Origin of the sequence: Thioalkalivibrio sp. AKL17, from assembly GCF_000377885.1 — a bacterium.
GTDB lineage: Bacteria > Pseudomonadota > Gammaproteobacteria > Ectothiorhodospirales > Ectothiorhodospiraceae > Thioalkalivibrio > Thioalkalivibrio halophilus.
In genome coordinates, this window is the sequence record NZ_KB898766.1 from 150,746 (window position 1) to 207,234 (window position 56,489).

49 protein-coding genes and 1 tRNA gene (1 of these 50 cut by a window edge) are annotated in these 56,489 nt (G+C 68.7%); 20 read left to right on the forward strand and 30 right to left on the reverse strand.

Features of this window, described 5'->3' with window-relative positions; all coding sequences use genetic code 11:
• Positions 1-25 precede the first annotated feature (25 nt).
• From D577_RS0106835 to aroB, 8 genes are all read right to left on the reverse strand, one after another.
• Positions 26-102: transfer RNA gene (locus D577_RS0106835), tRNA-Ile, on the reverse strand.
• Positions 103-222: 120 nt separating this feature from the next.
• A complete protein-coding gene (gene rpoD, locus D577_RS0106840) occupies positions 223-2,106 on the reverse strand; it encodes an RNA polymerase sigma factor RpoD (protein WP_018946780.1) in 1,884 nt (627 codons plus the stop codon).
• 194 nt (positions 2,107-2,300) lie between these two features.
• On the reverse strand, positions 2,301-4,118 hold the full coding sequence (gene dnaG, locus D577_RS0106845; protein WP_026288957.1) for a DNA primase: 1,818 nt from the start codon (positions 4,116-4,118) through the stop codon (positions 2,301-2,303).
• Positions 4,119-4,326: 208 nt separating this feature from the next.
• Complete coding sequence (locus tag D577_RS0106850; RefSeq protein ID WP_018946782.1) at positions 4,327-4,923, reverse strand: Uma2 family endonuclease; 597 nt, start codon at positions 4,921-4,923, stop codon at positions 4,327-4,329.
• A 166-nt stretch (positions 4,924-5,089) separates the two neighbouring features.
• The gene (gltB, locus tag D577_RS0106855; protein WP_018946783.1) at positions 5,090-9,550 is read right to left on the reverse strand and encodes a glutamate synthase large subunit; all 4,461 of its coding nucleotides are present in this window, start codon (positions 9,548-9,550) and stop codon (positions 5,090-5,092) included.
• A 137-nt stretch (positions 9,551-9,687) separates the two neighbouring features.
• Positions 9,688-11,463, reverse strand: coding sequence for an SPOR domain-containing protein (locus D577_RS0106860; RefSeq protein ID WP_018946784.1), 1,776 nt, complete (start codon positions 11,461-11,463; stop codon positions 9,688-9,690).
• Positions 11,464-11,468: 5 nt separating this feature from the next.
• Entirely contained in the window at positions 11,469-12,656 is a 1,188-nt protein-coding gene (locus tag D577_RS0106865) for a deoxyguanosinetriphosphate triphosphohydrolase (protein WP_018871001.1), read from the reverse strand.
• Positions 12,646-13,743 (reverse strand): 3-dehydroquinate synthase, encoded by a 1,098-nt coding sequence (gene aroB / locus D577_RS0106870; RefSeq protein ID WP_018946785.1) that lies wholly within the window; start codon positions 13,741-13,743, stop codon positions 12,646-12,648. Before aroB ends, D577_RS0106865 begins: the two co-directional genes overlap by 11 nt.
• Positions 13,744-13,930: 187 nt before the next feature.
• Between aroB and rpsU the strand changes: the two genes are divergently transcribed.
• The 4 genes from rpsU (at position 13,931) to hemE (ending at position 17,250) form a co-directional block, all read left to right on the forward strand.
• The gene (gene rpsU / locus D577_RS0106875) at positions 13,931-14,146 is read left to right on the forward strand and encodes a 30S ribosomal protein S21 (protein WP_018870999.1); all 216 of its coding nucleotides are present in this window, start codon (positions 13,931-13,933) and stop codon (positions 14,144-14,146) included.
• A gap of 68 nt (positions 14,147-14,214) precedes the next feature.
• Positions 14,215-14,664, forward strand: a complete 450-nt coding sequence (locus D577_RS0106880; RefSeq protein ID WP_018870998.1) for a GatB/YqeY domain-containing protein — start codon at positions 14,215-14,217, stop codon at positions 14,662-14,664.
• A gap of 107 nt (positions 14,665-14,771) precedes the next feature.
• Entirely contained in the window at positions 14,772-16,181 is a 1,410-nt protein-coding gene (locus tag D577_RS0106885) for an FAD-dependent oxidoreductase (RefSeq protein WP_018946786.1), read from the forward strand.
• Between the two features lie 7 nt (positions 16,182-16,188).
• Positions 16,189-17,250, forward strand: coding sequence for a uroporphyrinogen decarboxylase (hemE, locus tag D577_RS0106890; RefSeq protein ID WP_018946787.1), 1,062 nt, complete (start codon positions 16,189-16,191; stop codon positions 17,248-17,250).
• A 52-nt stretch (positions 17,251-17,302) separates the two neighbouring features.
• On the opposite strand, the gene D577_RS0106895 is transcribed toward hemE, so the two are convergent.
• Positions 17,303-17,923, reverse strand: coding sequence for a hypothetical protein (locus D577_RS0106895; RefSeq protein WP_018946788.1), 621 nt, complete (start codon positions 17,921-17,923; stop codon positions 17,303-17,305).
• A 2-nt stretch (positions 17,924-17,925) separates the two neighbouring features.
• The gene (locus tag D577_RS0106900) at positions 17,926-20,295 is read right to left on the reverse strand and encodes a penicillin-binding protein 1A (RefSeq protein ID WP_018946789.1); all 2,370 of its coding nucleotides are present in this window, start codon (positions 20,293-20,295) and stop codon (positions 17,926-17,928) included.
• 142 nt (positions 20,296-20,437) lie between these two features.
• Here D577_RS0106900 and D577_RS0106905 point away from each other — a divergent pair, with 142 nt between their 5' ends.
• From D577_RS0106905 to D577_RS0106930, 6 genes are all read left to right on the forward strand, one after another.
• The gene (locus D577_RS0106905) at positions 20,438-21,505 is read left to right on the forward strand and encodes a pilus assembly protein PilM (RefSeq protein ID WP_026288958.1); all 1,068 of its coding nucleotides are present in this window, start codon (positions 20,438-20,440) and stop codon (positions 21,503-21,505) included.
• Positions 21,502-22,056: a PilN domain-containing protein gene (locus D577_RS0106910; RefSeq protein WP_018946791.1), complete on the forward strand. Its 555-nt coding sequence runs from the start codon at positions 21,502-21,504 to the stop codon at positions 22,054-22,056. The genes D577_RS0106905 and D577_RS0106910 overlap by 4 nt, the downstream gene beginning before the upstream one ends.
• Positions 22,057-22,068: 12 nt before the next feature.
• Entirely contained in the window at positions 22,069-22,653 is a 585-nt protein-coding gene (locus D577_RS0106915) for a type 4a pilus biogenesis protein PilO (protein ID WP_018946792.1), read from the forward strand.
• Positions 22,653-23,207 carry a pilus assembly protein PilP gene (locus D577_RS0106920; RefSeq protein WP_018946793.1) on the forward strand — a complete coding sequence of 185 codons (555 nt, stop codon included), beginning with the start codon at positions 22,653-22,655 and terminating at the stop codon, positions 23,205-23,207. The genes D577_RS0106915 and D577_RS0106920 overlap by 1 nt, the downstream gene beginning before the upstream one ends.
• A gap of 19 nt (positions 23,208-23,226) precedes the next feature.
• The gene (gene pilQ / locus D577_RS0106925) at positions 23,227-25,368 is read left to right on the forward strand and encodes a type IV pilus secretin PilQ (protein WP_018946794.1); all 2,142 of its coding nucleotides are present in this window, start codon (positions 23,227-23,229) and stop codon (positions 25,366-25,368) included.
• 101 nt (positions 25,369-25,469) lie between these two features.
• On the forward strand, positions 25,470-26,015 hold the full coding sequence (locus D577_RS0106930) for a shikimate kinase (RefSeq protein ID WP_018946795.1): 546 nt from the start codon (positions 25,470-25,472) through the stop codon (positions 26,013-26,015).
• Between the two features lie 12 nt (positions 26,016-26,027).
• On the opposite strand, the gene D577_RS0106935 is transcribed toward D577_RS0106930, so the two are convergent.
• Together D577_RS0106935 and D577_RS0106940 are read right to left on the reverse strand one after the other, a co-directional pair.
• Positions 26,028-26,468, reverse strand: a complete 441-nt coding sequence (locus D577_RS0106935; RefSeq protein WP_018946796.1) for a nuclear transport factor 2 family protein — start codon at positions 26,466-26,468, stop codon at positions 26,028-26,030.
• Complete coding sequence (locus D577_RS0106940; RefSeq protein WP_018946797.1) at positions 26,468-26,878, reverse strand: nuclear transport factor 2 family protein; 411 nt, start codon at positions 26,876-26,878, stop codon at positions 26,468-26,470. Before D577_RS0106940 ends, D577_RS0106935 begins: the two co-directional genes overlap by 1 nt.
• Before the next feature lie 227 nt (positions 26,879-27,105).
• On the opposite strand from D577_RS0106940, the gene D577_RS0106945 reads away from it, so the two are divergent.
• Positions 27,106-27,999, forward strand: coding sequence for a PfkB family carbohydrate kinase (locus tag D577_RS0106945; protein ID WP_018946798.1), 894 nt, complete (start codon positions 27,106-27,108; stop codon positions 27,997-27,999).
• Between the two features lie 229 nt (positions 28,000-28,228).
• Here the strand turns inward: D577_RS0106945 and D577_RS0106950 are convergent, their stop codons facing one another.
• The 3 genes from D577_RS0106950 to D577_RS0106960 form a co-directional block, all read right to left on the reverse strand.
• Complete coding sequence (locus tag D577_RS0106950; protein ID WP_018870983.1) at positions 28,229-28,537, reverse strand: hypothetical protein; 309 nt, start codon at positions 28,535-28,537, stop codon at positions 28,229-28,231.
• A gap of 65 nt (positions 28,538-28,602) precedes the next feature.
• Complete coding sequence (locus tag D577_RS0106955; RefSeq protein WP_018946799.1) at positions 28,603-29,790, reverse strand: alkaline phosphatase family protein; 1,188 nt, start codon at positions 29,788-29,790, stop codon at positions 28,603-28,605.
• Positions 29,790-30,113, reverse strand: coding sequence for a BolA family transcriptional regulator (locus tag D577_RS0106960; RefSeq protein ID WP_018946800.1), 324 nt, complete (start codon positions 30,111-30,113; stop codon positions 29,790-29,792). The genes D577_RS0106955 and D577_RS0106960 overlap by 1 nt, the downstream gene beginning before the upstream one ends.
• Before the next feature lie 253 nt (positions 30,114-30,366).
• Here D577_RS0106960 and D577_RS0106965 point away from each other — a divergent pair, with 253 nt between their 5' ends.
• Positions 30,367-31,218 (forward strand): type II secretion system F family protein, encoded by an 852-nt coding sequence (locus D577_RS0106965; protein ID WP_018946801.1) that lies wholly within the window; start codon positions 30,367-30,369, stop codon positions 31,216-31,218.
• 19 nt (positions 31,219-31,237) lie between these two features.
• Here the strand turns inward: D577_RS0106965 and D577_RS0106970 are convergent, their stop codons facing one another.
• Positions 31,238-31,792 (reverse strand): glycine cleavage system protein R, encoded by a 555-nt coding sequence (locus D577_RS0106970; RefSeq protein WP_018946802.1) that lies wholly within the window; start codon positions 31,790-31,792, stop codon positions 31,238-31,240.
• A 134-nt stretch (positions 31,793-31,926) separates the two neighbouring features.
• Between D577_RS0106970 and D577_RS0106975 the strand changes: the two genes are divergently transcribed.
• Positions 31,927-34,578, forward strand: coding sequence for a PEP/pyruvate-binding domain-containing protein (locus D577_RS0106975; protein ID WP_018946803.1), 2,652 nt, complete (start codon positions 31,927-31,929; stop codon positions 34,576-34,578).
• A gap of 26 nt (positions 34,579-34,604) precedes the next feature.
• On the opposite strand, the gene D577_RS0106980 is transcribed toward D577_RS0106975, so the two are convergent.
• The 3 genes from D577_RS0106980 to D577_RS0106990 all read right to left on the reverse strand — a co-directional run bounded on the left by D577_RS0106980 (position 34,605) and on the right by D577_RS0106990 (position 36,850).
• Positions 34,605-35,375, reverse strand: a complete 771-nt coding sequence (locus tag D577_RS0106980) for an SDR family oxidoreductase (RefSeq protein ID WP_018946804.1) — start codon at positions 35,373-35,375, stop codon at positions 34,605-34,607.
• Positions 35,376-35,434: 59 nt separating this feature from the next.
• On the reverse strand, positions 35,435-35,932 hold the full coding sequence (locus tag D577_RS0106985; protein ID WP_018946805.1) for a Fic family protein: 498 nt from the start codon (positions 35,930-35,932) through the stop codon (positions 35,435-35,437).
• Positions 35,933-36,028: 96 nt separating this feature from the next.
• Positions 36,029-36,850, reverse strand: coding sequence for a TatD family hydrolase (locus D577_RS0106990; protein WP_018946806.1), 822 nt, complete (start codon positions 36,848-36,850; stop codon positions 36,029-36,031).
• 371 nt (positions 36,851-37,221) lie between these two features.
• Here D577_RS0106990 and pepN point away from each other — a divergent pair, with 371 nt between their 5' ends.
• The 6 genes from pepN to D577_RS0107020 all read left to right on the forward strand — a co-directional run bounded on the left by pepN (position 37,222) and on the right by D577_RS0107020 (position 45,119).
• The gene (gene pepN, locus D577_RS0106995) at positions 37,222-39,861 is read left to right on the forward strand and encodes an aminopeptidase N (protein WP_018946807.1); all 2,640 of its coding nucleotides are present in this window, start codon (positions 37,222-37,224) and stop codon (positions 39,859-39,861) included.
• Positions 39,862-40,188: 327 nt separating this feature from the next.
• Positions 40,189-40,629 carry a hypothetical protein gene (locus tag D577_RS14025; RefSeq protein ID WP_024328682.1) on the forward strand — a complete coding sequence of 147 codons (441 nt, stop codon included), beginning with the start codon at positions 40,189-40,191 and terminating at the stop codon, positions 40,627-40,629.
• Between the two features lie 145 nt (positions 40,630-40,774).
• Positions 40,775-42,310, forward strand: coding sequence for a TolC family protein (locus tag D577_RS0107005; RefSeq protein ID WP_018946809.1), 1,536 nt, complete (start codon positions 40,775-40,777; stop codon positions 42,308-42,310).
• A complete protein-coding gene (locus D577_RS0107010; RefSeq protein WP_018946810.1) occupies positions 42,310-43,734 on the forward strand; it encodes a multicopper oxidase family protein in 1,425 nt (474 codons plus the stop codon). The genes D577_RS0107005 and D577_RS0107010 overlap by 1 nt, the downstream gene beginning before the upstream one ends.
• Before the next feature lie 107 nt (positions 43,735-43,841).
• The gene (locus D577_RS0107015) at positions 43,842-44,210 is read left to right on the forward strand and encodes a copper resistance CopC family protein (protein WP_026288960.1); all 369 of its coding nucleotides are present in this window, start codon (positions 43,842-43,844) and stop codon (positions 44,208-44,210) included.
• A gap of 3 nt (positions 44,211-44,213) precedes the next feature.
• Entirely contained in the window at positions 44,214-45,119 is a 906-nt protein-coding gene (locus D577_RS0107020; protein ID WP_018946812.1) for a CopD family protein, read from the forward strand.
• Positions 45,120-45,253: 134 nt separating this feature from the next.
• Here the strand turns inward: D577_RS0107020 and D577_RS0107025 are convergent, their stop codons facing one another.
• The 5 genes from D577_RS0107025 to thiD all read right to left on the reverse strand — a co-directional run bounded on the left by D577_RS0107025 (position 45,254) and on the right by thiD (position 49,508).
• Positions 45,254-46,078: a sulfite exporter TauE/SafE family protein gene (locus D577_RS0107025; RefSeq protein WP_018946813.1), complete on the reverse strand. Its 825-nt coding sequence runs from the start codon at positions 46,076-46,078 to the stop codon at positions 45,254-45,256.
• 22 nt (positions 46,079-46,100) lie between these two features.
• Entirely contained in the window at positions 46,101-46,640 is a 540-nt protein-coding gene (locus D577_RS0107030) for a hypothetical protein (RefSeq protein ID WP_018946814.1), read from the reverse strand.
• 24 nt (positions 46,641-46,664) lie between these two features.
• The gene (gene hemL / locus D577_RS0107035) at positions 46,665-47,948 is read right to left on the reverse strand and encodes a glutamate-1-semialdehyde 2,1-aminomutase (protein WP_018946815.1); all 1,284 of its coding nucleotides are present in this window, start codon (positions 47,946-47,948) and stop codon (positions 46,665-46,667) included.
• A 107-nt stretch (positions 47,949-48,055) separates the two neighbouring features.
• Complete coding sequence (gene thiE, locus D577_RS0107040; protein ID WP_038036112.1) at positions 48,056-48,724, reverse strand: thiamine phosphate synthase; 669 nt, start codon at positions 48,722-48,724, stop codon at positions 48,056-48,058.
• Positions 48,717-49,508 (reverse strand): bifunctional hydroxymethylpyrimidine kinase/phosphomethylpyrimidine kinase, encoded by a 792-nt coding sequence (gene thiD, locus D577_RS0107045; protein ID WP_018946817.1) that lies wholly within the window; start codon positions 49,506-49,508, stop codon positions 48,717-48,719. Before thiD ends, thiE begins: the two co-directional genes overlap by 8 nt.
• 74 nt (positions 49,509-49,582) lie before the next feature.
• Here thiD and D577_RS0107050 point away from each other — a divergent pair, with 74 nt between their 5' ends.
• Complete coding sequence (locus D577_RS0107050; RefSeq protein WP_018946818.1) at positions 49,583-50,035, forward strand: hypothetical protein; 453 nt, start codon at positions 49,583-49,585, stop codon at positions 50,033-50,035.
• 10 nt (positions 50,036-50,045) lie between these two features.
• On the opposite strand, the gene D577_RS0107055 is transcribed toward D577_RS0107050, so the two are convergent.
• The 6 genes from D577_RS0107055 to D577_RS0107080 all read right to left on the reverse strand — a co-directional run.
• Positions 50,046-50,738: an HAD family phosphatase gene (locus tag D577_RS0107055; protein WP_018946819.1), complete on the reverse strand. Its 693-nt coding sequence runs from the start codon at positions 50,736-50,738 to the stop codon at positions 50,046-50,048.
• 82 nt (positions 50,739-50,820) lie between these two features.
• Complete coding sequence (locus tag D577_RS0107060; protein ID WP_018946820.1) at positions 50,821-51,228, reverse strand: type II toxin-antitoxin system VapC family toxin; 408 nt, start codon at positions 51,226-51,228, stop codon at positions 50,821-50,823.
• A gap of 9 nt (positions 51,229-51,237) precedes the next feature.
• On the reverse strand, positions 51,238-51,477 hold the full coding sequence (locus D577_RS0107065) for an antitoxin (RefSeq protein WP_018946821.1): 240 nt from the start codon (positions 51,475-51,477) through the stop codon (positions 51,238-51,240).
• A gap of 81 nt (positions 51,478-51,558) precedes the next feature.
• Positions 51,559-52,812 carry a TIGR02679 family protein gene (locus D577_RS0107070; protein WP_018946822.1) on the reverse strand — a complete coding sequence of 418 codons (1,254 nt, stop codon included), beginning with the start codon at positions 52,810-52,812 and terminating at the stop codon, positions 51,559-51,561.
• Positions 52,809-53,363, reverse strand: coding sequence for a Uma2 family endonuclease (locus tag D577_RS0107075; protein WP_018946823.1), 555 nt, complete (start codon positions 53,361-53,363; stop codon positions 52,809-52,811). The genes D577_RS0107070 and D577_RS0107075 overlap by 4 nt, the downstream gene beginning before the upstream one ends.
• 77 nt (positions 53,364-53,440) lie before the next feature.
• Positions 53,441-56,489, reverse strand: the 3' portion of a protein-coding gene (locus D577_RS0107080) for a TIGR02680 family protein (RefSeq protein ID WP_018946824.1). Its footprint extends 1,151 nt past the window's final position; the window shows 3,049 of its 4,200 coding nt (coding positions 1,152-4,200); its start codon lies off the right edge, out of view; the stop codon is at positions 53,441-53,443.

A 56,489-nucleotide genomic window follows, 5' to 3' on the forward strand; every position in this document is an offset into this window, starting at 1 on the left:
CCTGCCCGGCGCGAGCGCAAGCGAGTGGTGGGCCCGGTCGGACTCGAACCGACGACCAAGGGATTATGAGTCCCCTGCTCTAACCAACTGAGCTACAGGCCCGGGTGCTCGGGTGGGTTCGCAGCGGGGCCGCAAACGGATGCGGCGCCATTCTACCCCGAGGGGGCAGGGCGCCGCATAGTGGAGGGGCGGCCCGTCTGCGGGACGGGCGCGAGGTACCGGTTATTCGGCGTCCATGTAGGTGCGCAGCAGTTCGGCGCGGGTCGGGTGGCGCAGCTTGCGCAGGGCCTTGGCCTCGATCTGGCGGATGCGCTCGCGGGTCACGTCGAACTGCTTGCCGACCTCCTCCAGGGTGTGGTCGGTGTTCATGTCGATGCCGAAGCGCATGCGCAGGACCTTGGCCTCGCGCGGGGTCAGCGTGGACAGGATCTCGCGGGTGGCCTCGGTGAGGCTTTCCTGCGCGGCGGACTCGGTCGGGGAGGCGACCTTTTCGTCTTCGATGAAGTCGCCCAAGTGGGAGTCCTCGTCGTCGCCGATCGGGGTCTCCATGGAGATCGGTTCCTTGGAGATCTTCATCACCTTGCGGATCTTGTCCTCGGGCATCTCCATGCGCTCGGCCAGCTCTTCCGGCGTGGCCTCGCGGCCCATCTCCTGCAGCATCTGGCGGGAGACGCGGTTGAGCTTGTTGATGGTCTCGATCATGTGCACCGGGATGCGGATGGTCCGGGCCTGGTCCGCGATGGAGCGGGTGATGGCCTGGCGGATCCACCAGGTGGCGTAGGTCGAGAACTTGTAGCCGCGGCGGTATTCGAACTTGTCCACCGCCTTCATCAGGCCGATGTTGCCTTCCTGGATCAGGTCGAGGAACTGCAGGCCGCGGTTGGTGTACTTCTTGGCGATGGAGATGACCAGGCGCAGGTTGGCCTCGACCATTTCTTTCTTGGCGCGGCGGGCCTTGGCCTCGCCGATGGACATGCGGCGGTTGATCTCCTTGATCTCGGAGATGCTGAGGCTGGCCTCGCGCTCGATCTCGGCCAGTTTCTTCTGCGTGCGCACGATGTCGTCCTCGAGATCACCGAGGGCGTTGACGTACTTGCCCTTGCCTTCCTTCTGGACTTCCTGGATCCAGTTGAGGTTGGTCTCGTTGCGCGGGAAGCCGTCGATGAAGGTCTTGCGCGGCATATGCGCCTGGTTCACGGCCATGTCCATGATCCGGCGTTCGTGCTTGCGGATCCGGTCGATGGTCGTGTGCAGTTCCTGGGTCAGCTGGTCGACCACGCGCGGCACCAGCTTGAACTCCATGAAGTACTTCGCGGTTGCCTCGCGCGCGGTGGCATACGCTTCCATGTCGCCGGCCTCGAAGGCGGCGTGGGCGCGGGCGTGCAGTTCGCGCAGTTTCTCGAAGCGCTGGCGGGCTTCTTCCGGGTCGGGGCCGTTGTCCACCGGTTCGCCGGCCTCTTCGTCGGCTTCGTCCACGGCCTCGGAGATGGCGTCCAGTTCGGGCGAGGCGGCCTCTTCCTTCTTCGGCTGAGGCTGCTCCTTGACGTCGACCTCTTCGGCCAGGCCACGGGCGACGGCCTCGCCATTGGTGCCGTCGGGCTCGATGAAGGACACCACCAGGTCGGTCAGGCGGCTGCCGTTCTCGACGATCTGGTCGTAATCCTTGATGAGCTTGTCGATCGCACCGGGATGGTGGGCCAGCGCGAACAGGACCTGCATCAGGCCCTCTTCGATGCGCTTGGCGATGCGGATCTCGCCCTCGCGGGTGAGCAGCTCCACGGTACCCATCTCGCGCATGTACATGCGCACGGGGTCGGTGGTGCGGCCGAAGTCGCTGTCGGCGGAGGCCAGCGCGGCGACCGCGTCCTCGGCGTCTTCGTCGGCGGACACCGAGCCGTCGGACAGCAGCAGGCTGTCGGCATCGGGCGCCTGTTCATGGACCTCGATGCCCATGTCGTTGATCATCGCGATGATGTCTTCGACCTGATCGGAGTCGATGATGGTTTCGGGCAGGTGGTCGTTCACCTCGGTATACGTGAGGTATCCCTGCTCCTTGCCCTTGGCAATGAGTTCCTTGAGCTGGGATTGCTGCTCTTCACGGTTCATCGCGATCTGATCTCCGAGGTTCGTCGTTCGGCTTCGAAAAGTGAACCCTGCATTATAGCAGAAGTGTCTTATATTGCTCGCCCCGTGAGGCGCGCGAAAAATGGTTCGTGCAATCAAGTGGATGCGGGCACGAACGGGGATTTCAAGGGGCCATGGGTTGCGGCTGCGGCTGTGGCTGCGGCGCGGTCTCGCCTTCAGCCCTGCAGGATGGAGGTGAGACGCGCGAGTTCGTCGCGTTGTTCCGTATCCAGACTCCCGGAAGCGGTGAGTTCACGCATGCGTTCGCGGCAGTGGCGCCGCAGCAGCTGGTCGGCAGCGTCCAGTGCGACCTGACGGGTCATCCCGTGTTCGCCGTCGTGCAGCTCGGCGCTGGCCAGCGACAGCAGGCGTTCGAAGCGCGGGTGTTCGCGGAATCGTTCCAGCAGCCGCGCGGTATCCGGCCGCGGCTGCTCGCCCAGGGCTTCCAGCAGTCGGCCGAGGGTGCCGGAAGCCTCGCCGCTGGCGGCCGCCAGCTCGCGCAGGGCGGGTGTGTCCCAGTCCAGTTCCGGGTGCTGCAGGATGCGCGCGAGCAGTGCGGCCCACAGCGACGAGCTGCGGCGACCGCCGGCGCCGGCCGGCTCGCTCCGTGAGGGGGTGCCGGCCGGTGGCCGGGCGGTCATCTCCGGGTCGTGGGCCGGCGGGGCGTTGGCCCCCGACGCGGGTCCGGGCCCGCGTGCGGAACCGGCGTCGGCGGAGGCGGCAGCCTGCAGCTGTTCCTCCAGGCGCTCGCGTGGGAGGTGGCTCTCCTCGGCGACGCGTTCGCACAGCAGTTCGCGGAACAGCGGATCGCGTGCGGTGGCGATGCGGCGCACCGCGGCGTGGGCGAAATGCGTGCGCCCCTCGGCAGTCTCGGTGGGGTGCTCTTCGCGCAGCAGCCGCACCAGGGCCTCGGACAGCGGCAGGGCCTGTTCCAGCAGCCGTTCCCAGGCGGCGAGGCCCTCGCGGCGCACCAGGCTGTCGGGGTCGTCGCCCTCGGGCAGGAAGAGGAAACGGACTTCACGCATGCCCTGCATCACCGGCAGTGCCTGTTCCAGCGCGCGCGAGGCGGCGCGGCGTCCGGCGGCGTCACCGTCGAAGCACAGGGTCAGGTGGCCGACCTGGCGGAACAGCACGTCGAAATGGCTGCGCCCCAGGGCCGTCCCCATGCAGGCGACGGCCTGGTGGTAGCCGCTGCGGGCCAGCGCGACCACGTCCATGTACCCCTCGACCACCACCAGGTGATCCAGCCGGGTCTGCGCGCGGCGGGCCTCGAACAGGCCGTAGATGGTCTGTCCCTTGTGGAAGACCGTGCTCTCGGGACTGTTGAGGTACTTGGGCTCGCCGTCGTCGATCAGGCGCCCGCCAAAGCCGGTGACACGCCCGCGCCGGTCGCGAATGGGAAACATGATGCGGGCGCGGAAACGTTCGCGCAGGTCGCCGTTGTCGCGGCGCGCGGCGAGGCCGGCATCCACCAGCTGCTGCGGGGAGAAGCGCTCCGACAGGGTCTGCAGCAGGCCCGATTTCGGCGCCCAGCCGAGGCGGAAATCGCGGGCGGTGGAGCCGTCGATGCCGCGGTTCTTGAGATAGTCGACCGCGCGCGGGGTCTCGCGCAGCTGGCGGACGTAGTAGTCCGCGGCGGCCTCCAGCGCGGCGTACAGTGGCCCGGTGGTGTCCTGGCGCGGGCCGTCGTCGTTTTCGCGCGGGACCTCCAGGCCAGCCTGTTCGGCGAGCTGTTCCACCGCCTCGGGAAAGCTGAGGTTCTCGTAATCCATCAGGAAACCGATGGCAGTGCCGTGCACGCCGCAGCCGAAGCAGTGGTAGAACTGCTTCTGCGGGGATACGTAGAACGACGGGGTCTTTTCGCCGTGGAACGGGCAGCATGCGGCGTATTCGCTGCCGGCCTTCTTGAGGCTGACGCGCCGGCGCACCACCTCCACGATGTCGGTGCGCTCGAGCAGCTCGTCGATGAATGCCTGCGGGATACGGCCTGCCATGGTCCTCGTCGCCGGACGGGGGAGTCCGCCCCGGGGCCGGGGCGTGGCCGAGCATGATACCGCGCCCGCATCCGCAGGGACCATTGGCCCGCCGGAGATAGCGGTTGGAGCGCCGTATCGCGCAGAGGGCTGCGCTCCTACCCCCCACCCACACAGGGGGCGGGCCCGGGCCGTGGGAGGCCGGCCCTCCGGCCGATCAGGCGCGGGGTCAGCGGTATGGCGGGGCGGAGTCCTCGGCGACGGCGTCGGGGTCGATGCCGGTGTAGAGCTCCTCCACGGGCAGGCTCCATTCCAGCTCGGGGAGCTCCAGGCGGTCCTCGGCGCCGAGGTATTCCGCGGCCCAGCCGGCGTTTCGCCGATAGACCTGGACCGCCGGGCGCTGCTGCTCGACGATCAGGTAGGTGGCGAGGCTGTCGAGCCGGGTATAGGCCAGCAGTTTCTCCCGACGGTCGAGGCGTTCGGTGGCCGGCGAGGCCACCTCGGCAATCACCCGAGGCCGCTCGAGATAGTAGCGGTGACGGTCGTCCGGGTCGCAGCCGACCATGACGTCGGGATAGTAGAACAGCTCGTCGTCACCCAGGCGCAGATGCACCTTCATGTCGGCCATGAAGGTCTGGCACGGACCGCCGCGCAGGGCGGCGTGCAGGGCAGCGAACAAGTTTCCGGCAATCAGGTTGTGATTGCGGCTGGCCCCGCCCATGGCATAGACGGTGCCGTTGACGTATTCGTGCCGGATCTCGGTCTCCAGCTCTCCCTGCAGGTATTCGTCCACCGGCGTGAACGCCCGGGCGTTGGCCATTCCCATCGGCTGCCTCCGTACCACGAATGCCGTGACTGCCTCCCAGTATTGCGCTGCGGGCAGGCCGCGTCCAGTGGCGCACGATGCCGCCCGGGCGTGACGGCTCCGCCCGCAAACAGAACGGGCCCCTTGCGGGGCCCGTGACAGGTCAACGTCCGTTGGCCGGGCCCGCTCAGGCCGCCTGGCGCAGGTTGGCCAGCAGACCGCTGAGTTCGGCGGCCTTGGGTTTGACCAGCCAGAAGGAGCCCTGCCAGCTGTCGAACTGTTCGAGGATCTGGCGGCCCCAGGCGCTGTCCGTCTCGTGCACGAACTCGGTGATGAGTTCCTCGAGATAGTTGCGATGGGCCTCCATGTCCTCGGTGTCGAGGCGGTGCAGGTCGATCAGCTCGTTGTTGATGCGGTCGGGGAAGTCGTTCTCCCGGTCGAGCACGAAGGCGAAGCCGCCGGTCATTCCGGCGCCGAAGTTGACCCCGGTGCCACCCAGGATGGTCATCACGCCGCCGGTCATGTATTCGCAGCCGTGGTCGCCGATGCCTTCTACCACCGCGATGGCCCCGGAGTTGCGCACGCCGAAGCGCTCGCCGGCCTGGCCGGCGGCGAACAGCTTGCCCCCGGTCGCGCCGTACAGGCAGGTGTTGCCCATGATGGTGGTGTCCTGGCTGGCAAAGCCCGAACCTTCCGGCGGGCGGATCACCAGCTTGCCGCCGGTCATGCCCTTGCCGACGTAGTCGTTGGCGTCGCCTTCCAGGTACAGGTGCAGGCCGCCGGCGTTCCAGACGCCGAAGCTCTGCCCGGCCGTGCCCTGCAGGCGTACCTGCAGCGGGGCTTCGGCCATGCCCTGGTTGCCGTGGCGCCGGGCAATCTCGCCGGACAGCCGCGCGCCGATGGAGCGGTCGGTGTTGCTGCACTTGTAATGGTGCTCGCCACCGGCCTTGTTTTCGATGGCGTCGAGCATGTCGGCGACCATCTTTTCTGCCAGCTCGGCCTTGTCGAACGGCTCGTTCTTCGGCTCCTTGCAGAAGCGCGGCTTGTCGTCGAGGTCGCCGGTCTCCAGCAGGCGGTCGATGGCCAGGTGCTGCTGCCGGGGCGTTTCGCCCGGCAGGACTTCGAGCAGGTCGGTGCGGCCGATCAGGTCGGTCAGGCTGCGCACGCCCAGCTTCGCCATCCACTCGCGGGTCTCGCGGGCGACGAACTGGAAGTAGTGCATGACCATCTCGGGCAGGCCGATGAAGTGGTTCATGCGCAGCACCTTGTCCTGCGTGGCGACACCCGTCGCACAGTTGTTCAGGTGGCAGATGCGCAGGTACTTGCAGCCCAGCGCGACCATCGGGCCGGTGCCGAAGCCGAAGCTCTCCGCACCGAGGATCGCGGCCTTGATCACGTCGAGCCCGGTCTTCAGGCCGCCGTCGGTCTGCAGGCGCACCTTGTCGCGCAGGTCGTTGCCGCGCAGGGTCGCGTGGGTCTCGGCCAGGCCCAGTTCCCAGGGCGTGCCGGCGTACTTGACCGAAGTCAGCGGGCTGGCGCCGGTGCCGCCGTCGTAACCGGAGATGGTGATCAGGTCGGCATAGGCCTTGGCCACGCCCGCGGCCACGGTGCCGACACCGGCCTCGGAGACCAGCTTCACCGAGACCAGCGCATCCGGGTTGACCTGCTTGAGGTCGAAGATCAGCTGCGCCAGGTCCTCGATGGAATAGATGTCGTGATGCGGCGGCGGCGAGATCAGGGCCACGCCCGGATTCGAATAGCGCAGCTCGGCGATCATCTTGTTGACCTTGTGGCCCGGCAGCTGGCCGCCTTCGCCGGGCTTGGCGCCCTGGGCGACCTTGATCTGCAGCACCTCGGCGTTGACCAGATAGTGCGGGGTCACGCCGAAGCGGCCGGAGGCCACCTGCTTGATCTTGGACATGCGCTCGGTGCCGTAGCGGGAGACGGCCTCGCCGCCCTCGCCGGAGTTGGAGCGCCCGCCGAGGCGGTTCATCGCGGTGGCGAGAGCCTCGTGGGCCTCCGGCGACAGCGCGCCCAGGCTCATGCCGGCGGAGTCGAAACGCGGCAGGATGTCGGCCTCGGACTCGACCTCGTCGACTTCGATCGGCTCGATGTCCTCGCGCGGCTTGAGCAGGTCGCGCAGGGTCGCCACCGGACGTTCGTTCACCAATGCCGCGTATTCCTGGTACACCCCGTAGTCACCGGACTGCACCGCGCGGTGCAGGGTCTGGATCACGTCCGGATTGTAGGCGTGGTATTCCCCGCCGTGGATGTACTTCAGCAGCCCGCCCTGGCGCGGCGCCTTGCGTGGATTCCAGGCGCGCTGTGCGAGGATGTCCAGGTCTTCCTCGATATCGGCGAAGCGGGTGCCCCGGATGCGGCTGGTGCTGCCCTTGAAACAGGTCTCCACGACCTCGTCCGCGAGGCCGACGATCTCGAACAGCTGGGCCCCGCGGTAACTGGCGATGGTCGAGATGCCCATCTTGGAGAGGATCTTGAACAGGCCCTTGTTGATCCCCTTGCGATAGTTCTGCGCCAGGGTAAGGGCGTCCACCCCGGGGATCTCCCCGGATTCGCTCATGCCGTGCAGCGCGGAGTAGGCGAGATAGGGGTAGATCGCGGTCGCGCCATAGCCGATCAGTACCGCGAAGTGGTGCGGGTCGCGCACGGTGGCGGTCTCGATGACGATGTTGGCGTCGGTACGCAGGCGCGCGGCGATCAGGGCGTGATGCACCGCGCCTACCGCCAGCGGCGCGGGGATCGGCCGGCGCTCGCTGTCGATCGCGCGGTCGGACAGGACGAGGATCACGGCGCCATCGCGCACGGCCCGGACCGCATTTTCGGTCAGCTGCTTGATCGCCGATTCGAGGTCGAGGCTCTGGCGGTCGTAATTGAGGTCCAGCCGTTCCACGCGGAAGGCATCTTCGGTCTGATTGCACAGCTCGCGGAACTTCACCTCGGACAGCACCGGGGAATCCGCCACCAGCCGGTGGGCGTGTTCCGGGGTTTCCTCGAACAGCCCCTGCTCGCGGCCGAAGCAGGTCTCCAGCGACATCACGATGCTCTCGCGCAGCGGATCGATCGCCGGGTTGGTGACCTGGGCGAACTGCTGGCGGAAGTAGTCGTACAGCGAACGGGTCTGCTGCGAGAGCACCGCGAACGGGGTGTCGTCCCCCATCGAGCCGACGGCCTCCTGGCCGGCCTCGGCCAGCACGCGCAGGACCTGGTCGCGCTCTTCGAAGGTGACGTCGAACAGTTTCTCGTAGGTCTCCAGACGCGCCGCCGGCATGGGTTCGCCGGAGAACAGCTGATTGTCATCCAGCTGGCTCTTCAGGTGATGCACCTGCGCGCGCAGCCACTGGCGGTAGGGCTGACGCTTGCGGTTGATCTGGTCGATGTCCTCGGGTTGCAGCAGCTCGCCGGTTTCGGTGTCCACCGCCAGCATCTGCCCGGGCTTCAGGCGGCCCTTGGCGACCACGTCCTCGGGGGCGTAGTCGTACACGCCGATCTCCGAGGCCAGGGTGATGTGGCGGTCCTTCGTGATGACGTAGCGCGCCGGGCGCAGGCCGTTGCGGTCCAGGGTGCAGCCGGCGTAGCGGCCGTCGGTCAGCACGATGCCGGCCGGGCCATCCCAGGGCTCCATGTGCATGGAGTTGTACTCGTAGAACGCGCGCAGATCCGGGTCCATGTGCGCGACGTTCTGCCACGCCGGCGGGACCAGCAGGCGCATCGCACGGAACAGGTCCATGCCGCCGGCCAGCAGAACCTCGAGCATGTTGTCGAGGCTTTGCGAATCGGAACCTTCCAGATTGACCAGCGGTTCCAGCTCGGCCAGTTCGGGAAGCAGTTCGTTGGCGAACTTGTGCTGGCGCGCGACCGCCCAGTTGCGGTTGCCCTGCACGGTGTTGATCTCGCCGTTGTGCGCGAGGAAACGGAACGGCTGAGCCAGGCCCCACTGCGGCCAGGTGTTGGTGGAGAAGCGCTGGTGGAACACGCAGATCGCGGTTTCCAGCTCCGGGCGCTGCAGGTCGGGGTAGAACACCGGCAGGTTGGCCGGCATCACCAGACCCTTGTACGACAGTACCCGCGCCGACAGGCTCGGCACGTAGAACACCGGGTCCGAAGCCATCGCCATCTCCGCGCGCCGCCGCGCGACGTACAGGGCGCGTTCGAAGGCGTCGCCGTCCATCTCCCCCGGGGCGTTGACGAACAGCTGGAGGATGTGCGGCTGGGTGCGCAGGGCTTCCGCCCCGCACGCTTCGGGGTCGACCGGGACTTCGCGCCATCCGGCCAGGGTCAGGCCGCCGCGGTCGAGGGCGTCTTCCACCGCGGCGCGGGTCTCGGCGATCGCCTCGGGGTTGATGAACACCAGGCCGGCAGCGAAGCGTTCCGCCAGCGCGATGCCGGCTTCATCCGCGAGCTGGCGCAGGAACGGTTCGGGGGTCCGCATCAGCAGGCCGCAGCCGTCGCCGGTCTTGCCGTCGGCGGCGATCGCGCCGCGATGTGTCAGCCGTTCGAGAGCCCGTATTGCAGTTTCCAGTACCCAGTGACTGGCCTGCCCGTCCATGTGTGCGATGAGGCCGAATCCGCAATTGTCGCGTTCGAATTCGGGGCGATGGAGGGTGCCGGTCAGTCGGGTCTGCTGCATCGATAGGCCTCCGGTCGTGGTGCGTATGCACCAGGCTGGAAAAAGGGGCGCAGGAATATACCGGAATGATCGTGTTCCGGCAAACCGGAGGGTGCAATTACACGCGCAGGTGGAGTGGACAGCCTTGCCCGGGGGGGTCAGCGGCGGGCCGCCTCCTGGACCGAACCGATGGAGCGAATCCAGGTGCCGGCGTCCCGGGCGCTGTCCGGCAGCTCGGCAGCCGCCTGTTCCGCAGCGCCCCGGTCGGGGAAGGCGCCGGCGAGGATCACGACGTAGTCGTTCCCGCCCGTGCGGGTGGGGATGTAGCGGATGCCACCGAGGTTGTGGCGCTCGGCATATTCGCGCGCGGTGTCCATGTCCGGCGCGGCCACCAGCTGGATGGTCATGCGCGAGGCATCCTGACCCTCGAGCCATTCCAGGTCGCCTTGCAGGCGCTCGTCGTCGCCCTCGGCGTCGGCCAGGGCTTCGGTGGTCTGATCGGCCGGCTCCGGCTCCGGCTCCGGCTCCGGCTCGGGTTCCGGCTCCGGCTCCGGTTCGGGCTCCGGCTCGGCTTCGGGGGGCGGGCCCGGCTCTTCCGGTGTCTCCGCCGGTTCGTCGGTGGCTGGCGGGGGCAGGATGGGCTCCGGTTCCAGCCGAGCGATCTCCGGTGACGGCTCTTCCGCTTCGAGGGGCGGATCCGGGGCCGCTTCCCGCTCGTCCGGGCGTTCCGGCAGGGGCAGTTCCACCCGTTCCTCGTGTTCCGGGGCATGCTCGGGCGAGCCGGTCAGCAGTTGCCAGAGCAGCGGCGCGGCGATCCCGAAGGCCACGGTGGCGGCTACGGCGGGAACGAACCAGCGCTGGTTCCAGAACGGTTGTGCTTCGGCCGGTGCGAGAGCCGGCTCCTCCGCTGTCGTTTCCGCGTCGGCGTCCGAGGCGTCGCGCTCGCCGCGCAGGGCGAATGCGGCCGGAGTGAAATCGTCGCCGTCGCGGCTCGCGCGGAGGCTTTCTCCGGGGGCGGGTTCGGCTCCGGATGGAGCACCGGCCTGCTCCTCGGGGCGGGTGCCGGACGGCGCCGCTCCGGATGGCGACGCGGATTCCGCAGCATCCCGCGCATCCCCGGCATTGGCGGTGGCTGCCTGGCCGGCGGACGCGCCCGCGGGGGGCGCAGTCGTGCCCGGTGTCGGGCGACATTTCGCTTCCAGCAGGATCCGCGCCTCGCGGTTGAGGGCGCCCGCGAGCCCCTGGCTGTCGGTCTGCAGGCGCTGCACGGCCTCGCGCGGGAGTAGTGCATCCGGGTCTTCGGCGCCGGCGGCCAGCAGGCGATGACGCAGGTAGGCGGCGGTCTGTTCGAGGTTGAACGCGCGCAGGCTCAGGCGGGTCAGCTGGTCCTCGTCTCCCGGGTCCGGCAGGTACAGGCGGCGGCGCAGGAGTCCCGCGCCGCCGACCAGTACGATGCGCGGTGCGCGACCATGCTGCTCGAGGATCTCCGAGCGCATGCGCAGCAGGTTGTTGACGATGTCGGTGCCCACCAGGTGGGCGTCGTCCATCGCGATCACCGGTACGAATCCGTCGACCACCCGCTGGGCGAGCAGTTCGGTCAGCGAGCGATCGGGGTCATCCGCGTTCTGCGAGCGCAGGTAGTTGCGGATGGTCAGGTCTACCGACTCGAAATGGGTGTTGATGCGTGCCTTGAAGGCGATGAGTTCGTAGCCCTCGGGCAGCATGCCGAGCAGGCGCATCAGCTGCAGGCTGCGGCCGGAGCCGTTGTCGCCGGTCAGCAGAACCACGGCACCGGGGTGCTCCAGAGCCTGTCGTGCGGATTCCAGGACACCGTCCAGCAGCGGATCGGTGTACAGGAAGTCCGCGTCGGGCACCTCCGCGAACGGGTCGGTGCGCAGGCCCAGCTGTTCCAGGCATTGGTCGCGGAGTGCCATGGCGGTCAGGTCAGGGTGCCGAGGTCGAACAGGCGGTGATGTTCGCGGATGGCGTGACGGTCGGTCATGCCGGCGATGTAGTCGGCGATGGCGCGTTGTTGTCCATGCGGATCATCCTCGCTCAGGGCGCGGGCGTGGCGCTGGTAGTGCTCCGGCATCAGGCGCGGGTCGCGGTCGAAGGCGGCGAACAGGTCAAGGATGATCTGGCGCGCCTTGTGCATTACGCCATGGACCTGGTGATGCCGGTAGAGGTTTTCCCGCAGGAAGGTCTTGAGCGTGCGGTTGCGTTCGGCCATCTCCGGGCTGAAGCGGATCAGCGGACCGCTCTCCGCGCGCACGGCGTCGATCGATTCCGGGCTGCTGCTCTCGATCGCGTGGCGGCTGGTGGTGACCAGGTCCTGGACCAGGGTGTCGATCATGCGCCGCACGGTTTCGTGCTGTACGCGGCGGGCCTCCAGCCTCGGGTAGCGCGCGCGCACCGCGTCGAGGCAGTCGCGGAACAGCGGGACTTCCATCAGCTGGTCCAGCTGCAGCAGGCCGGCGCGCAGGCCGTCGTCGACATCGTGATTGTTGTAGGCGATCTCGTCGGCGACGTTGGCCAGCTGGGCCTCCAGCGATGGCTGGCCGCGCTGCAGAAAGCGCACGCCCACCTCGCCCAGGATGCGGGCGTCTTCCGGCGAGCAGTGCTTGAGGATGCCCTCGCGGGTCTCGAAGGTCAGGTTGAGGCCGTCGAAGTCGGCGTAATGCGCCTCGAGGTGGTCCACGATCCGCAGCGACTGCAGGTTGTGTTCAAAGCCGCCATGTTCGCGCATGCAGTCGTTCAGGGCGTGCTGCCCGGTGTGGCCGAACGGGGTGTGGCCCAGGTCATGGGCCAGCGCGACCGCCTCGGTGAGGTCTTCGTTGAGGCCCAGGGCGCGGGCGACGGAACGCCCGATCTGCGCGACCTCCAGCGAATGCGTGAGGCGGTTGCGGAACAGGTCGCCCTCGTGGCTGATGAATACCTGGGTCTTGTACTCCAGGCGGCGAAACGCGCTGGAATGCACGATGCGGTCGCGATCACGCTGGAACTCGCTGCGGTGGCGCGGGGCGTCTTCCGGATGCCGGCGGCCGCGTGTCCGCTCCGGGTCGGCCGCCCACGGGGCGAGGCCGACGCCGTTCGGGGTGCGGGCGATCGAGGCGGTCTCAGGCGGCACGGGCGGTCTCGTCGAGGGTGTGTTGCAGCGCGTGGTCGTCGAACTCGGCGGTCAGTTCGGCGGCGCCCAGCCCGCGCAGCAGCACCAGCCGCAGGCGCCCTTCGCTGACCTTCTTGTCGATCCCCATCAGTTCGCGGAAGCGGGTGGCATCCAGTTCCGCCGGCGGGTGGGTGTCGAGGCCGGCGCGGTGGATCAAGGCCTCGGCGCGCGCGGCGTCGGCCGGCTCCAGCCAGCCCATGCGCGCGGACATCCGGGCGGCCATGGCCATGCCGGTGCCTACCGCCTCGCCGTGCAGCCAGGCGCCATAGCCCATGCCGGTTTCAATGGCGTGCCCGAAGGTGTGGCCGAGGTTGAGCAGGGCGCGGCGGCCGGATTCGCGTTCGTCCGCGGCGACTACTTCGGCCTTGCAGGCACAGGAGCGGCGGATGGCGTGGGCCAGCGCCTCGGGTTCCAGGGCGAGCAGGCGGTCGAGGTGTTCTTCCAGCCAGGCGAAGAAATCCGCGTCCTGCATCAGGCCGTATTTGATGACCTCGGCCAGGCCGGCGCGCAGTTCCCGCGCCGGCAGGGTCTGCAGGCTGTCGGTGTCGATGATCACGGAGCGTGGCTGGTGGAAGGCCCCGATCATGTTCTTGCCCAGCGGGTGGTTGACCCCGGTCTTGCCGCCCACGGAGGAGTCGACCTGCGCCAGCAGGGTGGTCGGGACCTGAACGAAGTGGATGCCGCGCTGGTAGATCGCGGCGGCGAAACCGGCGATGTCGCCCACCACGCCACCCCCCAGCGCGACGATGCGGCTGCCGCGGTCGAAGCGGGCCTCCAGCAGCCGGGTCAGGATCTGTTCGACCGTCGCCAGCGTCTTGTGCGATTCGCCGTCGGGCAGCTCGATCCACAGGGGCTCGCCGCGCACTCCGGCCGCGGTCAGGCTGGCGCGCAGGCGCTCGCCATACAGTGGCCCCACGGTACTGTTGGTGACGACTGCGACCCGCCGCCCCTCCAGCACCGGAGCGAAATGCTCGGCCCGCGCGGCCTCGCCGGGGCCGATGTGGATCGGGTAGCTGCGTTCGCCCAGTTCGACGTTCAAGATTTCCATGGAGTCATCATAGCGTGCACGTCGCGTGCTCGTAAGTCAGGCTCGTGAACCTGTGCGTCGAATCACGGGACTTTTCCAAAGGGGCTGTCCTGGATTATCATGCTCCGTTCTGCATGGCGGGCGTGTGCGCCGGCCATGGCTTAACGTACACCGTTTCGTCGAAACCAATGCTGTAACCGGAGATTGTATGCCGCACGTTCGAGTCCGCGAAAACGAACCCTTCGAGGTTGCCCTGCGCCGTTTCAAGCGCACCTGTGAAAAGGCCGGCGTGGTGGCCGAAGTCCGCCGCCGCGAGTACTACGAGAAGCCCACGGCCGAGCGCAAGCGCAAGGCGGCCGCCGCGGTGAAGCGGCAGCTGAAGAAGAATTCGCGCGACATGACCCGTCGGCCGCGGCTGTACTGAACCCCGCGGAGCCCCGGCCCGACCGGGCCCGTGGCTCGCGCATGAATCCTTGCGAGGAGGGATGCCGAATGTCGCTGAAGGCCCGGTTGCAGGATGACGTGAAACAGGCCATGCGGGCCCGGGAACGGGACCGCCTGGCGATCCTGCGTCAGATTCAGGCGGAAATCTCCCAGTTCGAAGTCGACGAGCGCCGCGACGCGGACGACGACGCCGTGCTCGCGATCCTCAACCGCATGCTCAAGCAGCGGCGCGATTCCATCGAACAGTACCGTCAGGGCGGGCGCGACGATCTCGCCGACCGTGAGGCTGCGGAGATCGCCGTGGTGGAGGCCTACATGCCCGAGCCGCTCGACGACGCCGCGCTGGATGCGGTGATTGCCGAGGTCATCGCCGAGACCGGGGCCGAGGGCCCGGGTGACATGGGCCGGGTGATGGGCGTACTCAAGCCGCGGGTGTTCGGGCGTGCCGACATGGGCGCCGTCAGCGGCAAGGTCCGCGCAGCACTGGGGAAATCTTGACCCCGGACGGGCCCGTGTCAAATGTAGTCCTCGTATGACCTGCCGCGCCGGTGCCGGGCCCTCCGGCCGTTGTGGCCCCGACCCCGTTTCGTTGGAGCGACTGACCCATGGCGACCAATCCGATGCAGTTCCTGGACCTCCCGCGCCAGGATCCCCAGAAGACCCCCGCGGAAATCCGCATCCACGAGTTCGGCGAGATCATCGGCCAGTTCGATCCCGCCACCGCCGGCCAGCAGGCCGGGCGCTGCCTGGCCTGCGGCAATCCCTATTGTGAGTGGAAGTGCCCGGTCCACAACTTCATCCCCAACTGGCTGAAGCTGGTCGAGGAAGGCAATCTGTTTGCCGCCGCCGAGATGTCGCACAAGACCAATTCCCTGCCGGAGGTCTGTGGCCGGGTATGTCCGCAGGACCGCCTGTGCGAGGGTGCCTGCACCCTGAATGACGGTTTCGGCGCGGTCACCATCGGTTCGGTGGAGAAATACATCACCGACGAGGCGCTGAAGGCCGGCTGGCGGCCAGATCTGTCGGATGTGGTGCCGACCGGCAAGCGGGTCGCGGTGATCGGCGCCGGGCCGGCCGGTCTCGGTTGTGCCGACATCCTCGCGCGCAACGGTGTCGAGGCGGTGGTCTATGACCGTTACCCCGAGATCGGCGGGTTGCTGACCTTCGGGATCCCCCCGTTCAAGCTGGAAAAGAACGTGATCCGCACCCGTCGGGAACTGCTCGAGGGAATGGGCGTGGAATTTCGCCTGAATACCGAGATCGGCCGCGACGTGGAGTTCCAGGCGCTGCTGGACGAATACGACGCGGTCTTCCTCGGCATGGGGACCTACAACGCGATGCAGGGCGGTTTCCCCGGTGAGGATCTGCCCGGGGTCTATCCGGCCCTGCCGTTCCTGGTGTCCAACATCCGCGAAGTGATGGGCTGGGAGCACGACGAGAACGGTTTCGTCGACATGGCCGGGCAGCGGGTCGTGGTCCTCGGCGGCGGCGACACCGCAATGGACTGCAACCGCACCTCCATTCGCCAGGGCGCCACCTCGGTGACCTGTGCCTACCGCCGTGACGAAGAGAACATGCCGGGCTCGCGCAAGGAGGTCGTCCATGCGCGCGAGGAGGGCGTGCAGTTCGAGTTCAACGTGCAGCCGCTCGAGATCGTGGGCGACGACAAGGTCGAGGGCGTGAAGGTCGTGCGCACCCGGATGGGTGCACCGGACGAGCGTGGCCGGCGGCGTCCCGAGCCGGTGCCGGGTTCCGAGTACGTGATTCCCGCCGACCGCGTGCTGGTGGCTTTCGGCTTCCGCCCGTCACCATCCGACTGGTTCGGCGAACACGGCATCGACATCGACGAGGGCGGCCGCGTCCGTGCGCCGGAATCCGGCCGGCACGCCTTCCAGACCGCCAACGAGAAGGTCTTTGCCGGCGGCGACATGGTCCGCGGCTCCGACCTGGTGGTCACCGCCGTCTTCGAGGGCCGCCAGGCCGCCGAAGGCATTCTTGAATACCTCGGCGTCTGAGGACTGCATGGCCCAGGAACTTGAAAACGACCGCCTCCTGCGGGCACTGGCCCGCGAACCGGTGGATCGCCCGCCCGTCTGGATCATGCGTCAGGCCGGTCGCTATCTGCCCGAGTACCGCGAGACGCGGGCGCAGGCCGGCAGCTTCATGAGCCTCTGCCAGAATCCGGAGCTGGCCTGCGAAGTCACCATGCAGCCACTCCGCCGTTTTCCGCTGGATGCCGCCATCCTGTTTTCGGACATCCTCACCATCCCCGATGCCATGGGGCTGGGTCTGTACTTCGAGACCGGCGAGGGACCGAAATTCCGCGATCCGGTGCGCAGCCCGGAAGCCATCGAGCGGCTGCCGGTCCCCGACCCGGAGGATTCGCTGGGCTATGTGACCGATGCGGTGCGTCTGATTCGGCGCGAACTCAACGGCCAGGTACCGCTGATCGGCTTCGCCGGCAGCCCGTGGACCCTCGCCACCTACATGGTCGAGGGGGGCAGCTCGCGCGATTTCGCCGAGACCAAGCGCCTGCTGTATGGCGATCCGCAGGCCATGCATGCGTTGCTGCAGAAGGTGGCCGACGCGGTCACCGAGTACCTGAATGCGCAGATCCGCGCCGGGGCTCAGGCGGTCATGGTCTTCGATACCTGGGGAGGTGCGCTGACACCGCGCAGCTACCGGGAATTTTCGCTGGCGTACATGCAGCGCATCGTCGACGGCCTGATCCGCGAGAACGAAGGCCGTCGCGTCCCGGTGACCCTGTTCACCAAGGGCGGCGGGGCCTGGCTGGAGGCGCAGGCCGCCACCGGCGCGGATGGCCTGGGGCTGGACTGGACGACGGAGATCGGCGAAGCCGCGCAGCGCGTCGGCGACCGTGTCGCCCTGCAGGGCAATCTCGATCCCTCCGTGCTGTATGCCCCGGAAGCCGTGGTGCGCGAGGAGACCCGGCGTGTTCTTGACGGCTTCGGTCGCGACACCGGCCATGTCTTCAATCTCGGGCACGGCGTGCACCCGGCGATCGATCCGGATCGTGTGGCGGCGATGGTCGACACGGTGGTCAATTACCGCCGCGCCAACTGAGCCGGGAACGGCACCGAATCACCCCTCCCGCTCCGGGAGGGGTGCGGGCGCATCAGAGGCGTTCCGCCTCGCGACCCTCCGTCAGGAGGCGTTCCACTTCTCCGGCCCCGGCCCGGGCCATGGGTTTGCCGTCCACTGGCGAGGGTGGCGCCTGGCGGATCCCGTCCAGCGGAAAGATCGTCAGTTCGACTTCGGTGTCGTCCGGCCCGCGGAAGGCGATGAAGGGCACGCGCTGCTCGCGGCCCTGCCGGCTGCGGTAGCGGCGCTCGCCGGTTTCGCAGTGGATACCGCGGTCGGCCAGGTCGATCAGCACCTCTTCCACAGTCTCGGCGAATCCGTGCAGATTGATCACTGGGAAGCGTTCGATCATCCCCGTGAGCAGCGGTCCGACCAGGCGCGGCTCCAGATGCGACAGGCGCTGCATCACCTGCAGTGCCGCCACAAGGCGGTCGCGATACGCCTGGCGGCTCTCGTCGGTCGCGAACAGCCGGCTGCGTTCCAGTGCGGCATCCTGGATTTCGATGTTGGCCGGCATGTCGTGGCGTGCGTCCACACCCAGGTGTTCCGCGGCCTTGCGCTTGGCCAGGCCGAAATCGCGGATGCCCTCGTCGAGCAGGATTCGCCCGGCTTCCTGGGCGAGTTCATGACGCAGTCGGGAGCCGTTGCTGCTCATCGTCAAAATACCGATTCGGGTTGCTGGTCGCGACCGTTGCGGTCGTCCCCCGGAATGCTGCGCGAACGCTCGGGAATTTGCTGCGGGAGCAGCCATTCGGTGGTTGCGCGGCTGTCACCGGCGTCGGGGGCGCGCCCGCCGTCGGGCAGGATGCCCACGCGTACCAGGTCGTCCGGCCGTTCCGGAAGGCTTTCTTCGGTGTCCGCCAGGGCGCTCCCCATGAAGCGGGTCCATATTGGCAGGGCGGCCCGCCCTCCGCTCTCGCGGCGGCCGAGCTCCCGGTTGTCGTCGAACCCGATCCACGACGTCGCCACCAGTTCGCCGTTGAATCCGGCGAACCATGCGTCGCGATAGTCGTTGGTGGTGCCGGTCTTTCCCGCCAGGTCCGAACGGCCCAGTTCCTGCGCCCGCCGTCCGGTGCCGGCGTCCACTACGTGTTTCAGCATGCGGCTCATCTGCCACGCGACGCCGGGCTCCAGGACCGGCACCGGGTCGCGTTGCTGCAGAACCGTCTCGCCGGTGGACAGCGTCAGGTCCTGCCCGGGCGGATTGTCGCAGGGCGGTTCACAGCTGCGGGGAGCGGGTGCCTGATAGAGCAGCTCGCCATCCACGGTTTCGATCCGCGAGATGATCCAGGGGCTGTGCAGTCGCCCGCCGCTGGCGAACACGCCGTAGGCGGTGTTCAGCTGCAGAGGGGTGAGTGAACCGGTGCCCAGCACCATGGAAAGGTTGCGCGGCTGGCGCTCCGGGTCCAGCCCGAAACGTCCCAGCTGATCGTGCACGTTCTCAACGCCGATCGTGTCGAGCAGGCGGATCGAGGCGAGATTGCGCGAATGCGCCAGCGCGCTCTGCATCGGCGTGTCGCCCTGGAACTGGCGCGAATAGTTCTGCGGACGCCATTCCGCCCCCAGGGCCGGGTCATCAAACACCATCGGGGCGTCCACCAGCGTGCTGCGTGGCCGGTAGCCCTCGCGCAGCGCCAGGGCATACACCAGCGGCTTGAAGGCCGAACCGGGCTGGCGCTGTGCCTGCACGGCCCGGTTGTAATGGTTGTCGAAAAAGTCGAAGCCACCGGCCAGGGCCAGAATGGCGCCGTCGTCCGGCGACTGGGCGATCAGCGATCCGGTCACTTCGGGTTTCTGTGCCAGTCGCCACCCGGATTCTTCATCCGCCCGGATCCGGATGACGTCCCCGCGCCGGAGGTCCGGTGAATCCGCCCATGCCAGACCCTCGGCTGTCAGTTCGACCTCCCCGATGCGGCCGCCGTCGACCCGCAGGGAGCCGTCGTCGCCGGTCTCCAGCACCGCGGCCGGATAGAGAAGGCGTCCGTGTATGCCCAGGTTTCTCAGGGCGCGTTCGCGGGCGTCGGCCGTGGCCATCTCTTCGTCGGACAGCTGCGTTTCCGGACCTCGAAAACCGTGACGTTCGTCATATTTCAGGAGGCCGGCGCGCAATGCCTGATTGGCGGCCTCCTGATAGTCGGGGTCAATCGTGGTGTGCACCTGCAGCCCGCGCCGATAAGCGTCTTCTCCCCAGAGGTTGACGACGATCCGGCGGGCATCCTCCGCCACCCAGTGAGCGTCGATCTCGGTCTGTGCGGTGTGCCGTTCCGACATCACCGGCCGCTCCACGGCCGCCGCGTGCTCCTCGGCGGTGATGGCGCCGGTGTCCAGCATCCGGCCGAGGACGTAGTCACGGCGGATGCGCGCACGCTCCGGACTGGTCACCGGGTTGGTGGTGGACGGTGCCTTGGGAAGGGCCGCCAGAATGGCGATCTCGTCGAGTTCCAGCTCGTCCAGCGAGCGGCCGAAATACACCCGTGACGCCGCTTCCACGCCGTAGGCGCGCTGCCCGAGGTAGATTTTGTTCAGATAGAGTTCCAGGATCTCGTCCTTGCTGAGTTCCCGTTCCAGCCGGATGGCCAGAAAGATTTCCCGCAGCTTGCGCTCGTAGGTGCGGTCCCGGGTGAGGAAGATGTTGCGGGCAAGCTGCATGGTGATGGTGCTGCCCCCCTGGGTTCGTTCCCCGGTGCTCACCAGATTGACCGCGGCACGCGCCAGACCGAAGACATCGATCCCCGGGTGGCGGAAGAACCGCTCGTCCTCGGCAGCCAGAAAGGCCTGGATCACGGGCTCGGGAACATCCTCGATCTCCACCGGAATGCGCCTTTCTTCCGCGAACTCCCCCATCAGGCTGCCATCCGCCGCCCGGATCTGCAGCGGTGTCTGCAACCGCACCTCGCGTACGGCTTCCGGTTCGGGTAGTGTCGGGGCGTAATAGGCGTACAGCCCGAGCAGCGCCGCCGAGCCGGCGATCACGAGGGTCAGGGTTATGGCCGCCAGAGCGGTGACAGACTTCACAATCCGGTGCATGACTCTAAATTTTGTGGGGGGAAGGTGAGGGATTGCCTTCAGAAGGATTTGCAACCCCGAAAACGTCATGTATATTAATCGTTGCTAGCATTCGAGATTGTAACGCTACCAGCTGCAATCATCGGGGTATACAGGGGGATGTGTGCTGAATCTCGGAAAATCCAGGCCCGCACTGCTGGGCGTTGATATCAGTTCGGCGGCCGTCAAGGTCCTCGAGCTTGGTCGACACGGAAAGGGATATCGGGTCGAGGCATTCGCCGTCGAGCCGCTGCCGGACGGTGTCATGGTCGACAAGGTCTGCCAGGACACCGAAGCGGTCGGTGCAGCGCTTGGACGTGCAGTCAAACGCTCCGGTTCCCGTCTTAAACAATGCGCGATGACCGTACCGTCCTCGGCCGTCATCACCAAGACCATCCAGCTGTCCGCCAGCCTCAGCGACTCGGAACTGGAAGGTCAGGTGTTCGTCGAGGCGGACCAGTACATCCCGTACACCCTGGAAGAGGTCAACCTCGACTTCCAGGTCCTGGGGCCCAACGAAAAGAACCCTCAGATGCAGGATGTCCTCGTCGTGGCCTCGCGTCGCGAGAACGTGGAATCACGTATCGCCATCGCCGAGGCGGCGAAGCTCTCGGTGGAGCTGGTCGACGTCGAGGCCTATGCCATCGAACATGCCTCCGAACGCCTGATGGAGCATATCCCCGACCGGGAGAACAAGCCGATGGTCGCCATCGTGGACGTCGGCTCGTCGGTGACGGCGGTCTATGTCGTCTCTCAGACCGAAGGTGTCGTGTACACGCGCGAGCAGAATTTCGGTGGCCGGATGCTCACCGAAGAAATCATGCGGCGCTACAACATGAGCTACCAGGAAGCCGGATCGGCGAAGATGAGCGGCGACCTTCCCGCGGATTACGTCAGCGAGGTCCTGGAGCCGTTCAAGCAGACGATGATGGATCAGATCCAGCGGCTGCTGCAGTACTTCTATGTGACCCGGCCCCAGGACACCATCGATCACGTGCTGCTGGGCGGCGGCTGTGCCGCCATCCCCGGAGTGGACGAAATGCTGGAGGAAGTGACCTCCACGCCCGTTTCGGTAGCCAACCCCTTCCGCGGGATGGCGCTCTCCCGTCGCATCAACCAGCAACGCTTCACCAATGATGCGCCGGCCCTGCTGACGGCCTGCGGCCTGGCACTGCGGGGGCAAACATCATGATCTATGTCAATCTGCTTCCCTGGCGCGAACGTGCTCGCGAACAGCGGCGCAAGCAATTCTTCGTCTCGGTCGGCGTGGCCGCAGCGGTGGGTGTGGTGCTGGCGTTCGGCGGTTATACCTACATGGAATCCCTGATCGACCATCAGGAAGATCGCAATCAGGTGCTCGAAGAAGAAATCCGCGAGCTCGACCGCAAGATCGCCGAGATCGAGGAACTCGAAGAGAAACGCGAGGACCTCGTGGCGCGGATGGACGTCATCCAGACCCTGCAGGCGCAGCGTCCCGAGGCCGTCCACCTGTTCGACCAGATGGTGGTGACCCTGCCGGACGGCACCTACGTCAACGAGATCACTCAGGACGGCTCGCGTATTCAGATTCGCGGCCTGTCGGAATCCAACACCCGCATCTCCGCGATGATGCGCAATCTGGATGACTCCCCGTGGCTGGGCAGCTCCAACCTGCAGATCATCGAAACCCGCGAGGAAGGCCGTATCCAGGTGAGGGATTTCCGCCTCGACGCACGGCAGACCCGGCCGGACAATGGCGAGTAGGGAGACTGCCCAATGGACCTGAAGAACCTCAACGAGATCGATTTCAACAACATTGGCGAGGCACCCTGGATCGTCAAGGGGGTGATCCTTCTGGTGATCATCGCCGTGATCCTGGGCCTCACCTACTATTTCGTGATCGACGACCAGCTCAGCGATCTGGAACGGGCGGAGCGCGAGGAACAGCAGCTGCGTGACGAGTTCGAGGAGAAGCAGCAGCGTGCGGCCAACCTCGACGATTACCGCGAACAGCTCGCGGAAATGGAAGACATGTTCGTGGAGCTGCTGGAGCTGCTGCCGACCAGCGCGGAGATCCCCAGCCTGCTGGTGGATGTGTCGCAGACAGCGCTGCAGACCGGCCTGGAAATCGAGCTGTTCGAGCCGCGTTCCCACCGCGAGCAGGATTTCTACGCCGAGGTGCCGATCCGGCTGCGGCTGCGGGGCGACTACGAGGAACTGGCCGAATTCGTCAGCGGCGTTTCCTCGATGCCCCGCGTGGTCACCATGCACGACATGAGTATCCGCCGCGCGGGTGACTCGGACTTTGATCTGGTCATGAACGCCGAGGCGCGAACCTACCGCTATCTGGAGGACAACTGATGAGTCGGATCTCCGTCAGCCCCCGGGTACGGATCCTGGCGGTCGCCGTGCTGGGCGCGGGCCTGCTGGGTGGCTGCGCCCAGGACAAGAGTGACCTGCACAACTATATCGCCGAGGTCCACGAACGGCCGGGTTCGGGCATCGAACCGATCCCGACGCTCGAACCCCATGAGCCCTACCTGTATCCGGGGCATACCCGTTCACCGTTTGACTCCAGCGTGATCGAACAGCCTCAGATCGCGGAGGACGAGGGCGAGCCGGGCGATGCCGAAATCGATCCGGACCGGCCGCGGGAATACCTGGAGAGCTACCCGCTGGATTCGCTGTCCATGGTCGGCACCCTGGAGCGCGACAACATGCGCTATGCCCTGGTACGGACTCCGGACCGCTCGGTGCAGCAGGTCACGGTGGGCAACTGGATGGGCCAGAACCACGGTCAGATCGTCGCAATCACGCCCACCCGCATCGAGCTGGTGGAAGTGGTTCCGGATGCCTTCGGCGGGCACATCGAGCGCGACAATTCCATCGCCTTGCAGCGGGCCGAAGATCGGTAGGATCCCGGGAGAGACAAACATGGAAATGACATATCGGCACAATGCCGGCAACAGCAACAGGGGGCTGAACATGGGATCTTCCATGCGCGCACTGGCGGGCTCCGCGATGGCGGGCCTGTTGTTCATGGCGTCCCAGGGCGTTTCCGCCCAGGAACTGGAGGATATCCGGGCTGCCAGCATTGGCGGTGACCGGGTGCAGGTGAACCTGCAGTTTTCGGACACCCCGCCCGCGGACATCCGCGCCTTCGCGATTGATTCGCCGCCGCGGATCGCTTTTGACCTGCCGGATGCCGGCAGCGTGATGAGTGACCGTCGCAAGGAATTCAACGTGGGGCCCCTGCTGGAGGCCACCGCGGTGGAATCGGGCGATCGTACCCGGGTGGTGCTCGGACTGACGCAGCCCTCCGAATATCAGACGCGGGTGGATGGCAACAACTTCATCGTGACCCTCGGGCGCGGCGTGACCGAAGCCGACGCGCAGGACGAAGCCGTGGCCGAGCGCGTCGGCGAACCCGAGCCGCGGACGACCCGTTCCGCGCGGCCGGTTGAGCTCACCGACATCGATTTCCGTCGTGGCGACCAGGGCGAGGGTCGTGTCGAGGTGGGGCTGTCGCGCAGTGGTGGTGCCATCGATGTGCGTGAACAGGCCGGCCGTATCGAAATCGAGTTCGACCGGGCCGCCATCGACGAGTCGATGGAGCGGCGGCTGAACGTGGTCGACTTCGCCACCCCGGTGCAAACCATCGACACGGTCGCCGATGGCGACCGGGTCCGCATGGAAGTGGCCACCGAGGGCGAGTACGAGGTCGTCTCCTACCAGAGCGACCGGCAGTACGTGCTGGAGGTGGCGCCGATGACCGAGGCTGAACGTCAGGCGCGTGAAGAGGAAGAGCGCGAATTTACCGGGGAGCGCCTGTCGCTGAACTTCCAGGACATCGAGGTCCGCTCGGTGCTGCAGCTGCTGGCCGACTTTACCGACCTGAACATCGTCGTCAGCGACGACGTCGACGGCAACATCACCCTGCGGCTGAACAACGTGCCCTGGGATCAGGCGCTGGACATCATCATGCAGTCCCGCGGCCTGGACAAGCGCATGGAGGGCAACGTGCTGTTCGTGGGGCCCGCCGAGCAGATCGCCGCCCGTGAGCGGCAGCGGATGGAGGCCGAACGCGACCGTCAGGAACTGGAACCGCTGCGCACCGAGTTCGTGCAGATCAACTTTGCCCAGGCGGACCAGATCGCCGAGCTGATCCGGGGCGAGGAAGACCGCTTCCTCTCCGAACGCGGCAGCATGACGGTCGACAGCCGGACCAACACGCTGCTGGTCCAGGATACCCAGCGCCGGATCGAGGATATCCGCGAGCTGGTGCGGAACCTGGACGTGCAGGTGCAGCAGGTGCTGGTGGAGACCCGCATCGTGATCGCGGAAGACAGCTTCAATCGCGATCTCGGGGCTCGTTTCGGGGTCAGCGGCTCCCGTTCCCGCGGGCAGACTCATATGGGGTCGAGCGGCTCCATCGATTCTGCGGATACGACGCGCGGGGGGCTCCTGGATGATCCCGGAGCGGATCAAGGGCATCCGACCCTGAATGACCGCCTCAACAGCTCCCTCCCGGCCGACGCGGCCAACGCGGGCCAGTTCGGGTTCAGCATCCTGCGCCGTGGTCTGCTGCTGGACCTGGAGCTGTCGGCGCTGCAGGCCGAGGGTCGCGGCGAGATCATCTCCTCGCCGCGGGTGGTGACGACCAATGGTCAGCCGGCCGTGATCGAACAGGGCCAGGACATCCCGATCATCGTGCAGGACGAGGCGGGCAACCCGAATACCGAGCTGGTCGAAGCCTACCTCTCCACCGAGGTGACGCCGCAGATCACGCCGAACGGCAACGTGATCATGGACATCCGCGTGACCAAGGATGAACCGGGCGACGTGGTCTTCGACGACGTCACCATCAATCGCCGCGCCGTGGAGACCCAGGTGTTCGTGGGTGACGGTGAAACGGTGGTCCTGGGTGGCGTCTACGAGATCGACAGCAGCGAACAGGTCCGCGAAGTCCCGTTCCTGGCGGACATCCCGTTCCTCGGCAACTTCTTCCGTAACCGGGCGAGTTCCGAGCAGAAGGCGGAGCTGCTGATCTTCGTCACGCCCCGCGTGCTGGACTGAAGAACCCGCCCGGGCCCTGGCGGCCTCCGGTGGGTGACAGCGAACCCGGGATCCACGGATCCCGGGTTTTTTTTGGTCCGGAGTCCCGGTAGCCTGCCCGCATGCAGAATATTGTCCTGGTGGGCCCGATGGGGGCCGGCAAGAGCACGATCGGGCGGGGGCTGGCGGGACTTTTGCGCCGGGCGTTCCATGACACCGATGACGAGATCCGCAAGCGTACCGGCGTGGATATCCCGACCATCTTCGAGTATGAAGGCGAGGAGGGTTTCCGCCAGCGCGAGACCGCGGTACTGGATTCGCTGCTGGAGAAGGACGGGATCATCCTGGCGACCGGCGGCGGCATCGTGGAGCGTCCGGAGAACCGGGAACGGCTGAAAGACGCCTTCGTGATCTACCTGCGGGTGCCGGTGGAAGAGCAGTTTCGCCGGACCCGGCGCAGCCGCAACCGGCCTCTGCTGACCCAGTCGGAGGATCCGAGGGCCCGACTGCAGGCGCTGTTCGAGCGGCGAGACCCGCTGTACCAGCAGGTTGCGGACATGGTCCTGGAGGGCCGCGGCCGGCGCGTGCGGGATGCGGTCAACGGGGTGTGCTCGGCGCTGCAGATGAAGCGTCCGGATCTGTGCGAGCGGCGCGCGGGGTCGGAGTAGCCCGCGCGGTGATCAGTGCCGGGTCTGGCTGCCGCTGTCGGGGACGAACATGCCTTCGGGGCTGGGGTCGGCGCGGCGCCCGTGAGACGCGTGGTGAAACGCCAGCCGCCAGCCGCCGTCGACGCGCCGCCAGGTCTGGCTGATCAGGATGGTGCCGGTGGGTGCCACGTCGCCCGGCCGGGTGATGGCTTCCTCGATCACCATGCCGAGGCTGTCGTCGGTCTCGAACCGGCCGACGATGCGCGGCTCGATGCCGATGTTGAGTTCGCGCGAGAACACCAGCAGCCAGCTTTCCATCACTTCGGCGGTGCCGCGGTGTGCCCGGGGGCTGCCCGGATGGATGCACACGATATCGGGGCGGTCGGCCCACAGGTCCATCATGCGCTCGATGTCCGCCTCGCGGAACGCCCGGTAATAGGCGTCCATGCAGGCCTCGACCGCGTCGCCGGCCATCAGTGCACGCTCCGGCGGTTCCAGCGCGAGCGCGTGGTGGGGTCGGGGCTGGCGTGGTGGAGTACCATGCGCCAGCTCAGGCCGTCGAAACGGTAGGCGTTGGTGGCCAGGATCACGCCCCGGAGCTCTCCACCCATGTACAGGTGCTCGTGCAGCACGTGGGTGACCAGGTCGCTGCCGCCGAGCACGGTAAGGCCGGAGCGTCGGATTACGGTGTCTTCCATGCTCGCGAGAATGTCGTCCCAGCTGTCCATGACCAGTTCAATCCCCTGCAGGCGCTCGCCGCCGGGGTGGATGCAGACGCAGTCGGGCCCGTCCTGCCAGACCTCGCGCATGGCTTCCGGATCACCGGCTTCGAACGCGCCGTAGAATGCCTCTTCGGCGGCTTCGGGGGAGGAAAATTTCGCCATGGCCGTCCTGTCCTTTGTCCAGATAATCACGAACGCTCCGCGAACGCGAGGGCGGGCTCCTTGCGCCGGATTCTTTCAGTCCCCGGTCCGCGCGGCGAATTCTGCCAGTATCCGCACCGTTGGGGATACGGGAATCCGGGGGCGGCGCTGGTCGCCGGGCGGGCGGAACGTCACAATGGCGCCCCTGCGGTTTCGTTTCCCTGAATCATCCGACCGGAGCCCCGCCCATGGCGCGCATACTGATGACCGGCATCGTCACCCTCGATCACGTGCTGGATGTCGACACCTATCCCGCCGAGGACGCCGAGGTGCGCGCGGACGCCAGCCGCACCCGGCCCGGTGGCAACGCCACGAACACTGCCGCGCTGCTGGCGCAGTTCGGGCACCGGCCGGAATTGGCCGCGGTGGTGGCGGAGGGGGCTGCCGGTGACGACCTGATCCGGCGTCTGCGCGAGCGCAGGATCCACGACCGCCATCTGGTCCGCCGGCCGGGGGCGACGCCGACCTCGCACATCCTGCGCGCCGGCGACACCGGTTCGCGCACCATCGTGCATCACCGGGATCTCCCGGAACTGGCGGTGGAGGATCTGAACGGCGTCGCCTGGGAGGAATACGACTGGCTGCATTTCGAGGGCCGCAACCCGGAGGTCCTGGCCCGGGTGCTGGCCACCGTGCGCGACTGCGTGTACGACGCCCCGGTCTCGCTGGAGCTGGAGAAGCCCCGCGACGGGCTGGAGGCCTGCATCCCGTTCGCCGACATCCTGATGGTCTCGCGCGACTGGGCGCGGGCGCGGGCGGAGCGCACCGGTGCCGGGGGAGACACGGCGGCGACCTGCGAGGCGGCCCTGCGGGCCCTGGTGGAGGAACACCCGGAGGCCATCATCACCGTCACCGGCGGCCCCGCCGGTGCCTGGATCGGGTTCCGCGGCCGCGTGGAGCACTGCGCGCCGACGCCGGGCCTCACGGTGATCGACAGCGTGGGCGCCGGCGATGCCTTCAACGCCGGGCTGATCGATGCCATCGCCTCCGGGGAACCGCCGGAACGCGCGCTGGTCGCCGCGGTGCGTCTGGCCGAACGCAAGCTGGCGCAGGACGGCTTCGACGGCCTGGTCCGGGACTGAGGCCCGGTCTCCCGCGACCAGCGGGATCATCGCACCCAGGGAAACACTGATCAATGTACCAACCCCACGAGCCATTGAAAGCAGGGGCTCGGCCGCCCGTTGTTATCAAAGCCAGGCGCGCACACGGCGTTGCGGTTCCCTTGTGCAGAGTGACTGCACGGCAGTCACCGCGCCTTGTTCGCACGCAAAAGCGACTCGAGCGCGAGCGTGTACATTGATCAGTGTTTCCCTAGGCGTGGCCGACGGTGGTGTCGGTGCTGGCGTGGAAGTACTCGCTGTCGCGGGCCAGTTCGTCGACCAGCTCGTGCAGCATGGCCAGGCGGCTCTCGGCATCGGAGAACGGCGAGCATTCCTCGCAGCGCACGTCGCCGCAGGGCTGGCGGCTGTAGAGCCAGAAGTGCACCGCGCCGGCCAGCAGACCGTCGGCGACATCGCCGGTGTCCACCGCGTCACCGTCCTCGGCAAGGCGGTTGGCCAGGTCGATCAGGCGGCGCGCGGCGTTGTTGTAGCTCTCTTCGGGGCTGTCGGTCTCGTTCATCTCGTATCGGGCTCGCGTTGGCGTTGGGGCCCCGGGAGATCATCTCCGCGGGTCCGCGCCCCAGTTTACCGGGAATTGGCCAGCGACCGAAGGAACAGCGGGATGCGGCGTTCCTCGGGCGAGAGCCCGCCGTGTGCGCCGCGGAAGAACGGGCCTCCGTCGTCGGCCGGCGGGTCCACCAGGTAGGCGTCGGCCGCGGGCAGGAGGAGGTAATCGCCGGCGCGGGCGTGCAGCTCCGGATGCTCCGGCCCCGGGCCCAGAGTGGGGGCGGGCGTGTCACTGGCCATCCAGGCCTCGCGTGGTAGCAGGGCGATATCGTCGCCGAAGGCCTGCGCGACGGCGGCCTCGAACCTGGCCTCGCGGCCCTCGCGCACGTGGGCCAGCGCGGCGCGCGGTTCGCCGGTCAGGCGGTGCCGCAGGCAGTCCTGCACATCCGGGGCCTCGCGCAGGTCCAGACGGCGCTCCACCGGGCGCATGCCGTGGTCGGCGGTGGTCAGCATCACCGCGTCGGTCCCGGCGAGCTGGGCGCAGGTTGCGGTATAGGCGAGATCCAGCTGCTTCAAATGGCGTTCCACCTCGGGGCTGCCGGGACCGTACTCGTGGCCCAGGTGGTCCAGCTCCGACCAGTAGACGTAGGTGAAATGCGGCCCCGGATGCGCCCGCACGTGGGCGGCCACGCGCGCCGGCAGGTCGCTGATGCCGTCGAAGCCGACAAACCCGGCACCCTCGCTCATCATTCGGTTGTAGGGGGCGTGGCCGATCCACTTCGGGCCGATGAAGGTGCTGGGGCATCCGAGGCGGTCGATGATCCGGTCCGGCTGCACCCGGGCGGCGAGTTCGCGGTGGTCCAGCCGCGCGGGCTGGTCGTCGGCGCCGCGTTCCTCCGCCATCAGCACCGTCAGGGTGCGCGCCGGTTCGGCCAGCCGGGTGTTCCAGCCGAGCAGCCCGTGGTGCGCCGGATGCCGGCCGGTGAGGATGCTGGTGATCGCGGTGGCCGTGGTGCTGGGGAACACCGTCTCCAGCGTGGCGTGGTGGTCGGCCTGCATCAGCGGGGTGTGCCGGCGGTAATCCTCGGCGAAGCCGTCGATCAGCCACAGCACCACGTGGGTATCCGGGCCCAGGGCCGGGTCGATGCCGGCCAGGGCACCGGCATGTGCCGGCGCGTCCGGATTGAGGGACGCCTCGATACGTCCCAGCAGGTCCAACAGCCCCGGCCCGTCGTGGCGGGCACGCAGGATCTCGGTGATGGACATCAGGCCTTCGCGCCGCCGTCACCGCCTTCGCAGGGCGGCGAGTCGGGGATCTGGCCGGCGCGTTCGAACCACTGGTCCGGGTCCAGGGTATGCAACGCCAGCGCGTGAATCCCGCCGGCGAGTTCGTCGGCCAGGGTGCGGTTGACCATGCGGTGGCGCGCCACCAGCTTCTGGTCACGGAAGGCCTCGGAGACGATGGTGACCTTGAAATGCGACTCCGAGCCCGGGGGCACGTTGTGCATGTGGCTCTCGTTCTCCACGGCCAGATGCACCGGTTCGAACTCCGCCTCCAGCTTGGCGGTGATCTGTTCCTGCATGCTCATGGGAGACTCCTGTTCAGGGACGTTATGTCGGAAACGACCCACCAGTCTGCCGGGGTGTGCATCAATGTCCAGATCCGTCGCTGTGGGGCGGGCGTTGCCCGCCTCCCGGACAACGGGATGACGCAGCGCTGTGGAGGGTTATACTGATCGGCTCGTTCATGGGCCGGGAGCCATTGATGATGCCAGTGATGCGGAACGCGGGGGCGGGTGTAACCCCGATTCCCTGCCCCGACCGGTTCGCCTCGTCGCTGAAATGAAACGCGTGCAGCACCTCGACGAGCTGGCGACCCTGCTGGAAGCGGGTGTCGACTGGCAGCGGGCCAGCGGGGTGGTGGGTCTGCCCGCCGGCCGCGCCGATCCGGTGCGCGCGCTGGAGACGGCCGGCTGGATCCGCCCCGAAGAGCGGCCGTTGCTGAAGTCCCTGAAGCTGGCCGGGCGGCTGGATCGCGCCCTGCGACTGCTGGCCGAGCGGCTGCATCGCGAGGAGAACATCGAGCGACGGATCCGCACCGGATTGCTGCTGCCGGCGCTGCTCTGGGTGGTGGCGCTGGTGCTCGCGCCCCTGCCGGCGCTGTTCCGGGGCGTGCTGGATGGCCCCGGTTACCTGTTCGCCGTGCTTCAGCCGCTGGTGGTGACCGGGTTGCTGGTCTGGGCCGCGTTTCGTTTCTGGCGTCCGCTACTGCAGGTGTGGCAGCGCTGGCGGCTGCGGCCCGGGCGCCTGCCCGGGGCCGGCCGGCGGCAGGCGCTGTTGCAGGATCTGGGTTTGGTGCTGGCCGCCGGGGTATCGGCGGATCAGGCCCTGCAGGGCCTGGCCGCGGCGGAAACCGGCGAGCTCCGGCGGCGGCTGAACACGGCGGCTACGGCCTGTGCGGAGGGGCTGCCGATGGTGGAGGCACTGCGGCGCGAGGCCCTGCTGGACCCCGACCGCGAACCCGGGCTGCTGTCCTCCGGCGAGGCGGCCGGCCGTCTGCCCTCGGTGCTGCAGTACCGCGCCCGCGAGCTGGACGGGCATCTCGCCCTGCGTCGCGAGATCGTGGCCGAATGGCTGCCGCGCGGGGTGTACCTGCTGGTGCTGGTCTACATCGGCTACTGGCTGGTGGTCTGAGCCGGCAGGAGCCGCCGCGTCAGGCCTTCTCCGGCGCTTCGGACTGCGGATCGTGGAGGTCGAGATCGACCATCAGCTCGTTGGCCAGCGCCTCCAGATCATCCTGCAGGGTGTCCAGGTCCACGCCCTCCGGCACCCCGATCCGGGCGCGGGCGCGGAACATCGGCTCGCCGGTCATCGACCCCGGTTCGACGGCCGTGTCCAGGTTCTCCACGCCCACGCCGTGACGCGACAGCACGGCGGTGATGTCCTGCACGATACCGGGCCGGTCGTGCCCCATCAGGTCCAGCAGCACCTTGTGCTGCGCGGGGACCGGCTCCGGCACCGGCAGGTCGTCGCCCCGCTGGATGTGGATCTGCAGCCCCTCGCCTTCCAGCTCCCGCATCGCGGTCTCCAGGGCGTCGACGCCTGCGGTGTCGGCCTCCAGCATCACCACCCCCGCGAACTGACCGGCCAGCTGCGCCATGCGGCTCTCCAGCCAGTTGCCGCCGGCCTCGCGCGCACGGGCCGCCACCTTGCTGACCAGACCCGGACGATCCGGGCCGATCAGCGTGAGAATTACCGAAGTCTTCATCGTCGATCTCCTGTCTTCTGGCGTCGCAGCGGATCCACCATCGTACGGCAAGTCCGGGCTGGCGGGTATCGTGGTGCCGGGGCAGGGCGAACGTGTACATTGACCCGGTTTCCCCCGAGCCGCACGGGCGCACCATGATCACCGATCCGCAGGCGCAGCAGGAAGCCGTCTCCACCGGGCTGGAAGGCCTGGACCGGGTGCTCGACGGGCTGCGCATCGGCGACAACGTGGTCTGGCGGGTCGACGACATCGAGGACTACCGCCGCTTCGTCGAACCGTTCGTGGCCGCCGCCCGCGCCCAGCACCGCTCCATCATCTATCTGCGCTTTGGCGCGCATGCGCCGCTGGTGGAGCCGGGCCCGGGTATCGAGGTGGTCGCGATCGACGCCCTGCGCGGGTTCGAGCCGTTCACCCGCCACGTGTTCCGGCTGATCACCGAGCATGGCCGAGGTGCCTTCTATCTGTGCGACTGTCTGTCGGATCTGCTGGATGCCTGGGCCACCGACCACATGGTGGGCAACTTCTTCCGCGCCATCTGCCCGTATCTGTACGAGATGGACACCGTGGCCTGGTTCGCGCTGCACCCGCACAGCCATTCGCATACCACGCTGTCGCGCATCCGTGAGACCACGCAGGTGCTGCTCGACGTGCGCCGCGCCGGCGACGCGGTGCACGTGCAGCCGGTCAAGGTGTGGCAGCGCAGCTCGCCGACCATGTTCCTGCCGCACCGCCAGTGCGGCACGCAGTTCGAGCCGGTGGTGGACAGCAGCGAGGCCACGCGGCTGCAGGCGTTGCTGGAGGAACAGCGCCCCGGCCAGCAGCACGGGCGGCAGCTGCTGGACTACTGGGATCGCCTGTTCCTCGCCGCCTCCGACGCGCTGGCGCAGGGGGCGCCGGCGGCCGACCGCGCCCGGGTACAGGACGAGATCCTGCGGGTGCTCATCGGGCGCGACGAGCGCATGCTGGAACTGGCGCGGCGCCACCTCGGGCTGGAGGAGCTGCTGGCGATCCGCAGCCGCATGGTCGGCAGTGGCTACATCGGCGGCAAGGCCGCGGGCATGCTGCTGGCGCGGCGCATCCTGCTCGCGCAGGACCCGCAGCGCTGGGGGCGGGCACTGGAACCCCACGACTCGCACTTCATCGGTGCGGACGTGTACTACGCCTATCTGGTGCACAACGGCTGGTGGCCGCGGCTGATGCACCAGCGCACCGCGGAGGGCTATTTCGACGAGGCGCACGGCCTGCGCGAGGATATGCTGCACGGCGAGATCCCGCCGGAGGTGCGCCGCGAGCTGGAGCGGGTGCTCGACCATTACGGGCAGTACCCGATCCTGGTGCGCTCCAGCAGCCTTCTGGAAGACGGCTTCGGCAACGCCTTTGCCGGCAAGTACGAGAGCGTGTTCTGCGTGAACCAGGGCAGTCCCGGCGAGCGCCTGGCGCAGCTCGAGGACGCCATCCGCCGGGTCTATGCCTCGACCATGAGCCACGACGCGCTGAGCTACCGCCAGCAGCGCGGCCTGGTGGACCAGGAAGAACCCATGGCGCTGCTGCTGCAGCGGGTCAACGGCCGTTACCACGGGCGCTACTACCTGCCGGAGGCAGCCGGGGTCGGGGTCTCGTGGAACACCTTTGTGTGGGACGGCGCGCTGGACCCGTCCGCCGGGATGCTGCGCCTGGTGCTGGGGCTGGGCACCCGCGCGGTGGACCGGGTCGCGCGCGATCATGCCTGCGTGGTGGCGCTGGACCAGCCCGAGCGGCGGCCGTTTCACAGCCGGGACGAGTTGTACCGCTACTCGCAGCACGCCGCCGACGTGCTCGACATCGAGGCCAACCGCGAGGCCGCCGTGCCCGTCCAGCAACTGGCCGAGACCGCACCGGACTTGCCGCTGAACCTGCTCGGCGAGATCGACCGCGAGGCCGGCCGCCGCGCCCGCGAGCAGGGGCGCGAGGAGCGCCTGTGGCGGGTCACCTTCACCCCGCTGCTGCAGCGCACCGGCTTCGCCCCGCTGATGCGCGACCTGCTCAAGACCCTGGAGGCCGCCTATGCCCACCCGGTGGACGTCGAGTTCACCGTGCACCTCGACGCCGAAGGCAACGCCGGCGTGAACCTGGTGCAGTGCCGGCCGCTCGCCACCCTGGGCAGCGACCGGCCGGTGGAACTGCCCGGGCAGGTCGATCCGCAACGACTGCTGTTCGCCAGCCAGGGCCGCTTCATGGGTGGCAATCTGGACCTCGCCATAGGGCGCGTCATCCGCGTGGACGGCGCACGCTACGCGGTGCTTTCCCGCCCGCAGAAATACGCCGTGGCCCGCCTGGTCGGTGCGCTCAACCGTCAGTACGCCCGTCCCCAAGACTGCGCCACGCTCCTCATCGGCCCCGGCCGCTGGGGCACCAGCACCCCCGAACTGGGCGTACCCGTGCGCTTCGCCGACATCGACCGCGTGCGCATGCTGGTGGAGGTGGCCGACTCCGATGCCGGCATCGTCCCCGACCTCTCGTTCGGCAGTCACTTCTTCCAGGACCTGGTCGAGGCGCGGATCGCCTACGCCGCGCTGTTTCCCGCCGAACCGGGTTGCGAGTACCACCCCGCCTGGCTCGACGGGTGCCCCGCGCACACGCCCGAGGTCGACCCCGAGGTCGCCCTCGGCGAGCCCGTGGACCCCGCCGTACGCGCCACCGTGCAGGTGCACGACACCCGCGACGCCGCCCTGCGGGTGGTCGCCGATGTGGTGCAGCAGCGCCTGCTCAGCTTCGGGGCCGGTCCGACTTTGACGAGTACGGGGTGACGGATCCGTTCCGTCGACGGAACGAGTCAGTCGGCGTAGAGCATGCGGCGGGTCATACCGCCGTCGGCGGTCCAGATCTGGCCGGTGACGAAGCCGGCGTCGGGGCCGAGCAGGAAGGCGGCGAGGGCCGCGATGTCGACGGGCTGGCCGACGCGCCCGGCCGGGTGCTGGGCGTGGTCCTGTGCGGACAGCGGCTCGGCCTGTTGCTGTTCGGGGCCGCGCGTGTCGATCCAGCCGGGGCGGATGGCGTTCACTCGGACCTCCGGTCCGGCGCTGACGGCCAGCGCGTGGGTGAAGGCGTCCAGTCCGCCCTTGCTCGCGGCGTAGGCCTCGGTGTCCGGTTCCGACTGCAGCGCGCGGGTGGAGCTGATGTTGACGATGGCGCCCCGGCGGCGGCGCAGCAGGGGCAGGGCGTGCTTGGCGAGCAGGAAGGCGCCGGTCAGGTTGGTGTCCAGCCAGCGTTGCCAGTCGGCCAGGTCCAGCCCTTCCAGTGGACCGGAGTGCGGGTCGCTGATGCCGGCGTTGTTCGCCAGGGCATCCAGGCCGCCGTGCCATTCCTCCGTGCGCCGGATGGCCTCGCGGACCTGTTCCTCGTCGCGGACATCCAGCGTCATGGCCCGGGCGGCGGGCCCCATGCGCGCGGCCGCCTGTTCACATTCGCGGCCGTCGATATCGGCCAGCACGACCTTCCAGCCATCCTGCACCAGGCGCTCGGCAATGCCGAGCCCGATCCCGCGCGCCGCGCCGGTGACCAGCGCGACCCGAGAATGACTTTGACGGGGCGTGTGCTCAGACATTCAAGGTCACGGGTGAGCCTTGCTGCCCACGGCTGGCGCGATAGGCGGGGCGACATGAGTCATGCGGTTTCGGTCTCGTGCGCGAGCATGTTCATGATCAGGCGGATCATCGTTTCCTTGTTGTCGGGGTCGGATTCCGCCACCAGCAGGGTCAGGGCGGCCAGGCCCACATCGTTGATCACGGGCTCGCCGGCTGGGCTGATGAGACGGTGATTGCGATGCAGGAAGTCGACGAACAGGTAGGCGGCGCTGCGCTTGTTGCCGTCGGAGAAGGGGTGGTTCTTGATCACGAAGTACAGCTTGATGCGTCGTGAGACCTGGCGAGCGCCTTCCTGTCGAAGTACCGAGGAATCCTCGGTAGTTGACGGTTCATCGAGTTCGTCGTCTTTGTAGATGTTCTTGAGATGCAGACCGACGTTGTCGGTTGAGGTGTCGAAGAGCTCGGCCATTTGCCGCTGCGTCAACCAAACCGTATCGCGCCCGGTGTCCAGCCGGACTTCCACGGTATGGTTGGCATTCTCGTAGATGACGATCGGGGTTTCGTCTTCCTGGCTCATGTTGGCTCCTCTTCCTTGAGGGTTTGGCCTTTTATAGCCCTTGTCTGTTCGTTCTTCCTGTTGGTGGCAAGGTGGCTGGACATTTTCACCGGAGCATCACTCGACGGTGGCGGGCGGCAGGTTGTAGAACGCGCGGGCGGTGGCGGTGGTGTGGGCGGCGAGGTCTTCCGGGGGTTCGTCGCGCAGTTGGGCCACGTATTCGCCGATGTGGGGGAGGAAGGCGGGCTCGTTGCGCCGGCCGTTGCCGATCTTCTTGCCGGTGCCCTTGGGCAGGGTGCGCGGCAGCAGGTAGGGGGCGTCGGTCTCGATCATCAGGCGACCGCGCGGGATGGTCGGCACCAGGGGGTGCAGGTGTTTGCCGCGGCGCTCGTCGCAGACCCAGCCGGTGATGCCGATGTGGCAGTCGAGGTCGAGGTATTCGGCCAGGGCGTCGGCCTCGCCGGTAAAGCAGTGCACCACGGCGGCCGGTACCTTGTCGCGCCAGCGGCGCAGGATCTGCGCGAAGTCGTGGTGGGCGTCGCGTTCGTGCAGGAACACCGGCAGGCCGAGATCGGCGGCCAGCTCCAGCTGGGCCTCGAAGGCGATGCGCTGCTGCGGGCGCGGCGAGTGGTCGCGGTTGTAGTCCAGCCCCATCTCGCCCATGGCGACGACGTTGTCGTCCGCGCGGGCGAGGTCACTGAACCGCGCGGCGATCGCGTCGGTCCACTGCTTTGCCAGGTGCGGATGCACGCCCAGGGTGGCGCGGCAGCAGTCCGGGTACTGGTCGGCGATCTTCAGGCACTTCTCGCTCTGGTGGGCGTCGGCGCCGGTGATCAGCATCCAGGACACGCCGGCCTCGCGCGCGCGCTCGAGAACCTCGTCGCGTTCCTTGTTGAAGGATTCGTGGGTAAGGTTGAAGCAGATATCGATCCATTCCATGCGCGGTATGCTAACGGATTGGACGCACAGTGCCAGTTCCCCGGCTGCGTCATTGCGAGGCGCCGAAGGCGGTGAAGCAATCTCCTGCGGCTGGCAGTGCGGTGGATTCGAGGGCTCCGGTGGTTTCGGGCCGGCAGATTGCTTCGTCGCTGCGCTCCTCGCAATGACGGGGAGTGGGGCGCAATGACGGGGGATACAGTCGGGCTTCGCAATGACGGGGGGAAGAAACACTGTCATGGCGAGGAGCGCAGCGACGTGGCGATCTCTGTGAGGAGCCCCGGCGTTGCAATGACGGCGCCGGCGTCCGGGTTTGGGCCGGGGCAGCGGCGCCGTGTTAAACCTTTGGCAATGTTTTTGATCTGGAGTCTGGAATGCGTGATGCGAACCCCCAGCCGGTCTATCTGAGCGAGTACCAGTCGCCGGCGTTCGAGGTGGAGGACCTGGAACTGGATTTCGATCTGGCCGCGGCGACCACCGAGGTGACGACGCGCATGGCGGTGCGCCGCAACCCGCAGGCGGCGGAGCCGGGAGCACCGCTGCGGTTGTACGGTGACGGCGTGGAGCTGGTGTCGCTGACGGTGGATGGCGCGGAGCCGGGCGAGGGCATGCTGGAAGAAGACGCCGACGGCCTGCTGTTGCACGGCCTGCCGGAAGCGGCGCGGCTGGAGATCGTCAGCCGCTGCCACCCGGAGCAGAACACCGCGCTGGAAGGCCTGTACGCCTCCAGCGGCAACCTCTGCACCCAGTGCGAGCCGGAGGGCTTTCGCCGCATCACATTCTTCCCCGACCGCCCGGATGTGCTGACCACCTACCGCGTGCGCCTGGAGGCGGACCGGGCGCAGTACCCGGTGTTGCTGGCCAACGGCAACCGCGTGGAGGCCGGCGAGCTGGACGGCGGGCGCCACTATGCGGTGTGGGAGGATCCGTTCCTGAAGCCGTCGTACCTGTTTGCACTGGTCGCGGGGGATCTGGCCTGCCAGCGCGACACCTTCACCACGATGTCCGGGCGCGAGGTTCAGCTTGAACTGTACGTGGAGGCGCACAACGCCGATCGTTGCGACCACGCGCTGGCCTCGCTGAAGCGCGCGATGCGCTATGACGAGGAGGCCTTCGGCCGCGAATACGATCTCGGCGTGTACATGATCGTCGCGGTGGACGACTTCAACATGGGGGCAATGGAGAACAAGGGGTTGAACCTGTTCAACGCCAAGTACGTGCTGGCCAGCCCCGACACCGCCACCGACGACGACTTCGTCGCCATCGAGTCGGTGATCGCCCACGAGTACTTCCACAACTGGTCGGGCAACCGCGTGACCTGCCGCGACTGGTTCCAGCTGTCGCTGAAGGAGGGGCTCACGGTCTTCCGCGACCAGGAGTTCACCACCGACTGCACGCTGTACGGGGTCAAGCGCATCGACGATGTCTCGCTGCTGCGCGCCCATCAGTTCCCCGAGGACGCCGGTCCGCTGGCGCACCCGGTGCGCCCGGATCATTACGCCGAGATCAACAATTTCTACACCCTGACGGTGTACGAGAAGGGCGCGGAGCTGATCCGCATGCTGCGCACCCTGATCGGGCGCGAGACCTTCCGCCGCGGGCTGGATGTGTACTTCGAGCGCTTCGATGGCCAGGCGGTGACCACCGACGACTTCGTGGCCGTGATGGCCGAGGTCAGCGGGCGCGACCTGACGGCATTCAAGCGCTGGTACACCCAGGCCGGCACCCCGCACGTGACCGCCGCCACCGCGCAGGATGGCTCCACCGGCGAGTTCCGCATCAGCCTGGGGCAGTACACCCCGCCGACGCCGGGCCAGGAACACAAGGAGCCGGTGGTCATCCCGGTACGGGTGGCGATGCTGGATGACGACGGGCGGCGCATCCGCGGGCGCCTGGAGGGCGGCCCGGAGCAGGATGAATGGGTGCTGGAGCTCGACCGCTCCGAGCGCAGTTTCCATTTCGACGAACTCTCGGCGACCCCGCGGGCCGTGTCCTGGCTGCGCGGTTTCTCCGCGCCGGTGATCCTGGAGGCCAACCAGAGCGCGACGACCCTGGCCCACCTGCTGGCCCATGACGACGATGCCTTCAGTCGCTGGGAAGCGGCGCAGACCCTGATGCGGCGCGCGATCCGGGCGCGCATCGAGGACGACGCCGCCGACTCGGTGCTGGAGGCGGAAATCCAGCACGCCCTGGCGGCCCTGCTGGAGGATCCGGCGATCGAGCCCGTGCTGCTGGCCACGATCCTCCAGCTGCCGCCGCCGCGCGAGCTGGCGGAGCTGTTCGACTGCGTGGACCCGGTGCGCCTGCGGGCCGAGCGTGATGCCCTGGAGGCGCGGCTGTACGCCCCGCTGGCGGACCGGCTGCGCGAGCGCCAGCCGAAGCTGGACGATATCGACAACGGCGCGTTCACCGCCGATGCCATGGGGCAGAGGCGCCTGCGCAACCGCCTGCTGGCATTGCGGGTGGCGGCCGGTGACGAATCCGCGGTGCCCGAGGTGCTGGAGCAGTACCGCAAGGCCCGCAGCCAGACCATGCGCATGGGGGCGTTGAATGCCATCAACGACCTGAACCACGAGGCCCGGGCCCTGCTGCTGGCCGACTTCGAGCGGCGCTACCACGACGACCCGCTGGTGCTGGACAAGTACTTCGGCCTGCAGGCGGCCAGCCAGGTGCCGGGCGGTTTCGACCGCCTGGAGTACCTGCTGCAGCATCCCGGGTTCCGCTGGTCCAACCCCAACCGCGTGCGCGCGGTGCTGGGCCCGTTCATGGCCCGCAACGAACGCCATTTCCACCAGGCCGACGGCGAGGGCTACCATCGCATTGCCGGCTTCGTGGAGAAGCTGGACAGGATGAACCCGCAGACCGCCGCGCGTCTGGTGCAGCCGCTGACCCGCTGGCGCAAGGTGGATCCGGCGCGCGGCGAGCAGATGCGCGCGGAACTCGAGCGCCTTGCCGCCCTCGAAATCTCGCGCGACCTGCGTGACGTGATCGAGCGCGCGCTGGCCGACGCCTGAATCGGCCAGAGGGCTGGCCTCCCACGGGCGCTTGTAGGAGCGCAGCCCCCTGCGCGACCCGCCCGCGCCGGGTCCCGGTCCGGAGGTTGCCGCGTCGCCTTCGGCTCCTCGCAACGACGGGGCTGGAGGGGTTCCCGTCATCGCGAGGCGCGCAGCGCCGTGGCGATCTCCGCGGGTGCCCCCGGCGCCGGATTGTAGAATGCCGGGGTTGCGTCCACAGGGAGCCGCGGGTTGTGGTAGTTTCTTGCGTGGTTACCGGGTGGCACCGCCCCTCGAGACGAGGTTTCGACTGACGTGAAACGGGTCTTCCAACAACTGCTGTGCTGGATGCTGGTGGCGGCGATTGCCGGCCTGCCGGCGGTGGCTGCGGCAGTGGGCATGGAAGATGGTCACGTCGGTCATGCGGCGATGCACGGAACCCCGTCCGCCGATGATCCGCACGCTCGTCACGGGCAGGACCATGCCCATGGTGCCGACCGGCACTACCATCATGGGCATGGTCAGCACACCGGCCATGCCGATGAGTCGCATGACGATCACCATGCCCCCGCGACATCCGATGCTTCCCATGCCGGCGACCCGCTCGGGCACGCCGACTGCGTGGACGCCAGCTGTCTGGCCAGTTGCTCGGCCTGCGGTCACTGCCAGGGTATGCCGACTTCGTCCGGCACCGATGTCCCGGACCCGGTGAAGCAGGCCATGAGCCTGTATTCCTTCCAGAGCGGTCCGCCCGCGGCCGCGTTGTACCGCCCCCCGATCCTCTCCTGATCTGACTTACCGGCCCGAGTGCCGGAGCTGTCCGCACGTCCGGGTTCCACCCGGTGCTGGCGGATGGCAAGGCCGTGTCGCGCGTTCGCGCGGGATGCGGAATCGAAGTCCGATCAAGGAGATTTTCACGATGCGAGCAACCCGATTGCTGCTCCCCGTCGTGTCGGTGCTGTTCCTCGCCGGCTGCGCGGTCACCGCGCCCGAGCTGGATCGCTCCGACCTGGCGGAGGATGTCTCGGTGCAGGGGATCGACCTGCCCGAGTCGGAGATGCCCCGACCCTCCGGCGAGCTGACGCTCGAGGAGGCCATTCATCAGGCCCTGTGGCGCAACCCGCGCATGCAGCAGGCCTACGCCGAACTGGATCTGACGGCCGCCGACGTGGTCGAGGCCGCCCAGTTCTCCAATCCCACCCTGTCGCTGTCGGTGATGCGCCCCGAGGGCGGTGGCGGCAACGAGACCGGGGTCGGTCTGGCCTGGGGGATCTCCGGCCTGCTGATGCGCAGTGCGCGTCAGGACATCGCCGAGGCCCACTGGGAGTCCACCCGTCTGCAGCTGGCCGAGGGCATGGTGGCCCTGGCCTCGGACACCGAACGTGCCTGGTATGACGCGGTGGCCGCGCGTCAGCGGGCGCAGGTGCAGGCATTGGAGGCCCGTGCCGCGGATCTCGGTTCGCTGCTGGGCGAACGCTTTTATGACGCCGGCAACAAGACTGACCTGAAGCGGGCTCAGCTGAATATCCGGGCCGCCGAAGCTCGCCTGAAGCTCGAGGATGCACGGCAGCGCGAGCGCGAGACCCGTCTGCGTCTGGCGCACCTGATGGGGCTGCCCGGTCACGTCGATGACTGGGAGGTCCCCGGCAAGCTGCCACTGCCGCTGGCCGGCGTGGAGGATCGCGAGGCCCTGGTCGAGCAGGCCCTGGAGCAGCGTCTGGATCTGCGGGCCCTGGATCACGCCCTGGAGGGGCTCACCGAGGGCGTGGCCCTGGTGCGGCGCTATCGCTGGCTGGGCGACATCGAGCCCGGTATCGAGTTCGAGCGCGAGACCGATGGCACCCGCCTGTGGGGCGGAGGCATCTCCTTCACCCTGCCGATCTTCAATCAGAACCAGGCCGGCATCGCCCGTGCCGAGGCGCGGCTGGAGGACGGCGAGGCCCGGAAGGCCGAACTGGAGCAGGCCGTGACCGCTGACGTCCACCAGCATTTCGTGCGGCTGAATCACAACCGTGACAAGTTCAGCACCAAGCGCTACGAACTGGTTCCGGCTCGCGAGATCGAGGTGGAGCGCATGCAGGAACGCGTGAACTTCATGTTCGACGATGTCTTCGACCTGCTCGAGACCAAGCAGGAAGAGCTCGCCGACTGGCAGCGCGCGGTGGCCGCGCTGGGTGATTACTGGCGGGCCCGGGTGGATCTGACCTTTAGCGTGGCCGGCGAACTGCCGGGCGGGATGCCGGGTGACGAGGGGTACCTTGAGACCGACGGTCTCGAACATGATCCGTCCGCGATGGATCACGGCCACGGGGACCACGGAGATCACGGAGATCACGGAGATCACGGGGACCACGAGGATCACGGGGACCACGGGGACCACGGGGACCACGGGGACCACGGGGACCACGAGGATCACGACCATGGCGATCACGGTGACCACGGCGACAACGGTCACGGAGGGCATCACTGATGAAACGGCGTAATTTCCTGCTGGCCGCCGGCGCGGCAATGCTGCCGGCAACTACCCTGACCCGGGTAATGGCGGAAACGGGTCACGAGCACCACAACGAGGGCGACGCCACGCCCGGCGAACGCACCGACGAAGGCTACATGCCGGTGCACACGCCGAACGGCTGGACCCTGCCCTACGAAATGAACAACGGCGTGAAGGAGTTCCACCTGGTCGCCGAGGAGATCGAGCACGAGTTCGCGCCCGGTTCGGTGGCCAGATGCTGGGGCTACAACGGCACCACTCCGGGGCCGACCATCGAGGCGGTCGAAGGCGACAAGGTCCGTATTTATGTGACCAACCGCCTGCCGGAATACACCTCGGTGCACTGGCACGGCATCCATCTGCCTTCGGGCATGGACGGGGTGAAGGGCGTGACCCAGCCGCCGATCCATCCGGGCGAGACCTTCGTCTACGAGTTCGAGCTGAACCAGCACGGCACGCACATGTACCACCCGCACGCCGACGAGATGGTGCAGATGGCGATGGGGATGATGGGGATGTTCATCATCCACCCGAAGGATGGCGAGATCGAGCCGGTGGACCGCGACTACGCGATCCTGCTGCACAACTGGGGGCTGCACCCGGGCACGCGCACGCCGGACCCGTCGATCATGGTCGACTTCGACCTGTGGTCGATGAACTCCAAGGTGTTCCCGGCCATCGACTCGCTGGTGGCGAAGACCGGGGAACGGGTGCGTATCCGCATGGGCAACCTGTCGATGTGGAACCACCCGATGCACGTGCACGGGGTGACGTTCGAGGTGACCGGCTCCGATGGCGGGCGCTGGCCGCGCAGCCAGTGGCGCAAGGAGGTCACCGAGATCGTCGCGGTCGGCCAGACCCGGGATATCGAGTTCACGGCACCGCCGGGTGACTGGGCGTTCCACTGCCACATGACCCACCACACCATGAACCCGATGGGGCATGGCATCGCCAACCCGCTGGGGGTCGATCAGTCCGGTATCGAGGAGGAGATCCGCAGCATCCTGCCGGGCTACATGGCCATGGGCGAGCACGGCATGGCGGATCACCAGGACCACACCGACGGCGGCCACATGCCGGGCCCGGAAAACACCCTGGCGATGGGCATGGGTCACGGGCCGTTCGGCAACATCGGCATGGGCGGCATGTTCACCCTGGTCAAGGTGCGCGACGACCTCGAACCCGGGGATTTCCGCGACCCGGGCTGGTACTGGCACCCGGACGGGGAGGTGGCCCACAAGGTGAGCGACGACCCCGAATTCGGCAGCCCGGTACGTCGCGGCAAGCTGGCGGATGCCGACTCCGAGAAGCTCCCGACCCCCGATCGTGATGCCCATGGCGGGCACGGCGGCCACGGGGGGAATGGAGGACACAATGGCCACGATGGCCATGACCACTGAGTGACCGCCGGCATGGGCGCCGGGACTGCGAGCCGGCGGTTCCCGGTGGCCTGTGGCCGGCGGACGCTGACACGACACGACTGCACCCGAACAACGAAAAGGATGAAATCATGACGATGATCACGCGCAACACCCTGCTGTCCGGCCTTGCGGCCCTGCTGCTGGCCGTTGCCACCCCGTTGCTGGCCCACGAGGGCGAAATGGGGCAGGTGCCCAATGATGGCTCCACGGTCCAGGGCACCCCCGAGGAGATCGGGATCCACTTCGATGGCGCGATGCGCATCACCCAGTTCGACGTGACCGGCCCGCAGGGTCGGGTCTCCCTTGAGAACCAGCCGGGCAATGAGTCGACCGAGGAATACCGCGTGCGGCCGGCCGGCTCGATGGAGCCCGGCAGCTATGAAGTCCGCTGGCGCGGTCTGGCCCGTGACGGACACATGATGTCCGACACCTTCCGCTTTACCGTGGAAGACTGAGCGGTGGCCTGGCTGTCTGCACTGGCCGGTGTGGATGCCTGGACCGTCGCCCTGATGCTGGTGACGGCCGGATTCCATGCCGGCGCCCTCCTGGCGGCCGGGGCGGTGCTGTTTCGCCTGGCGTTTCCGGGTCTGCCTGATCCGGAGCGGCGGGCGGTCAGCCGCACGGGCGCGGTTGCGGCATGGGTGGCGATCGTGCTGGCCCTGATCCAGTGGCCGCTGCAGGCGGGGTATCTCGGCGGCGGGAATGTGTCCGCCGCGTTCGATCCGGCGCTGCTGGGCATGGTGTTCGAAGGGGCGCAGGGAACCCGGCTGGTGCTGGCGGGGGCCGGCCTGCTGCTGGTGCAGGCGATCCTGCTGGATGCCCGGCGGCTGCCGGGGGTGGGTTACGGCCTGAGTCTGGGTGGCGTCCTGCTGGTGATGCTTGCCTTCGTGCAGGTCGGGCATACGGCCGGCGAACCGCGCGTGCTGCTGGGCGGCCTGCTGATCCTGCACCTGCTGGCGGCCGCGTTCTGGATCGGATCCCTGTGGCCGCTTTATCGCCTGGCGGGACAACCCGCCGCGGATCCGGCGGCCGCCCGCATCCTCGACCGTTTCGGGCGTATCGCATTGTTTGCGGTGGGCCTGCTGGTGCTTGCGGGCGCGGTCCTGGCGGTGCTGCTGGCGGGCGGCGTGACACCCCTGTTCACTACCGCCTGGGGACAGTTCCTGCTCGCCAAGGTGTTGCTGGTGGCGCTGCTCCTGCTGCTGGCCGCGCTGAACAAGTGGCGCCTGGTGCCGGCATTCTCACGGGGTGACACCACGGCACCCCGGCGCCTGCGGCGCAGCATCGCGGTTGAAGGCATGCTGGTCGCGGCCGTGCTGGGGGTGACCGCGATCCTCACGGGCATTACCTCGCCGAACGGCTGAGCCCCGGTCGGCCAGAGGGCTGGCCTCCTGCAGTCCGGGGTGCCCCACCCCTTGTGGGAGCGCAGCCCTCTGCGCGATGCGGCGCGGGAGCGCCGCCCCCTGCGGTTGCGGATCCCCGCACCGCCGGGCCGGAGTCAGCGCAGGAGCATCAGCAGGCCGGCGAGGATCAGGACCCCGGCGAAGCCGCGGCGCAGCACCGCGACCGGCAGATGGTGCGCCAGCCAGACCCCGGCGCGTACGCTGATGGCGGTACCCGCGACCACCCCGGTGATGGCCGGCAGGTAGAGATACCCCAGGCTCCATTCCGGGGTGGCCGGGTCGCCGGTGGTCCATTGCGGCAGGGCAAACACCAGGGTCGCGCCGATGGAGATGGGCACCCCGAGGGCCGCGGCCGAACCGATGGCGCGGCGCAGTTCCAGCCCCTGACTGACCAGGAAGGGGGTGGTCAGGGTGCCGCCACCGATCCCGATCAGCGCGGATACCGCACCAATGATGCCGCCCCCGCCCAGCCACACGCCGCGGCGCGGGACCGGGGCGCGTGGAGGCTGGAGGTTGAGCAGCATCCAGAGGCCGATCGCGACCTCGAAGGCACCGAAGATCCGCCCGAGGTGGTCGCTGTCGAGCTGGGTGGCCAGGCCGGCACCCAGCAGGGCCCCGCCGATGATCCCCGGCAGCAGCCGGCGCACGGCCTCGCCGTCCACCCCGCCACGGCGGTGGTGGGCCCGCGCCGACAGCACCGCGGTGGGGATGATGGCGCCCAGTGACGATCCCACGGCCAGCTGCACCAGCCCCGTCTCGGGAAAGCCCAAAACGGTGAAGACCGCGACGAACACTGGCACCAGTACCAGTCCGCCACCGATCCCGAACATCCCGGCGGGGATGCCGGTGATCAGGCCGAGGAGAACGAACAGCACGGCCAGCCCGGAGGGCGTGGCCGCGAGTGGTTCGATCAGGGGCATGCCCGCGCGCCGTCAGCGGGCGTCACGAACCGGGTTCCTCGTCGCGGCGTCCGGAGGTGGCAACCACGATGCCCCGGACGACACCGGCGAGGAACATCACCACGCCGGGGATCCCGAACAGGGCGGCGCGTCGGGCATGTTCGAGGAAGCGCGCCTCGCGGAGGGTGAAGGCCCGCGCGTCTTCCATCCCTTCGGCGAGGATCGTGTACGTCCCCGGTTCCGGGAAGTGGAATTGTCCCAGGGAGACCCGTTCGGTCTGCCCTGAGGTGTACGTCAGGGTGGCCCGCGAAGGCTGCAGCCGGGCGGCTTCGTCCCCGTCGGGCGTCCGGGCGACGACCCGGGTTCCGTCCGGAAGGTGCTCGGGGAACTCGCGGAAGGTCCCGTCGAGGTAGGTCCGGGTATACAGCCACAGGCGATAGTCACCGGCGCGCGGGATCTCCACCTCGGTGCTGCCCGGACCCTCGAAGTCTTCGGCCAGGCCCTGAAAGGCCCCGCTCAGCGCGACCCAGGCCAGCGCCAGAAGGGCCAGCCCGGCCGCGCTCAGGGCGACAGGTCCGCGCATCGGTACCGATCCGGTCGAGGGGGATCAGGCGTCCAGCGCCTTGAAGCACTTGCGCGCGGCCTCGATGGTGGCCTCGATGTCCGCGTCGGAGTGGGCGCTGGACATGAAGCCGGCCTCGAAGGCCGAGGGTGCGAGGTAGACCCCTTCTTCCAGCATGGCGTGGAAGAAGCGCCCGAAGGCCGCGGTGTCGCTGGCGGTGGTGCCGGCGAAATCGGTGACCTTCTCCTCGCTGAAGAACAGCCCGAACATGCCCGGGACCTGATTGGTGGTCAGGGCCACGCCGGCCTCGCGCGCGGCCTCCTCGAAGCCCGCGACGACCTTGCGCGTGCGCTCTTCCAGGTCCTCGTGGAAACCCGGGCGGCTGAGGATGTCCAGGGTGCGGATCCCGGCGGTCATCGCGATCGGGTTCCCGGACAGGGTGCCGGCCTGATAGATCGGCCCCAGCGGGGACAGCTGCTCCATGATCTCGCGGCGGCCGCCGAAGGCGCCCACCGGCATGCCGCCGCCGATGATCTTGCCCAGCGTGGTCAGGTCCGGGGTGACGCCCAGATAGCCCTGGGCGCAGTTCGCGGACACGCGGAAGCCGGTCATTACCTCGTCGAAGATCAGCACCGTGCCGTATTCGTCGCACACCTCGCGCAGGGTCTCGAGGAAGCCCGGCACCGGCGGGATGCAGTTCATGTTCCCGGCGATCGGCTCGACGATGATGCAGGCAATCTCCTCGCCCTTCTCGCGGAAGAAATCGCGCACGCCCTCGGGGTCGTTGTAGCTGAGCGTGCTGGTCAGCGCCGCCAGTTCGGCCGGCACGCCGGGCGAGCTCGGCTGGCCCAGGGTCAGGGCGCCGGAGCCGGCCTTCACCAGCAGGGAATCGCCGTGGCCGTGGTAGTTGCCCTCGAACTTCACGATGCGGTCGCGGCCGGTGTAGCCGCGCGCCAGGCGGATCGCGCTCATGGTGGCCTCGGAGCCCGAGTTGGTCATGCGCACCATGTCCATGGACGGGACCAGCTCGCACATCTTCTCGGCCATCTCGCTTTCCAGCCGCGTCGGGCAGCCGAAGGACAGGCCGTTGTTGCAGGCCTCGCGCACGGCCTCGATCACCTCGGGGTGGGCGTGCCCGGCGACCATCGGACCCCAGGAGCCGATGTAGTCGATGTAGCGCTTGCCGTCGGCATCCCACATGTAGGCGCCGTTGGCGCGGTCCATGAAGATGGGGGTCCCGCCGACGCCCTTGAAGGCGCGCACGGGGGAGTTCACGCCGCCGGGGATCCGGTTTTTGGCGGCTTCAAAGAGGCGAAGCGTTTCCTGCATGGCGGTGTCCTGTCTGGAATGGGAGTTGGGACCTGGGGTCGGGGCCGCGGCCCCGACCGTGCAACCCCGCAACCTTAGCGAGGGGGCGGCGGCGGTGCAAAGAGGTGCTAGGTCGTGCGGAACAGTGCGGCGATGCGGCGGGCGGCGGCCTCGGGGTCGGGGGCGGCGCTGATGCCCTGGATCACCGCGACCATGTCGGCGCCGGCGGCCACCACCTGCGCGGCGTTGTCCGCGGTGATGCCGCCGATCGCGCAGATCGCCACGGCGAGTTCGCGCCGGGCCTGGCGGATCAGCTCCGGGGTGGCCCGCACCGCCTCCGGCTTGGTCGGTGACGGAAACATCGAGCCGAAGGCGACGTAATCGGCCCCGGCCGCCTGCGCCGCCCGCGCGCGGGCCAGCTCGTTGTAGCAGGACACGCCGATCACCGCCGCATCGCCCAGCCGCGTGCGAGCCCCGGCCGGGTCGGGGTCGTCGCGCCCCAGGTGCACCCCGTCGGCGCCGATGCGCGCGGCCAGCTCCACGTTGTCGTTGACGATGAAATACGCCCCGTGGTTGTGGCAGAGCCGGGCGAGCGCCCGCGCCACGGTCTCCTGTGCTTCCCCTTCCAGGTGCTTGTCGCGCAGCTGTACGCAGCAGGCCCCGCCGGCCAGGGCGGCTGCGGCCATGCTCGTGTGGGTCTGCAGCGGATCCGCCCCCGGCGGCGGGGCCGGCGTCACGAAATACAGCCCGCGCAGAGGCGCGCGCTCGATGATGGGCTCGGTCACGGGTTCAGTCATGGCTGGCCGGGCACAGGCGGTTGGGCACGTGTTGGCCCTGTCCGGGGGCATAGCCGGTCTGCACCGCGTGGTTCATGAAGTTCTGCGCCTCGATCACCGCCGGTTCCAGGTCGCGCCCGCGGGCGAGGAAGGCAGCGATGGCCGCGGCCAGGGTGCAGCCCGAACCGTGGAAACCGGCCGGGTGACGCGGCAGTTCGAACATCCGCTGGTGGCCGTCCTCGCGGAACAGCCGGTTGCGGATCGGCTCGTCCTCGCCGCCCTCGTGGCCACCGGTGATCAGCACGTTGCGCGCGCCGCGTTCGCGCAGGGCCGCGCCCTGGCGCTCCGGGGTGTCGTGCCCGGCCAGGGCGCGCGCCTCCGGACCGTTGGGGGTGATCAGCGTGGCGCGCGGGAGCAGGATCTCGCGGGTCGCGTCGATCACCGCCTCGGTCGCCAGCTCGCCCCCGCCGCCGGCGACCATCACCGGGTCGAGCACCGCCGGGATATGCGGGTGCGCGCCCAGCAGCGCGGCGGCGGTCTCGACGTTCTCCACCGAGCCGAGCATGCCGATCTTGATCGCGCCCACGTTCAGGTCTGCCAGCGTGGCCTCGATCTGCGCGCGCAGCCGGGCGGCCGGCAGCACGCTGAAGTCGATCACGTTGCGGGTGTCCTGCACGGTGATGGCGGTGACCGCCGTGGCCCCGTGCACCCCCAGCCGGGTGAAGGTCGTCAGGTCCGCCTGCAGGCCGGCGCCGCCCCCGGGGTCCGAACCGGCGATGGTCAGGGCGATGGGGGGATGGGTCATCTCGCGGTCTCCCGTGCTATGGTTCGCGCGCCCCGCGGGCCGGGGCTGTCCATTCATTCGGGAGTGTACGCAGCATGAGCACGGAGTTCGACGTGAAAAAGGCGCAGCCGCTGCTGGCGGTGGCGCGCGGAGAGGCGGGGCTGACCGCCGAGACGGATGCCGCCCTGCAGGCGCTGGAGGCGGAGCTGAACGCGATCGCCGCCGAACTGCAGGTGGAACACGTCGGGCCCGGGGTGGGCATGGCGGACATGAACGCCGAAGGCGCCTACCGCATCGTGGTGCGCGAGCACGAGCACGACGTAACCCGTTGTGAATGGGGCGTGATGGTCTGCGACGCGGCCGACAACTGCGACTACCGGCCGATGTGGCCGATGTCCGGCACCGGGCGGCTGCGGCGCCGTCAGGTGGTCGAGGCCCTGCCCGAACTGGTGGCCGGCTGGCGTGCCGCGGTGAACGAGGCCGGCCAGGCCCTGACCCCGGGGGGGCAGCGCCTGGTCGCGCTGGACACCGTCTTCAATCCCAACTGAGGGGGAGCCCTCAGTCCAGCGCGATCGGTTCCGGTCCGGCCCGCAGGGTGAGGCGGCTCCAGTCCTGCGCCCGGGCATGGGCGTCCAGGGTCGGGTCCGGGTCCACGGCTACCGGCTGTCCCACCCGTTCCAGTAGCGGGATGTCGTTGCGCGAATCGCTGTAAAAGGTCGCCCGCGCCATGACCGCGTCGGGATCGTCGTGGTGTTGCGCGAGGAAGGCGTGCAGCCGATCCACCTTGCCGTGCTGAAAGCAGGGCGTGCCGGCGACTTCCCCGGTAAATCCGCCGTCGCGTTCTTCGGCGATGGTCGCCAGCAGATGGGGCACGCCCAGGCGCTCGGCGATCGGGCCGGTCACGAACTGGTTGGTCGCGGTGATGATTACCAGTTCGTCCCCGGCCTCGCGATGGCTCTGCAGCAGCGCGTGGGCGGCCGGCGCGATCATTGGCTCGATGACCTCCTGCATGAAGGCCTCGCGCCACGCCTCCAGCCGCTCGCGGGGCTGCTCCGCGAGCGGGGCGAAGGCGAAGCGGCAGAACTCGAAGATGTCCAGCGTGCCGGCCAGGTACTGCTCGTAGAACCGATCGTTCCCCGCGGCAAAGGACTCGCGGTCTACCGCCCCGCGGGCGATCAGGGTCTCGTTCCAGGCGTGATCGCTGTCGCCGGCGAGCAGGGTATTGTCGAGATCGAACAGGGCCAGGGTCATGCGGCATCGTCGCGGGTATGCGTGAAGCCGCGCAGTCTACCCGATCCGGTGAAGCCCACGGTACGGGGGCTGCGGCGGAACGTTATTCGGATCTCAGCCAGTTTTCCACCTGCAGGTCCGGGACGCGTCGGAATTCGCGTTCGTTGCCGGTGACCAGGATGAGCTGCGCTGCCCGGGCGTGGGCTGCGATGGGCATGTCATTCGGACCGATGACGGCTCCGGTCCGCTCCAGGTGCCGGCGCAGATCGGCATATTCATGGTCCGCCGGCGGGTCGAACGCCAGGATTTCCATTGCGGAAAGCACTGCTTCCACCTGGTGCTGGAGTCGCAACGACCCGGCCTTGCGAGCACCGAAACGAAGCTCGGCGGCCACGATGATGCTGGTGCAGACAGACTGTTCCCCCTCCCGGGCAATCCTTTGCATCACCGCGCCGTGTGGATCCCGCACGAGCGCCGAGAGCACGTTGGTGTCGAGCAGATAGCGTGCCATGACGGTGTTCTACAGGGACACGTTGTCCGCCGGAGGCAGGCCCTTGCCCACGTCCGGAAAAGGTTCGTCCAGCGGTTCGAGCTCCGCGAGAACGGCCAGCAGTCCCTTGCGTTTCAAGGGCGTGAGCACGAGCTGGTCACCTTCCTTTCGCAGGATCGCTTCATCCCCTTCCAGTTCCAGCTCCCGGGGGATGCGAAGTGCCTGGTTGCGCCCGTTGCGAAACAGCCGGACGCGACGTTCGGTTTCCATCGAGGATCCTCCGATAGCAGGCATATGCTTGAACATATGCCTCATTGGGGCGAGCTATCAACGGTTTGAACGTGCGCCGGTTCAGCGACGCAGGTCTTCCAGCAACGCCTCCAGCAGCTGTTCCTCGTGCAGGGCGCAGCCGCGGTGTTGCAGCGCCTCCTGCAGGGTGTCGTCCCAGCAGGCGGCCACGGGCCGGGCCCTCAGCGGGCGGTCGGAGAGGGTGGCGTGGGCCTCCAGGGTCGCCGTGTCCATTCGCCATGGCCGGGCGCCGAGGCGCTGGATGACCGCGTTGGCGATGGCGATGCCCGTCCAGTCGAAATCGGCGCGAAACAGCAGCTTCGCCCCGGCGTCGCGGAGCTGCTCCAGCAGCACCCAGACCGCGGCGCGGGGGCGCCCCCAGGTGGCGACAAGCGGCGCACAGTCGGTGCCCAGGCGTTCGGCGGCCTCGGAGACCACGGCGGGGTTCTCGCAGACGTGGACGATCCGGCCGTCGACATCCCACTGCGGCGGCTCGCGGAGCAACTGGCGAAGGGTCAGGTAGAGGGGCTCGGCCGCGGCGCTGTGGGCCTCCAGGGCACGGGCGGTGGCGGTGTCGCCGGTGGCCGGCAGGCGGTGGACCAGCACCGTGCTGGTGATGTCCCCACCGATCAGGATACCGGCGTGGGCCCACAGCGTCCGCTCGTCGGGGTCGTCGTCGCCGACACCGCCCCGCCAGTAGCGGTGCAGGGCGTGACGGACCAGGGCGGCCACCGGCTGCCCGGCGTCCAGCGCGTGGGCGTCACCGAGGCAACGGGCGGCCAGGGTGCTGCGACTGGCCCCGGGCCACGGGAGGGCCTCCAGCACCACCAGGCTGCGCTCCAGCAGATCGCGGCCGGATTCCGGATCGCCGCCGGCGAGGCGCTTGACCAGGCCGCGCCGGGCCACGGCCTCCAGCCACTCCGCCAGGCCCGCCGCCGCAGCGCGTGGGTGCACCGCCGCGACCACCTCCTCCCACTGCCGCCGCGCCTCCTCGCGCTCCTGCGCGGGGTCGCGGATCGGCCCGTCCAGAGACTCCAGGGCCTCGCGCAGACCCGGCGCCACCTCGGCCCGCTGCAGGATCCGCTCCAGCTCTGCCAGGGACAGCCGCAGACTGCTCCCGGCACGCGGCGGGCGACCGAGCAGACGCTCGACGGCCTCGCGTTCCACCGCGCTCGCCCGTGTCAGGGTCAGGGTGTCGCCACCGCCGCGCAGGAGACGCTCGCGCAGGCGTCGGCGGAGCCGCTCCAGCCCTGGGCCGCCCAGCAGGCGGCCCAGGCGGTCATGGTCGACACCGCGAACGGGGTCGCGGTCCGTCAACCCGCCGGCGCGTGGTTGCCGTCCCACAGCCGCTCGAAGTCGAAGTCGACGGCGCAGTCGGGAAGCTCGAAACGGTGGCGCTCGTCGCGGAAGTCGCCGACCTTGCGGTAGGCGCCGTCCACCAGACGGTAGACCTTGGCCTTGCGGGCGTCGGGGTAGACCAGGACGTAGTGGCTGACGCCCTCGTCGCAGTAGAGCCGGAACTTGGCCTCTTCGTCCCGCCGCGCGGTGTGCGGGGAGAGGATCTCGAAGATCCACTCCGGGGCACGGGTCAGCCGTTCGCCCTCCGGTGGCTGGCAGAGGACCAATACGTCGGGGCGGACCACGGTGTCGCGGGAGAACTCCACGTCGATCTCGAACAGCGCCTCGCAGCGCGGGCAGTCGTCCAGCGCCCCGGAAAGCTGGGTGAAGATCTTCCCGGCCAGCCGTTGGTGCGTGATCCCCGGCGACGGCACCATGGCCAGTGGCACGCCGTCGATCAGCTCCCAGTCGCCTTCCCAGAGGCGGTAGTCGTCCACCGTATAGTGCTCCCGGTAATGCGCTGCTTCCATGGCGTCCACCCTCTGTGCACGGCTGCCTTTCCCTGAATTGTAGGCCGTAAACCGTCCGCCACTGAAATCCGCGGCGCTCAGAACAGCGCCCCCTCTTCCGGTCCCTCCTCGGAATCGGGCGCCGGTGCGCGTTCGGGGCGCTCCAGCGGGGTGCCGGGCTCGGCCTCGCGGATGCGGCGGGCGCCGTCCCAGCGCCAGCGGGAGACGAACACCGCGTCCACATCGTCGCGCCGTACCAGCTGCGCGATGGCGAGCCCCGGCACCTCCGGGTAGCAGCCCCATTCGCGTTCGGAGGTCATCAGGGCGTCGAGGTCGAACTGCGCCAGCAGGCCCATGCTCTTGGCGCGGGCGTCGTCGTCCACGCCGGCGAAGACCTCGTCGAGCATGATCAGCCGCGGCGCCGCCGGATGGGCACTGCCGTAGTGGCTGGCGGCGGCGGCGAACAACGGCAGGGTGATGACCAGGGCCCGCTCACCCCCGGATGCGGGCCCGTAGGCCGGACGCCAGCGGCCGCTCTGCCAGCGCTCCACGGTGAAGCGGTGCCAGTAGCGGTAGTCGAGCCCCCGCTCCAGGATCTCCGGCAGCGACGCCCCTTCGTACTCCCGGCGCGCCTCCTGGATGCACAACTGGATGAAGTCCCCCACCGCCTGGCGATCCGACGGCGTCCAGGCGTCCATGCTCTGGCGCAGCAGTCGTTCACGGGTGGCCTCCAGACCCGCCGGGGTGTCCAGTCCGCCGGCGGTCTCTCCCTCGGCCAGCGGCTGCCAGGCGATGCGCAGACGCATGCCGGTGCTGGTGGGCCGTTCGGCGAGCTCTTCGTTCATCTGCCGCACCTGCCGCTCGGTGGCCGCCAGCCGGTGCTGGAGGTGACTGGCGACCTCGTCGATCAGGTAGTTCTCCACCAGTTCCCGTTCCCGGGCGGTGAGCAGCTCGCGACGGCGTTCCAGCTCCCGGTCGAGCTCCGCGGCCAGTTCGTCGGGCCCGTGGTGGCGGGACTGGAAGGTGACGCGCACCAGCAGCAGATCGTCCTGCTGTTCGATCTGCGCGTCGTGGCCGGGCTGTCGCCCCAGGGCGGTCTGCAGGGCGGTGAAGTGCTCGTGGAGCCCCTTCTGGTGGCGCTGCCAGGCGGCGTCGCCGGCGTCGACATCGGCCAGGGCCTGTTCGAGTCGCCGGGCACGCTGGACCGTTGGCTCCGGGGCCCACGAGGCGTCGTCGTCCACGGTGAGTTCGCCGTCGGTGGCCACCGGCATCAGGCCGGCCTCGGCGAACCGGCGCAGCCGCTGGACGGCGTGCTCGCGACGCTGGCCCAGCTCCTCGAGCCGCTGTTCGGCGTTGGCGATATCGCTCTCCAGCGCACCGATCCGCTTGCTGAGCTCCGTGCGCTCCTGCTGCAGGCGCTCGCGCCGCTCGGCCAGCTCCTGCAGGGTGGCGTCCACCTCGTGGAGCTGTCGTTCCAGCGCCGCCACCTCGGCCCCGATGCTCTCGCAGAGGGTGTCACGGTGGGTCTCGGCGTCCCGCGCCTGGCGCTCGGCCTCATCGCGCTCCCGGGTCGCCACGCGCAGCGCCTCATCGGCGCGCTGTGCCTCTTCCTCTGCCCGGCGCAGCCGTTCGGTCTCACGCCCGTGCACGCGCAGGGCGTCGCGCAGCCCGCGGCAGGCGTCGGCATACTCCGACAGGGCCTGGCCCACGGCCCGGAGCTGGCCCTCGGCGGTGGGCAGGTGCAGTTCGGCGGCCCGTTCATCGCGTTCCTGGCGCGCCTGCTCCGCCTCCCGACGGCGAGCCTCGAGGGTCTGGCGGGCCTGTTCGGTTCGTTCGGTCTGGGCCTCCACGGCACGCAACGCCGCGGCCTCGGCCGCGTGGGCATCCCGCAGCGGGGTGTCGGCGGGGCGGCGAGCCCACTCCTGGTCAATCCGGTCGCTGCGTTCCGTGATCCCGGCCAGTGCTGCGTCGATCTCCTCCCGGGTGGCGCCCAGTTCGGTGAGTTCGGCGTCGATCTCCTCCAGGCGTGCCCGTCGAGCGGCCTCGCGGGCGGTGTGGCCGATGTAGCGCGCGCACTCCTTGTCCCAGTCCCCCCGGGCGGGCCCGAGCTGCCAGCGTCCGTCGACGGCGACCCAGGCAGGCCCCGGCGCGGCGGCCTCTGCGGGCTCTCCCGCGCCGATGCGGGCCAGCAGCGCCGCCACCCGCTCGGGGCTTACCGGCGGGGCGCCGTCGGGCCGCCGGACGTCCGGGACCAGCCAGCGATCCACTGCCACGGCCGGCTCGGGGGCCTCGGTGGTCAGCAGGGTGTCCCGGACCCCCGCGTCCATTGCTGTGCCCTCCGGCAGGATCCATGCGTCCAGCAGCCCGGCGGCCTCCAGTGCTGCCTCCAGCCCGGCCCGCTCCGCCTCGGGCACCTCGTCCCGGAAATCGACGAGTTGCCATAGCGGCGCCCCGGGGCGCTCCGCCCGCTGTTCGTCGGATCGGGTGTGCGGTGCCGGCGGGGCCAGCTCCTCGCCGGTGGTCAGGCGGGCCCGCTCGGTCTCCAGCGCCTCGATGGATCGGTCCACCTGCTGGCGCTGGTGTTCGCGCTCGCTGCGGGCGCCGGCCAGTTCGGCGGTCAGGGCCTGCCGGCGGGCCTCCAGGGTGTTCTCCGCCGGGTTGCGGTCATTCACCCGGGCCGCCCAGTCGGCCAGCTCCGCCAGCATCTGCTCGGCGTCGTCCGGACGCAGTTCGGTGAGCTCGGCGAGGTACGACCGCCACGCCCCCTGCAATGTCTCGCCGGCCTCCTCGGTGGCCTGGCGGGCGGCCTGGTGGGCCTGCTCGACGCGATCCTGCTCGTCGCTGTGGTGCTGCCAGTCCCCCTGGGCACGGGCCAGCCGGCGCTCCGCCTCCGCCACGGCGCGGTGGTGTTCCTCGAGCAGGGCCACGGCCTCCTGGCGTCGGCGGTGGATCTCCAGCAGCCGCTCGCGCACCCGTTCCGGGGGCTCCGCCGGGGCCTCCCCGCCCGGCGCGCCCTCGGCGGTGAGCCCGAGGCGCTGGATCTGCTCACGATGGGCAGAGATAACCCCGGCACCCTCGGCAAAGCCCTCCAGACGCGTCAGCATCTCCTCCAGCTCGGTGCGGGCCTGCTCGGCCAGCTCACGCTGC

Bases quoted from the DNA above. Each gene is read 5' to 3' on its own strand.
- D577_RS0106955 (WP_018946799.1), bottom strand. From the start codon at position 29,790: ATGTCCATCACCGAGATCCTGCGTGCCCGCCACGACGGGCCGGGGCTG.
- D577_RS0106965 (WP_018946801.1), top strand. From the start codon at position 30,367: ATGAAACGCGTGCAGCACCTCGACGAGCTGGCGACCCTGCTGGAAGCG.
- D577_RS0107030 (WP_018946814.1), bottom strand. From the start codon at position 46,640: ATGCGCGGACCTGTCGCCCTGAGCGCGGCCGGGCTGGCCCTTCTGGCG.
- D577_RS0107050 (WP_018946818.1), top strand. From the start codon at position 49,583: ATGAGCACGGAGTTCGACGTGAAAAAGGCGCAGCCGCTGCTGGCGGTG.
- D577_RS0106910 (WP_018946791.1), top strand. From the start codon at position 21,502: ATGATCTATGTCAATCTGCTTCCCTGGCGCGAACGTGCTCGCGAACAG.
- D577_RS0106915 (WP_018946792.1), top strand. From the start codon at position 22,069: ATGGACCTGAAGAACCTCAACGAGATCGATTTCAACAACATTGGCGAG.
- D577_RS0106985 (WP_018946805.1), bottom strand. From the start codon at position 35,932: ATGAGCCAGGAAGACGAAACCCCGATCGTCATCTACGAGAATGCCAAC.
- pepN (WP_018946807.1), top strand. From the start codon at position 37,222: ATGCGTGATGCGAACCCCCAGCCGGTCTATCTGAGCGAGTACCAGTCG.
- D577_RS0106990 (WP_018946806.1), bottom strand. From the start codon at position 36,850: ATGGAATGGATCGATATCTGCTTCAACCTTACCCACGAATCCTTCAAC.
- D577_RS0107055 (WP_018946819.1), bottom strand. From the start codon at position 50,738: ATGACCCTGGCCCTGTTCGATCTCGACAATACCCTGCTCGCCGGCGAC.
- D577_RS0107065 (WP_018946821.1), bottom strand. From the start codon at position 51,477: ATGGAAACCGAACGTCGCGTCCGGCTGTTTCGCAACGGGCGCAACCAG.
- D577_RS0107010 (WP_018946810.1), top strand. From the start codon at position 42,310: ATGAAACGGCGTAATTTCCTGCTGGCCGCCGGCGCGGCAATGCTGCCG.
- dnaG (WP_026288957.1), bottom strand. From the start codon at position 4,118: ATGGCAGGCCGTATCCCGCAGGCATTCATCGACGAGCTGCTCGAGCGC.
- D577_RS0106930 (WP_018946795.1), top strand. From the start codon at position 25,470: ATGCAGAATATTGTCCTGGTGGGCCCGATGGGGGCCGGCAAGAGCACG.
- D577_RS0106950 (WP_018870983.1), bottom strand. From the start codon at position 28,537: ATGAACGAGACCGACAGCCCCGAAGAGAGCTACAACAACGCCGCGCGC.
- D577_RS0106935 (WP_018946796.1), bottom strand. From the start codon at position 26,468: ATGGCCGGCGACGCGGTCGAGGCCTGCATGGACGCCTATTACCGGGCG.
- D577_RS0107075 (WP_018946823.1), bottom strand. From the start codon at position 53,363: ATGGAAGCAGCGCATTACCGGGAGCACTATACGGTGGACGACTACCGC.
- pilQ (WP_018946794.1), top strand. From the start codon at position 23,227: ATGGAAATGACATATCGGCACAATGCCGGCAACAGCAACAGGGGGCTG.
- D577_RS0106980 (WP_018946804.1), bottom strand. From the start codon at position 35,375: ATGTCTGAGCACACGCCCCGTCAAAGTCATTCTCGGGTCGCGCTGGTC.
- D577_RS0106880 (WP_018870998.1), top strand. From the start codon at position 14,215: ATGTCGCTGAAGGCCCGGTTGCAGGATGACGTGAAACAGGCCATGCGG.
- D577_RS0106920 (WP_018946793.1), top strand. From the start codon at position 22,653: ATGAGTCGGATCTCCGTCAGCCCCCGGGTACGGATCCTGGCGGTCGCC.
- D577_RS0107025 (WP_018946813.1), bottom strand. From the start codon at position 46,078: ATGCCCCTGATCGAACCACTCGCGGCCACGCCCTCCGGGCTGGCCGTG.
- D577_RS0106885 (WP_018946786.1), top strand. From the start codon at position 14,772: ATGGCGACCAATCCGATGCAGTTCCTGGACCTCCCGCGCCAGGATCCC.
- aroB (WP_018946785.1), bottom strand. From the start codon at position 13,743: ATGGAAATCTTGAACGTCGAACTGGGCGAACGCAGCTACCCGATCCAC.
- D577_RS0106970 (WP_018946802.1), bottom strand. From the start codon at position 31,792: ATGAAGACTTCGGTAATTCTCACGCTGATCGGCCCGGATCGTCCGGGT.
- D577_RS0106895 (WP_018946788.1), bottom strand. From the start codon at position 17,923: ATGAGCAGCAACGGCTCCCGACTGCGTCATGAACTCGCCCAGGAAGCC.
- D577_RS0106940 (WP_018946797.1), bottom strand. From the start codon at position 26,878: ATGGCGAAATTTTCCTCCCCCGAAGCCGCCGAAGAGGCATTCTACGGC.
- D577_RS0106850 (WP_018946782.1), bottom strand. From the start codon at position 4,923: ATGGGAATGGCCAACGCCCGGGCGTTCACGCCGGTGGACGAATACCTG.
- D577_RS0106945 (WP_018946798.1), top strand. From the start codon at position 27,106: ATGGCGCGCATACTGATGACCGGCATCGTCACCCTCGATCACGTGCTG.
- hemL (WP_018946815.1), bottom strand. From the start codon at position 47,948: ATGCAGGAAACGCTTCGCCTCTTTGAAGCCGCCAAAAACCGGATCCCC.
- D577_RS0106960 (WP_018946800.1), bottom strand. From the start codon at position 30,113: ATGAGCATGCAGGAACAGATCACCGCCAAGCTGGAGGCGGAGTTCGAA.
- thiD (WP_018946817.1), bottom strand. From the start codon at position 49,508: ATGACCCATCCCCCCATCGCCCTGACCATCGCCGGTTCGGACCCCGGG.
- rpsU (WP_018870999.1), top strand. From the start codon at position 13,931: ATGCCGCACGTTCGAGTCCGCGAAAACGAACCCTTCGAGGTTGCCCTG.
- D577_RS14025 (WP_024328682.1), top strand. From the start codon at position 40,189: ATGCTGGTGGCGGCGATTGCCGGCCTGCCGGCGGTGGCTGCGGCAGTG.
- D577_RS0107060 (WP_018946820.1), bottom strand. From the start codon at position 51,228: ATGGCACGCTATCTGCTCGACACCAACGTGCTCTCGGCGCTCGTGCGG.
- hemE (WP_018946787.1), top strand. From the start codon at position 16,189: ATGGCCCAGGAACTTGAAAACGACCGCCTCCTGCGGGCACTGGCCCGC.
- rpoD (WP_018946780.1), bottom strand. From the start codon at position 2,106: ATGAACCGTGAAGAGCAGCAATCCCAGCTCAAGGAACTCATTGCCAAG.
- thiE (WP_038036112.1), bottom strand. From the start codon at position 48,724: ATGACTGAACCCGTGACCGAGCCCATCATCGAGCGCGCGCCTCTGCGC.
- D577_RS0106900 (WP_018946789.1), bottom strand. From the start codon at position 20,295: ATGCACCGGATTGTGAAGTCTGTCACCGCTCTGGCGGCCATAACCCTG.
- gltB (WP_018946783.1), bottom strand. From the start codon at position 9,550: ATGCAGCAGACCCGACTGACCGGCACCCTCCATCGCCCCGAATTCGAA.
- D577_RS0106975 (WP_018946803.1), top strand. From the start codon at position 31,927: ATGATCACCGATCCGCAGGCGCAGCAGGAAGCCGTCTCCACCGGGCTG.
- D577_RS0106860 (WP_018946784.1), bottom strand. From the start codon at position 11,463: ATGGCACTCCGCGACCAATGCCTGGAACAGCTGGGCCTGCGCACCGAC.